Source organism: Arthrobacter sp. Y3224055, from assembly GCF_059090825.1.
Genome location: NZ_JBNHGB010000003.1, coordinates 228,064 through 285,483 on the forward strand (window position 1 = coordinate 228,064; position 57,420 = coordinate 285,483).

Below are 57,420 nucleotides of genomic sequence, written 5' to 3' on the forward strand. Positions count from 1 at the left end.
CAAGGCCCTGCTGGCCGCCGACGGCCAGGAGCTGTACGCCCAGGCCGACGACGCCGGCGTCGAACTCTCCTTCGAGGCGGCCGTGGCCGGGGCCATCCCCATCCTGCGGCCGATCCGCGAGTCGCTGGCGGGGGACCGCGTCACCAAGGTGATGGGCATCGTCAACGGAACCACCAACTACATCCTGGACCAGATGGACTCCACCGGCGCCCAGTTCGGCGAGGCGCTGGCCGCCGCGCAGGAGCTCGGCTACGCCGAAGCCGACCCGACCGCCGACATCGAAGGGCATGACGCCGCCGCCAAGGGCGCGATCCTGGCCGGGCTGGCCTTCCACACCGCGGTCAACCTGGCCGACGTCCAGTGCCAGGGCATCAGCTCCGTCTCCGCCGACGACATCGCCGCGGCCCGGGACGCCGGCTACGTGATCAAGCTGCTGGCGATCGCCGAGCGGCTGAGCGGCGCCGACGGCCGCGAGGGCGTGTCCGTGCGCGTCCACCCGACCCTGCTGCCGCGCCAGCACCCGCTGGCCGCCGTGCACGGGGCGTTCAACGCCGTCTTCGTGGAAGCGGAAAACGCCGGCGAACTGATGTTCTACGGCCAAGGTGCCGGCGGCGCGCCGACCGCCTCGGCCGTGGTCGGCGACGTGGTCAGCGCCGCCCGGCGCATGGTCGGCGGCGGCCCGGGCCGGACCGAAACGGCGACCGTGGACCTGCCCACCGTCGGGCTGGACTCGGTGCGGACCAGCTACTACATCGGCCTGGACGTGGCCGACCGGCCCGGCGTGCTGGCCCAGATTGCCGGCGTTTTCGCCGAGCACGGGGTCTCCATCGAGACCATGCGCCAGACCATCCACACCGAGGGCCCGCTGGATCCCGCCCACGACGGCGCCGAGGTGACCGCCGAACTGCGCTTCGTCACCCACCGGGCCTCCGAGGCGTCGCTGGCCGCTACGGTCGAGGCCGTGCGCGGGCTCGACATCGTCAACGCTGTTACCTCTGTCCTGCGAGTAGAAGGAATCTAAGTGGCCCACCAATGGCGCGGCGTCATCCGTGAATACGCGGACCGGCTGCCGGTATCGGAGCAGACCGAGATCATCACCCTCGGCGAAGGCGGCACACCGCTGGTGCAGGCCAAGGCCCTCTCCGAACTGACCGGATCCGAGGTCTACCTCAAGGTGGAGGGGATGAACCCCACCGGCTCCTTCAAGGACCGCGGCATGACCATGGCCATCACCGCGGCCGTGGAGGCCGGCGCCAAGGCGGTGGTCTGCGCGTCCACCGGCAACACCTCCGCCTCCGCTGCCGCCTATGCCACCCAGGCCGGGCTGAAGTGCGCGGTGCTCGTGCCGGCCGGCAAGATCGCCATGGGCAAGATGAGCCAGGCGATCGCGCACGGCGCCGAGATCATCCAGATCAACGGCAACTTCGACAACTGCCTGGAAGTGGCCCGCAAGCTCTCCGAGGCCTATCCGGTGTTCCTGGTCAACTCGGTGAACCCGGCACGCATCCAAGGCCAGAAGACGGCGGCCTTCGAGACCGTCGACTATCTGGGCGACGCCCCGGACATCCACGTGATGCCGGTCGGCAACGCGGGAAACATCACCGCGTACTGGAAGGGGTACCAGGAGTACGCCGCGCCGTACGAATCGGCCATTGCCGGCATGCTCCCGCCGGTCGCCACCAAGACCCCCGTGCTGTGGGGCTTCCAGGCCGCCGGCGCGGCGCCGTTGGTGCTGGGACACCCGGTGACCGAACCGGAGACCATCGCCACCGCCATCCGGATCGGCAATCCGGCCTCCTGGGACACAGCCATCGCCGCACGCGACGAGTCCGGCGGCCTGATCGACTCGGTGACCGACGACGAGATCCTGGCCGCGCACCGCTGGCTCTCCTCCCGCGAGGGCGTCTTCGTGGAGCCCGGCTCCGCGGCAGGCGTCGCCGGCGTGCTCAAGAAGCATGCGGCCGGCGAAGTGCCCGCGGGCAAGACCATCGTCATCACGGTCACCGGCCACGGGCTGAAGGACCCGCAGTGGGCCCTGCAGACCGAGGACGGCAGCGAGGCGGCGCCGGTCAAGGTGGACTTCGACGTGGTCAGCGTGGCCAGCGCCCTGGGTCTTGAGTAGCAGCACCTTGCCGGGGGAGGGCACCGCCGTGGCCGGCCGCATCGCGCCCGGCCAGCGCGTCACCGTGCGGGTTCCGGCCACCAGCGCCAATCTGGGCCCGGGCTTCGACAGCCTGGGCCTGGCCCTGGCCTACTACGACACGGTCACGGTGGAATCGACCGACGACGGCGTCTTCCACGCCTCCGTGAGCGGCGAGGGCGCGGCGGGGCTGCCCGCCGATGAAAGCCACCTGATCATCCGCACCCTGCGCGGCACGCTGCGTGAGGCCGGGTACGACGCCGGCGGGCTGCGCCTGCGGGCCCGGAACCTCATTCCGCACGGCCGCGGCATGGGATCCTCGGCCGCCGCCGTAGTCTCCGCCGTGCTGTTGGCCAACGCGCTGCTGCCGGAGCGGGAACGGCTGGGGGCGGGAGACATCCTGCAGGTTTGCTCGGCGCTGGAGGGCCACCCCGACAACGTGGCTCCGGCCCTGGGCGGACAGCTGGCCATCTCCTGGGAAGAGGCCGGCGTGTTCGCCAGCACCTGCGTGCCGATCTGCCCGGACATCGTGCCCGTGCTGGCCATCCCGGCCTACGAGCTTTCCACGGAAACCGCGCGCAACCTCCTGCCCGCGTCCGTGCCGCACCACGTGGCCGCCGCCAATTCCGGCCGCGCCGCCCTGCTGGTCCACGCGCTGACCCGCGATCCGTCCCTGCTGCGGGCCGGAACCGAAGACTGGCTGCACCAGCGGCACCGGGCACCGGCCATGGAACCCAGCGCCGCGCTGATCGCGGGGCTGCGCAGCCAGGGCCACGCCGCCGTCGTCTCCGGTGCCGGACCCACCGTGCTGACACTCGCCGCCAACGAGGCCGAAGCGGAGCAGGTCCAGCGGGCCATCGCCGCGCACTTGGAACGCCGCGACTCGCCGGGAAACTGGCGGGTGCTGAAACTGGCAGTGGACACAGATGGTGCTAAAGTGGAAGTGCACCCCCGGGATTAACCGGCGAGGACACCTGCCGGATGCTCCGGATCAAGCAAGCCGAGTAGCCGTTTGGGCAGGATCCCCGTTCCAGGTGCAGCCTTTCAGGAGCCTTCCGCGGCACTCAACGGCGTTGCTGCCGGCCATCGGCCGGACAGGACCTCACTCGTTCCATCCGGACGGCTTGTTTCAAGGTTTTTCATCTCTGATCACCCGGACTTGTTTCGGCACGACGCCGCAGGCAATACCGGACCCAGCCGGGCTTCTCATGCAACGGCCGGGTAGCAAACAACGCGGTGCGCTTCATATGCACACCGCCCGACGAGGGGGAAGGATCCTTCGTGACCGAAACCACTGACCTGACCGCAGGTGTGGAAACAATAGACTCTCCTGCACCGAAGAGTGCAGGCCTTGCCGGCCTGAAGCTGGCCCAACTGCAGGTGCTGGCCGGGCAGCTCGGCATCACCGGCGGCTCGCGGATGCGCAAGGGCGACCTGGTCGCCGCGATCTCCGACCACCAGCGTGGCTCCTCCGTGGCCGACCGCACGGCCAAGAAGGCCGAGCAGCCGGTGCGCACCGAAACTTCGGCGGCGAAGGAAGAGACCGCCGCCGCGGCAAGCGGCGGAGCAACCGGCGGCACCGCCGGCGGCGACCTGACCAAAGCGGCGGAGCGGGTCAGCCGCACGCGCAACCGCAACCGCCGCGCCAGCAGCGACGGCACCGTGGCTGCCGCCGACGGGGAAGCAACGGCCGCCACCACCGAGGCCCCGGCCGACACCGCGCCGGCCCAGGCCCCCGCGGCGGACAACGCACCGGGCGACGGCGACGGACGCCAGGAGCGCCGCAGCCGCGGACGCAACCGCCGCTCCGACTCCGGGCAGCAGGACGCGGCCGAGACCAAGGCCGACGCACCGCAGGAAGCTGCCGACGGCAAGCCGGCCGAGGCTCAGCAGGACGAGAAGAGGGACGGCCAGGACGGCGCCGGACAGCAGCAGTCCGGCCGCGGGGACGGCCAGTCCGACCGCCGCAGCCGCAACCGCAACCGCAGCGACGCCGACCGCGACACCCGGGACAACCGGGACAACCGCGATTCCCGCGACACCCGGGAGCGCGACACCCGCGATACGCGCCAGGATGACGGCGACGAGGGCGGCCGCGGCCGCAACCGCAACCGCCGCAACCGCCGCGACAACGACAGCAACAACACCCGCTACCGCGACCGCAACGAGCGTCGCCGCGGCCGCGACCGCGGTCCCGAAGTCGACGACACCGAGATTTCCGACGACGACGTGCTGCTGCCCGTTGCCGGCATCCTGGACGTGCTGGAGAACTACGCCTTCGTGCGCACCTCGGGCTACCTGCCCGGACCGAACGACGTGTACGTCTCGCTGGCCCAGGTCAAGAAGCACAACCTGCGCAAGGGCGACGCCGTCGTCGGCGCCATCCGCGCCCCGCGTGACGGCGATTCCGGCGGCCAGGGCAACCGGCAGAAGTTCAACGCACTGGTCAAGCTCACCTCCGTCAACGGCAAGCCGGTGGAGGAGAACAAGGACCGCGTGGACTTCACCAAGCTGGTCCCGCTGTACCCGTCCGAGCGGCTGCGCCTGGAGACCGAGCCGAAGAAGATCGGCCCCCGCGTCATCGACCTGGTGGCTCCGATCGGCAAGGGCCAGCGCGGCCTGATCGTCTCCCCGCCGAAGGCCGGCAAGACGTTGATCCTGCAGTCCATCGCCAACGCGATCACCACCAACAATCCCGAGGTCCACCTCATGATGGTGCTGGTCGATGAGCGGCCCGAAGAGGTCACGGACATGCAGCGCACCGTCAAGGGCGAGGTCATCGCCTCGACCTTCGACCGTCCCGCCGACGACCACACCACCGTGGCCGAACTGGCCATCGAGCGCGCCAAGCGACTGGTGGAGATGGGCATGGACGTGGTCGTCCTGCTGGACTCGATGACCCGCCTGGGCCGCGCCTACAACCTGGCCGCCCCGGCCTCGGGCCGCATCCTCTCCGGCGGCGTGGACTCCTCGGCGCTGTACCCGCCGAAGCGTTTCTTTGGCGCAGCCCGGAACATCGAAAACGGTGGCTCCCTGACCATCCTCGCCACCGCACTGGTGGAGACCGGGTCCAAGATGGACGAGGTCATCTTCGAGGAGTTCAAGGGCACCGGCAACATGGAACTGCGGCTGTCCCGCTCGCTGGCGGACAAGCGCATCTTCCCGGCCGTCGACGTCAACGCCTCGGGCACCCGGCGTGAGGAGAACCTGCTCTCGCCCGAAGAGGTCAAGATCATGTGGCGCCTGCGCCGCGTCCTCTCCGGTCTGGACACCCAGCAGGCGCTGGAACTGCTCACCGGCAAGATCCGGGAGACGCAGTCCAATGTCGAGTTCCTGATGCAGGTCCAGAAGACGACGCTCGGCTCGAAGGCCGAGAACGACAAGTAGCTGGGTTACCGCTCAGAATTTTCTCCGGCCCCGCCCCTTCGCGCGGAGGCTCTCGTCCTACGGACTCGAGCCTCCGCGCTACGGCAGGCCCGATGCCACTCCCGGGCCGGAGAAAGATTCTGAGCGGCTTGTCGTTTAAGGCGCCTTACCTGCCGTCCCTTTCGTTGCTATTTAGACTTGTTGTGAGTCGAAAGAGGTTTGAAGATGTTTGAGTCCGTTCAGGGGCTTCTTGACGAGCACGCCGAGCTCCAGAAGGAATTGAGCGACCCTGCCGTCTATTCCGACCAGGCCCGGGCCCGGAAGCTGGGGCGGCGGTCGGCGGAGCTGAACGGCATCGTCGAGGCGTACAAGCGCTGGTCGCACCTGGCGGACGACCTCGAAGCGACACGCGAGCTCGCCGACGAGGATCCCGAACTGGCAGCCGAGGTGCCCGGACTCGAAGCCGAACTCGAAATCGCCCAGGAACGGCTCCGCCGCCTGCTGATCCCGCGCGATCCGGACGACGCGCGCAACGTGATCATCGAGGTCAAGGGCGGCGAAGGCGGCGACGAGGCGGCACTGTTCGCCGGCGACCTGCTCCGGATGTACATGCGCTACGCCGAATCCCGCGGTTGGAAAACCGAGATCATCTCCGCGACCGAGTCCGACCTGGGCGGCTACAAGGACGTCCAGATGGCCATCAAGGGCAACTCCAACGACCCGTCCGAAGGCGTCTGGGCCAGGCTCAAGTTCGAGGGCGGCGTGCACCGGGTCCAGCGCGTCCCGGTGACCGAATCGCAGGGCCGCATCCACACCTCCGCCGCAGGCGTACTGGTGCTTCCGGAAGTGGACGAGCCGGAAGAAGTGGATATCCATCAGAACGACCTGAAGATCGACGTTTACCGTTCCTCGGGTCCGGGCGGCCAGTCGGTGAACACCACCGACTCGGCGGTGCGCATCACCCACCTGCCCACCGGCATCGTGGTCGCGATGCAGAACGAAAAGTCCCAGCTGCAGAACCGCGAGGCCGGCATGCGCGTGCTCCGGGCGCGGCTGCTGGCCCACCAGCAGGAGCAGATCGACGCCGCGAACTCCGAGACGCGCAAGTCGCAGATCCGCACCATGGACCGGTCCGAGCGCATCCGTACGTACAACTTCCCGGAAAACCGGATTGCCGACCACCGCACCGGCTACAAGGCCTACAACCTGGACGCGGTGATGAACGGTGAACTGGAACCGGTGATCCAGTCCGCCATCCAGGCGGACGAGGAACACCGGCTGGCCGCCCTGGGCGAGGAAAACTAGCCGGCAGTGCCCGCCACGAACCTGGCCCACGCCCTGTCCGCCGCCGCCGCGCGGCTGGCCGAGGCCGGCGTCCCCTCGCCGCGGGTGGACGCCGAACTGCTCGCCGCCCACCTGCTGAACGTCTCCCCGGGGCGGGTCCGCGCGCTGGCCCTGCTGGGAGCGGAAGCTCCGCCCGGGCTCGAGGACCTGGTGGCCGAGCGGGCCACCCGCATCCCGCTGCAGCACATCACCGGCCGCGCCTATTTCCGGCATCTCGAACTGCAGGTGGGACCGGGCGTGTTCGTCCCGCGGCCGGAAACCGAAACCGTTGCCCAGCACGCGATCGACCGCGCCCGCGCCCTGCCCGCGGCCAAAGTGGTGGACCTGGGCACCGGCTCCGGCGCGATCGCCGCCGCCGTGGCCAGCGAAGTTCCCACGGCCACCGTCTACGCGGTGGAACTGAGCGCCCTCGCCCACGCCTGGGCCGAACGGAACCTGGCGCCCCTGGGCGTCACCCTCGTGCGGGAGGACCTGCGCACCGCGCTGTCCGCGCACGACGGAACGTTCGACGTCGTCGTCTCCAATCCGCCGTACATCCCCTCCGAAGCGGTCCCGCGCGAGCCCGAAGTGGCCGAGCACGACCCGCAGATGGCGCTCTACGGCGGGGGAGCGGACGGCATGGAACTGCCGGCGGCGACGGCGGCGACGGCCGCGCGGCTGCTGAAGCCGGGCGGCCATTTCATCATGGAGCACGCCGAAGTCCAGGCCGCTGCCGTGCACTCCCTCCTGCGCTCGGCCGGATGCTGGGACCAGGTAGCCACCCGTTACGATCTGACCGGGCGCGAGCGGGCCACGTCGGCCCGACGGTTATGAGAATGGAACAATGAGTCTGTGAGCACTACGTATAACTGCGACGACGCCGCCGCCCGCAGCGAGGGACTGGCGGCAGCCCAGGCCGCCATCGCCGACCGGCAGTGCGTTGTCCTGCCGACCGATACCGTCTACGGGATCGCCGCCGACGCGTTCTCGCCGCAGGCCGTGGCCACCCTGCTGGCCGCCAAGGGACGCGGGCGCAAAATGCCCCCGCCGGTGCTGGTGCCGCGGCCGCAGACCATGGACGGGCTGGCCACCGATGTGGGCGACGAGGCCCGGGCCCTCGCCGACACCTTCTGGCCCGGCGGGCTGACCCTGATTTTCCGCGCCCAGCCGTCGCTGACCTGGGACCTGGGCGAGACCAAGGGCACCGTCGCCCTGCGCATGCCCGACGACGAACTGGCGCTGGAACTGCTGGCGGCCACCGGGCCGCTGGCCGTGTCCTCCGCGAACCGCACCGGGCAGCCGTCGGCGCAGACGGCCGCGCAGGCCAAGGAACAGTTGGCCGAGTCGGTGGAGGTCTACCTGGAAGACGGCTTCCGGCCCGTCGACGGCACGACCGCGGTTCCCTCCACCATCGTCGACTGCACCTCCGCCACGCTGCGGGTGGTCCGCGAGGGCACGATCAGCCTGGAAACACTGCGCACCGTCGTGCCGGGCATCCTGGGCCTGGGGGAGACCGTAGAGGCATGAGCCACGATTCCGCTCTTCCCCGCGGCAAGACCGCCAGCAGCGACCGGGCCCTGTGGCTCTGGTCGCAGATCCTGCTGGACTCCCTGGCCTGGGTCCTGGCCATCGTGCTGGCCGTCTTCCTGCGCTACGAGATGACGCTGAGCCTGACCAAGATTCCCGGCATCATTCTGCTCTGCGCGGTGGCCATCGCGGCCCAGATGGCCGTCGGGTCTGCGTTCGCCCTCTATAAGGGCCGCTACAGTTTCGGCAGCTTCCACGAGGCCAAGCTGCTGGTCATGGTGACGATCTCGGTGTCGTTGATCCTCAGCGTCGGACTGCTGCTGTTCGGCATCTCGCTGGGCATCGCGCGCGGCACCGGCCTGATTGCCTTCCCGTTCGCCTGCCTGTTCATGGCCGCCGTCCGCTACCTGAAGCGGATGTATGTGGAAAGCAAGGCCAAACCGGGCGACGAGGCGGAGCGGACGCTGATCTACGGCGCCGGTTTCGTCGGCAACAACATTGTGACCCGGATGAGCAACGATCCGGCCTCGCCCTGGCTGCCGGTGGGGCTGATCGACGACGATCCGGCCAAAAAGCACCTGCGCATCGCCTCCGTCCCGGTGCTGGGCCGGATGGAGGACCTGCCGGAGATCGCCCACCGCACCGGGGCGACCGTGCTGCTGGTGGCGATCGCGGACATCGACTCCGCGCGGATGCGGCAGATCTCCGACAGCATCGCGGGCCGGAATATGCGGGTGCTGGTGGTGCCGCCGCTGAAGGAAATGCTCACCGGCCGCCAGGACTTCTCCTTCCGCGAGGTGGACATCGAGGACCTCATCGGCCGGCAGCCCGTGGATATCCACGTCGAAGAGATTGCCCACTATGTCACCGGCAAGCGCGTGCTCGTCACCGGCGCCGGCGGGTCCATCGGTTCCGAGCTGTGCCGCCAGATCCACGCGTTCCAGCCGGCCGAGCTGATCATGCTGGACCGCGACGAGACCGGGCTGCAGGGCACGCAGATCTCGATCACCGGCAAGGGCCTGCTCACGGGCAGGGACACCGTGCTGGCCGACATCCGCGACCCCGCCGCCCTCGAGGCCATCTTCCTCGACCGGAAGCCGGAAGTGGTGTTCCACGCCGCGGCGCTCAAGCACGTGTCGCTGCTGGAGCAGTACCCGGAGGAGGCCTGGAAGACCAACGTGCTCGGTTCGCTGAACGTGCTGCGCGCGGCCCGCGCCGCGCACGTGGCGACCTTCGTCAACATCTCCACCGACAAGGCTGCCAACCCAACCACCGTGCTGGGCCATTCCAAGCGCGTGGCGGAAAAGCTGACGGCCTGGGTGGCGCAGCAGACCGGGCAGAAGTACGTCTCCGTTCGGTTCGGCAACGTGCTGGGCAGCCGCGGCTCGGTGCTGCCGCTGTTCAGCGAGCAGATCCGCAAGGGCGGTCCGGTCACGGTCACCGACGCCGCGGCCACCCGGTTCTTCATGACGATTCCGGAAGCCTGCCAGCTGGTGATCCAGGCCGGCGCGATAGGCAGCGGCGGGGAAGTGCTGATCCTCGACATGGGCGAACCGGTGAAGATCCTGGACGTCGCCGAGCGGATGATCGCGATGTCGGGCAAGGACGTGGAAATTGTCTTCACCGGCCTGCGCCCCGGCGAAAAGCTGCACGAGGACCTGATCGGTGAGGGCGAAAGCGATTCCCGTCCCCTGCACCCCAAAATCTCGCACGCCTCCATCGAGGGCCTGGACCCGAACCTGATGAGCCTGGCCGAGTGGAAGAGCCGGCAGGACCTGATCTCGGCCTCAACCGGGGCGATAAACGTGGTCCCGGCGGGAGCGGCCGCTGACGACGAACTCGACGACGTGGTCCCGGCGGCAGTGGCCGCCGACGACGTGGTCCCGCCGGCAGCGGCGGCCGACGACGAACTGGAGGCCGGGCTCAAGGACGACGGGCGGGAGCGGGCGTCGTGACCGCAGCCGTGGTGGCCGTTGCCGCGGCCCTCCTGCTCAGCCTGTTGCTGCCGTTCGCGCTGATCCCGGTGCTGAAGCGGCTGGGCGTGCTCGACGTGCCGAACGAGCGGTCCTCGCACACCCGCGTCGTCGTCCGCGGCGTGGGCATCACGGTGGCGGCCGGGCTGCTGGCGGGGCTGCTGATCGCCGCGCTCGGAGGCGCCGTCGAGGCGCCGCAACTGCTGCTCGCGGTCGCCGGGGTGGCCGCCGCCGCCGCGCTGTTGGGCTGGATCGAAGACTTCCGGGGACTGTCCATCCGTGGCCGGGCCGCGCTGCAGTTGGGCATCGGACTCGGCGGCACCGCACTGGCCATCGGACTCACCGGCCAGACGTGGTGGTGGCTGCCGCTGGGCGCCCTCGCCCTGGCGGCCTACATCAACATCGCCAACTTCATGGACGGCATCAACGGGATTTCCGGGTTGCACGGCACGGCCGTCGGACTGATGTTCGCCGCTACCGGCGCCATCACCGGCCACGGCTGGCTGATGGTCGGCGGGACCGTGGTGGCGGCCGCCTTTGTGGCGTTCCTGCCCTGGAACCTGGGCCGCGGGAACGTCTTCCTGGGCGACGTCGGCAGCTACTTGCTGGGGGCAGGCCTGGCCATGCTGGGCATCACCGCCTTCTTGGACGGCGTGCAGGCGGAGTACCTGCTGGGTCCGGTGGCCATCTACCTGGCCGACACGCTCGCCACGCTGCTGCGCCGGATCAGCGCGGGGGAGCGGTGGTACACGCCGCACCGCCAGCACGCCTACCAGCGGCTGACGGACGTGGGCTTCAGCCACGTGCAGTCGGCGCTGCTGGTCACCGGCTGTACGTTGCTGACCGGTTTCTGCGGCTATCTGGCGGCCGAATCGGGCCTCGCGGGCAAGGCGGCAGCCATCGCCGCGTGCGCCGCCGTCGTTGTTTTTTATCTGCGGGCGCCGGTGCTCTTCAGCCGCCGCTCATCCAACGCCGCCAACCGGGCGGCGTAACGGCGGGGCCCGACTCGTCGGCAAGTTCTATCTCATGTAGAATAAACCCGGCCGTTCCGGCCCGCCCCGCACCGCGATCGAAAACGGACTACCAATGCGCGCTTCACGCCACGACGGCCACCCCGCCGCTGGCGCAGCTGTCGCTGCATCCGGTCCCACCCGGTCGCCGTGGCTGAAGATCCTGCGGTCCGCCCTGGTCGCCGGCGGTGCAACCGCCGGGCTGGTCATCGTGATGTCGACGGTGGCGGCGGGTGCGGCCGGTGCCCTGAGTGCCCTGCTCGGCGCGACGCTGGTGGTGCTGTTCTTCGCGATCAGCCTGCTGGTGGGCCACTACGTGGGGCGGTCCAATCCTTCCGGCGCCATCGGTGCCTTCATCGCCACCTACATCATCAAAGTAGTGGGCTTTGGGGCGGCTCTCTTCCTCATCGGCACCCCGATGTGGCTCGAGCGGACCTGGTTCTTTGTTGCGGCGGTGGCCACCGTGGTGGTCTGGCAGGCGGCCGAAGTGTTCGCCTTCTCGCGCACCCGGCACCAGTTGTACGCCGACCCCGAACCGGAGCCGGCGGACCGTCGGCAGCATTCGGAAGGGGAAATCGGACATGGCCTCTAAAGGCACATCCGGCCCCGCGCGGAGCGGTTCCGGGGACGATTCCACCTACCAGGGCGGCAACACCGTCCTCACCTATATCCTTGGCGGGATCATCGCCTGGGGTTTGGTAGGCTGGGGTTTGGACTATCTGTTGGATACCCGCTGGCTGATTTTCGTCGGCGCCGTTCTGGGCGCTGGAGGCGGATATTATCTGGCCCGCAAACACAACCTCACGCGCGGCGCCCGGCGCCGCCATGAGGATGGCGCGGGGGACCACACCTAAATGTCAGAAAACTTTATATGGTGGCCTGCCTCGATGGCGACCCACCCTGAAACGCCCAAAGATGGACACTGCAGAGAGGAAACGCGTTGATCGCGCTTGCGCTTCCGGCGGCCGCTGATGAAGGTGGCTTCGTCCCACCGAGCCTCGAAGATATGCATCTACCGGAGGTTCTCCCGTGGATGGCCCCGTACGGTGAGGGCTTCGGCAAGCAGATGCTGCTGGTCCTGCTGTCCGTCGCACTGATTTCCTGGTTCTTCGTGGCAGCCTCCCGCCGCCGCCAGCTTGTTCCCGGCAAGCTGCAGCACCTGGGCGAAATGAGCTACAACTTCGTCCGCAACTCGGTGGGCAAGGACATCATCGGTGAGCGCGACTTCAGGCCGTTCGTCCCGCTGCTGATGGCACTGTTCTTCTTCATCCTGGTGAACAACCTCTTCGGCTCCATTCCGCTGCTGCAGCTGCCGACCCCGTCGCACGTGGGCACGGCCTACGCCCTGGCCGGCGTCGTCTACATTACGTGGATCGTCCTGGGCATCAAGAAGCACGGCATCGCCTACTTCAAGCTCGCCGTCGTTCCGTCCGGCGTGCCGAAGGCGATCCTCCCGCTGGTCGTCCTCATCGAAATCATCTCCACCTTCCTGGTCCGCCCGGTCACGCACAGCCTGCGTCTCTTCGCCACCATGCTGGCCGGCCACCTGATCATCATGCTGGCTGCCGCCGGATCCGAATTCCTGATCATGGATGCCGACTTCTGGTTGAAGCCGCTGGGCATCCTGACGCTGGCCGGCGGCGTGGGCATGTACTTCTTCGAAATCCTGATCCAGGTCCTGCAGGCGTACGTGTTCGTCCTGCTGACCGCGATCTACATCCAAGGCTCCTTGGCCGAGGAACACTAAATTTCCCCGCTGGGGAAGAACCTGAACCAACAACCTGCCCATTGGGGCATCTTGAAAGGAAAATAATGGAAGGCAATATCAACCTCGTCGGTTACGGTCTCTCCGCTATCGGCGGTGCCATCGGTGTGGGCCTCGTGTTCGCTGCTTACATCAACGGCGTTGCCCGCCAGCCGGAGGCACAGCGCGTGCTGCAGCCGATCGCATTCCTGGGTCTCGCGCTGACTGAAGCTTTGGCCATTCTTGGTCTGGTGTTCGCGTTCGTCCTCTAACAGGGCAACGCGGACCATCCACACCGAGTAGATAGGACGGGTGAGATATGAATCAGGCTATGATCCTCGCCGCCGCGGAGGGTGCAAACCCTCTGATCCCTAACGTCTGGGAAATCGTCGTCACGCTGATCGGCTTCGCGATTCTCATGTACATCGTCGCCAAGTTCGTCGTTCCGGCGTTCGAGAAGACGTATGCGGAGCGCACCGAAGCCATCGAGGGCGGGATTGCCAAGGCGGAGGCCGCCCAGGCCGAAGCCAGCGCTGCGTTGGACGAGTACAAGCAGCAGTTGATGGACGCCCGCGCGGAAGCCAACCGCATCCGCGAGGACGCCCGCGCCGAAGGCGCCCAGATCCTGGCGGAGCTGAAGGAAAAGGCCCAGGCAGAGGCTGCACGCATCAGCGAGCAGGCCCAGGTCCAGATTGATGCAGAGCGTCAGGCAGCCGTGACATCGCTGCGCAGCGAAGTCGGCACCCTGGCCACCGAACTGGCCGGCAGGATTGTCGGCGAGTCGCTGAACGACGACGCGCGCGCTGCCCGCGTCGTGGACCGCTTCCTCGCCGACCTTGAGTCTCAGAGTGCAGGTGCTGCTAAATAATGGCCGGTGTATCGAGCGAGTCACTGAAAGCGGCACAGCAGGAACTGGAGGCTAAGCTTCCCACCGCTTCGCTGTCCCTGGCAGAGGAACTCTTTGGGATCCTGGGCCTGCTGGACAGCAATGCCGGTCTGCGCCGTGCCCTGACCGATCCGGCGCGCGACAGCAGCGAGAAGGCCGACATGTTCGGCCGCCTCCTCGAGGGGAAGGTCTCGGCGGATGCCCGGGCCATCGCCACCTCGTTGGCTGCCGCGCGTTGGGCCTCTGCGCGCGACATCGGGGACGCCTTGGAGACCTTGGCGGCCACGACGGCTGTCGCAGTCGCAGAGGGCCAGGGTGTTGACGGACTCGAAGGTCTGGAGAGGGACCTGTTCGCGTTCAACCGCATTGTCGGGTCGGACCACGGCCTGCAGCGTGCCCTGCTGGAACCCCAGGCTTCGGACGAAGCCAAATCGGCGCTGGCGCTGAAGCTGGTGCCGGCCGCGGGCCCCGTGGCACAGCTGCTGATCCGGCAGGCGGTAACCGCCCCGCGCGGCATCAAGCCCACGGCCCTGGTAGAGCGGTTCATCCAGTTGGTGGCCAAGCGCCAGCAGCGTTGGATCGCGGAGGTCAGCGTTACCCGTCCGCTGACCAGCGAACAGATGAGCCGCCTGCAGGCCGGGCTCAACCGGTTGTACGGCCGGGAGCTGCGGATCCACTTCAACGTGGATCCACGGCTGGTTGGCGGCGTGCGGGTCATGGTCGGGGATGAGGTCGTGGATGCGTCCGTGATCTCCCGCCTGGCCGAGCTCCGCCGGAGTCTCGCGGTTTAGCCTCCTCGCGGAGACTGGGCCGGAAGCCTCACACAGACTGAAAAACACACCGGTCGTCGCGCACCACGCGATGATCATAAACACAGGAGAGCAGGGACTGCAGATGGCCGAATTGACCATCAACGCCGACGACGTCCGCAATGCGCTGAACGAGTTCGCGGCGTCCTATGAACCCGGAAGCGCCGAGCGGGTCGAAGTCGGCCACGTGACCACCGCCAGCGATGGCATCGCCCGTGTCGAGGGTCTTCCCTCGGCCATGGCGAACGAACTGCTGCGTTTCGAGAACGGCGTCCTGGGCCTGGCCCAGAACCTCGACACCCGCGAAATCGGCGTGGTGATCCTCGGTGAATTCACCGGCATCGAAGAAGGCATGGAAGTTCACCGCACCGGTGAGATCCTGTCCGTACCGGTCGGCGACGCCTTCCTCGGCCGCGTCGTGGACCCGCTGGGCCTGCCCATCGACGACAAGGGCCCGATCGAATCGCACGAGCGCCGCGCACTGGAGCTGCAGGCTCCCGGCGTTACCCAGCGCAAGTCCGTGCACGAGCCGCTGCAGACCGGCATGAAGGCCATCGACGCGATGATCCCGATCGGCCGCGGACAGCGCCAGCTGATCATCGGCGACCGCCAGACCGGCAAGACCGCCATCGCCGTCGACGCCATCTTGAACCAGAAGGCCAACTGGGAGTCCGGCGACGTCAACCGGCAGGTCCGCTGCATCTACGTGGCGATCGGCCAGAAGGCCTCGACCATCGCCGCCGTCCGCCAGACCCTGGAGGACAAGGGTGCGCTGGAGTACACCACCATCGTGGCGTCCCCGGCCTCCGATCCCGCCGGCTTCAAGTACCTGGCGCCCTACGCCGGTTCTGCCATCGGCCAGCACTGGATGTACTCCGGCAAGCACGTCCTGATCATCTTTGATGATCTCTCCAAGCAGGCCGAAGCCTACCGCGCCGTGTCGCTGCTGCTGCGCCGCCCGCCGGGACGCGAAGCCTACCCGGGCGACGTGTTCTACCTGCACTCCCGCCTGCTGGAGCGTTGCGCCAAGCTCTCCGACGAGCTGGGCGCGGGTTCGATGACCGGCCTGCCGATCATCGAGACCAAGGCGAACGACGTCTCGGCCTACATCCCGACCAACGTCATCTCCATCACGGACGGCCAGATCTTCCTGCAGTCCGACCTGTTCAACGCCAACCAGCGTCCCGCCGTGGACGTCGGCGTGTCCGTCTCCCGCGTGGGCGGTGCGGCACAGGTCAAGGCCATGAAGAAGGTCTCCGGCACGCTGAAGCTGGACCTGGCCCAGTACCGGGACATGCAGGCGTTCGCCATGTTCGCCTCGGACCTCGATGCGGCGTCGCGCCAGCAGCTGACCCGCGGTGCACGCCTCATGGAACTGCTGAAGCAGGGCCAGTACACGCCGTACCCGGTGGAAAACCAGGTCGTGTCCATCTGGGCCGGCACCAACGGCTACCTGGACGATGTTCCGGTCGAGGACGTCACCCGGTTCGAGACCGAGTTCCTCTCGCACCTGCGGCACCGCAGCTCGGTGCTGACGACGATCGCCCAGACGAATCTGCTCGAGGATTCGACCGTGGACGAGTTGAAGTCGCAGATCGTGGACTTCAAGCAGGGCTTCTTCGGGGAGGGCGACAGCCGTCTGGTCGGCGCCGGCCACGAAGAGTACGACCCCCTGGCCGAAGACGAAGTCGCCCAGGAACAGATCGTCAAGCAGAAGCGCTAATTCATCTTCGTTGGCCGGGCGGAACCACTTGAGGGTTCCGTCCGGCCGCCGAGGACGAGGAAAGGAAGAGTATGGGAGCCCAGATTCGGGTCTACCGCCAGAAGATCGCATCGACTTCGTCGCTGCGGAAGATCTTCAAGGCGATGGAGCTGATCGCCGCCTCACGCATTGGCAAGGCCCGCAGCCGCGTCGCGGCCTCGTTGCCGTACGCCAATGCGATCACCCGTGCCGTTTCTGCCGTGGCCTCGCAGTCCGAGATCGACCATCCGCTGACCACCGAGCCGGAGCAGATCCGCAGGGCCGCCGTGCTCGTGCTGACCTCCGACCGCGGTCTGGCGGGATCGTACTCCGCGTCGGTGCTGAAGCAGGCCCAGTCCCTGACCGAGCTGCTTCATGGAGAAGGCAAGGAAGTCCGCCACTACCTGGTCGGCCGTAAGGCGCAGGCCTACTTCGACTTCCGGAACATTCAGTACCAGCAGGTCTGGACGGGCGGAACGGACGCTCCTGAGTTCGCGACCGCCCGCGAGATCGGCGAGGCACTGCTCTCCGACTTCAACACGCCGTATGAGGACGGTGGCGTAGACGAGCTCCACATTGTCTACACCCGCTTCAAGTCCATGGTTACCCAGGAGCCCGCGGTCATCCGACTGCTGCCGCTGGAGGTCGTGGAAGAAGAGGCCACCGCAGAGACCGATCTGCTGCCGCTGTACGAGTACGAGCCGGAGCCCGAGCAGGTTTTGGACGCACTGCTGCCGCGCTACATCGAGTCGCGCATCTTCGCAGCCCTGCTCCAGGCCGCTGCCAGCGAGCTCGCTGCACGCCAGCGCGCGATGAAGTCGGCCAGCGACAACGCCACGGACCTGATCGAGAAGTACACCCGTCTGCGCAACAACGCGCGCCAGGCAGAGATTACGCAGGAACTCACCGAGATTGTCGGTGGCGCGGACGCCCTGGCGGCGTCCTGATAAGTCCCTGCAGCAACAGCACACATAACCACGCCATCGAAACTGAGAAGTGAGAAAGATGACTGCCCAAACCATCGAGCACGGAACCGGTTCCGTCGCTACGGGCGCTACCGGCCGTATCGCCCGTGTCATCGGCCCGGTTGTCGACGTCGAATTTCCGGCGGACGCAATCCCCGCAATGTACAACGCCCTCACCGCTGAGGTGACCCTCAACGGCGAGACCCGCACCATCACCTTCGAGACCTCGCAGCACCTGGGCGACAACCTGGTCCGCGCGATCTCGCTGCAGGCCACCGACGGCCTGGTCCGCGGCACCACGGTCCAGGACGCCGGCTCCCCGATCACCGTGCCCGTGGGCGACGGCGTCAAGGGCCACATCTTCAACGTCCTGGGCGAGCCGCTCGACGTCGAAGCGTCCCAGCTGGAAATCACCGAGCGCTGGCCGATCCACCGCAAGGCACCGAACTTCGCCGAGCTGGAAGGCTCCACCGAGATGCTGGAGACCGGCATCAAGGTGATCGACCTGCTGACCCCGTACATCAAGGGCGGCAAGATTGGCCTCTTCGGCGGCGCCGGCGTGGGCAAGACCGTGCTGATCCAGGAAATGATCACCCGTGTGGCCCGCAACTTCGGCGGCACGTCGGTGTTCGCCGGCGTTGGCGAGCGTACCCGCGAGGGCAACGACCTCTGGGTAGAAATGGAAGAAGCCGGCGTGCTCAAGGACACCGCGCTGGTGTTCGGCCAGATGGATGAGCCGCCGGGAACGCGTCTGCGCGTGGCCCTGTCCGCCCTGACCATGGCGGAGTACTTCCGCGATGTGCAGAAGCAGGACGTGCTGCTGTTCATCGACAACATCTTCCGCTTCACGCAGGCCGGTTCCGAGGTTTCCACGCTGCTGGGCCGCATGCCCTCGGCCGTGGGCTACCAGCCGAACCTGGCCGACGAGATGGGCGTGCTGCAGGAACGCATCACCTCCACCAAGGGCCACTCGATCACCTCGATGCAGGCGATCTACGTCCCCGCGGACGACTACACCGACCCGGCACCGGCGACGACCTTCGCCCACCTGGACGCCACCACGGAGCTGTCCCGTGAAATCGCCTCGCGCGGCCTGTACCCGGCCGTGGATCCGCTGACCTCGACGTCGCGCATCCTGGATCCGCAGTACATCGGGCAGGACCACTACAACACCGCGGTCCGCGTGAAGCAGATCCTGCAGAAGAACAAGGAACTGCAGGACATCATTGCCATCCTCGGCATTGACGAACTGGGCGAAGAGGACAAGATCGTCGTCGCCCGCGCCCGCCGCATCCAGCAGTTCCTGTCGCAGAACACCTACACCGCCAAGCAGTTCACCGGCGTCGAGGGTTCCACGGTCTCCATCAAGGACACCGTGGAAGGCTTCCGGGCCATCTGCGACGGCGAGCTCGACCACATCGCCGAGCAGGCCTTCTTCAACGTGGGCGGCCTGGACGACGTGGAGCGCCAGTGGGCCAAGATCCAGGAACAGACCGGGAAGTAAGGCCTGTGGCTAATATTTCTGCTGAACTGGAAGTTGAGATTGTTGCCGCCGACCACTTCGTGTGGTCCGGCCCGGCAACAATGGTCAGGGCGCGGACCAGCGACGGCGAGATCGGGATCCTGCCCGGGCACAGCCCGGTGCTGGCGGTCCTGGCCGCCGGCGAGCTGGTCATCGAGCCGGTCTCCGGTGAGCGCATCAACGTGAATGTCGACGGCGGGTTTTTCTCTGTCGACAGCAACCGGGTCGTCATCGTCGCAGACAACGCGACGGTGGGCGACGAGGCTACGGCGGGAACCCGCTAGCCGCCGGTGAACGGTCTCGACGTCACGTTCGCCATACTGGCCGCAGTCTTCCTGCTGCTGGTGTTGGCACTGGTCGCCTTCGGGGTGCGCCGCTACCAGCTGCGGCGCGCCCTTGGCACCTTCGACGCCTCCATCGCCATGCTGCCCGGCAGCTGGCAGATGGGGGTTTGTCGTTATACGGACACGCACCTGGAATGGCTGCGCCTGTTGTCGTTGAGCCCCAAACCGCGCTATCGGTTCCGGCGCAGTTCGCTGGAACTGCAGGGCTGGCGGCAGCCGACCGAAACCGAGCGGGCCAAGATCCAGCCCGGTGCGATCGTCGTGATGCTCACGCACGAAAAACAGGATCTGTCGATGGCCATGACCTTCGACGTCTATGCGGGTCTCTCGTCCTGGCTGGAAGCCGGGCCGGTGATCGGCATCGGCACCTGGCGCTGAGATCCCTCTGCGGCGCGGCTCTTCCAGGAGCCGCGCCGTCCGTCTTTAACCGGCCCAGCCGTTCGTAACCGGCGCAGTCCCGCCCCAACCGTAGGATGGTTTCCATGGAGAACGTGATCGTGGTGCATGGCCCCAGCTCGCTGAACGGGCGGGTGGAGGTTCCCGGCGCCAAGAACAGCGTCCTGAAGCTGATGGCCGCGGTGCTGTTGGCACAGGGCCGTTCCACGATCACGAATGTGCCGGACATCCAGGACGTCTGGATCATGTCGGAACTGCTGCGTCGGCTCGGCTGCGGGGTGGATTACGACGTGGACGCCGCCAGCGTCCACATCGACGTACCGGAGGCGCCGGCCCACCAGGCAGACTACGACCTGGTCCGCGCCATGCGGGCCTCCATTTCCGTGCTCGGCCCGCTCGTGGCACGTTGCCGGCAGGCGGAAGTGGCACTGCCCGGGGGAGACGCCATCGGCAGCCGCGGCCTGGACATGCACCGGGCCGGGCTGGAACAGATGGGCGCCCACATCAGCATCGACCACGGCTACCTGGTGGCCAAGGCGCCGCAGGGGCTGCACGGGACCCACCACCGCCTGCCGTATCCGTCGGTCGGCGCCACCGAAAACCTGATGATGGCCGCGACCCTGGCCCGGGGAGTGACGGTGATCGACAACGCGGCGCGGGAACCGGAGATCACCGACATCGCGGACCTGCTGGTCTCGATGGGTGCCCGGATCGAAGGGATCGGCTCGCCCACGCTGGTCATCACCGGCGTGGAGAGCCTGCAGCCCGTGCGCCACAGCACCGTGCCGGACCGGATCGTCGCCGGGACCTGGGCCTTCGCAGCTGCCGTCACCGGTGGAACGGTGGACGTGGCCAGGTCCAACCCCGGCCACCTGGCCGTGGTCCTGGACAAGCTGGAACAGGCCGGCTGCCGGATCACCAGCAGGGACGACGGATTCACGGTGGAAGGACCGGAGCGCCCGCGGCCGATCAACGTCTCCACGCTGCCGTACCCCGGCTTTCCCACGGACCTGCAGCCGTTCGTCGTCGCGCTGAATGCCGTGGCGGACGGGCACGGCATGGTGACGGAAAACGTCTTCGAAGCGCGCTGGGGTTTCACCTCCGAACTGGCCCGGCTGGGAGCGGTGGTGCGGCTGGACGGGCACCACGCGCTGATCAAGGGGGTGCCGCAGCTCTCCGGCGCACCGGTCGAGGCCAACGACATCCGGGCCGGCGCCGCGCTGGTGATCGCGGGGCTGGTGGCCGACGGCACCACCGAGATCCACGGCGTCGAGCACATTGACCGGGGATACGAGCGGTTCGACGAACGCCTGCGCGCACTGGGCGGAGACGTGGTCCGGCTGGGACCGCCGAAGCTTCCCGCCTGACGCCGCAGCGTCCGACGCCGGAATACACAGAACCCCTCCGAAGGCATCGGAGGGGTTCTGTGTGTGTGGCGGTGCCGTGGAGGGCCCGCCCTGCCAAGCCGAAGCTAGATGACAGTGACGCCGGTGGCCTGGGGGCCCTTGGCGCCCTGGCCGATCTCGAAGCTCACGCGCTGGTTTTCGTCGAGGGTCTTGAATCCGCCCGACTGGATTTCAGAGTAGTGAACGAAGACGTCGCCGTCGGCCTCATCCGGTGTGATGAAGCCGAAGCCCTTTTCCGCGTTAAACCACTTAACGGTCCCCTGTGCCATTTAAATCTCCTCATCGTGAAACAAAAACAAGCCGGCACACCTCGTACCAACCCGGTTACTCCGTGGAAGATCCAAACGACACGGCCTGGGGGCCGGACGCCGTGGAGCTTCACACTCGCAACACGTCTTGCGAGCATGAAAACCACACCTACACAAAGACTGAGTTAAGCATCACATAAGCCCCATGGGCGGTCAACGGTACAAAGAACAATTCAATCTTTTATTAAGCGAGAGTTCGGCGCGGGGTTAATTACCGCCAGGCGGGCGACGAGCGCGGCACCAGCGGCAGGAGAGCGCGCGCTGTTGCACGCCCGCCGGAGCGTCAGAACAGGCGGGAGTCGGCGTCGTCCACGCCGCGCATCTCGTCGTAATCGAGGGTCAGGCATTCAATGCCCCGGTCGGCGGCAAGCACGCGCGCCTGCGGCTTGATCTGCTGGGCCGCGAAAATGCCCTTGACCGGAGCCAGCAGGGGATCGCGGTTGAGCAGCTCCAGATAGCGGGTCAGCTGTTCCACGCCGTCGATGTCGCCGCGGCGCTTGAGCTCCACGGCCACGGTCCCGCCGTCGGCGTTGCGGGCCAGGATGTCCACCGGCCCGATCGCCGTCATGTATTCGCGCCGCACCAGGGTGTGGCCGGGGCCGAGGCGGTGGATCTGTTCGGCCAGCAGGCGCTGCAGGTCGGCCTCCACGCCGTCCTTGACCAGCCCAGGGTCCACGCCCAGGTCGTGGCTGTATTCGTGCAGGTGCTCGTGGATGCTGATCACCAGGCGGTCGTCGCTCTTGGCATGCTGGACATGCCAGACTTCGCGGACGCCCGAGGAGGCGTCGTCGGCCTCCGGCTCCGCCACCCGGAGATTCGCCGGCGGGCTCATCCAGTTGAGCGGCTTGTAGGAACCGCCGTCGGAATGGATCAGGACGGAGCCGTCCGCCTTCACCATCAGCAGGCGGGTGGCCAGCGGCAGGTGGGCGCGGAGGCGGCCGATGTAGTCGACGGAGCAACGGGCAATGACAAGACGCACAGTAGGCCACTTTACCGGTGCCGGCTGCGTGGTCGGTCCGGTGCCGCGGCGGGCGGGCGCGGTGCGGCCGGGGCCGCGCCGGTGGGGCAGAATGGTCGCATGCCCCGTTCCAACCGCCCGCGCCGCCGCTCAGGGGCGGGCAGCAGCAAGTGGACGCGGGCCAACGAGCTGGACCTGGACCGCGCCCGCGCCGGCATTCCGGAGCGCCAGAACGCGCCCGACGGCGAATGGAACGTGCGGCGCATCACCCCGTCGAACGCCGCCAAGGAGTACACCTGCCCGGGCTGCAACCGGACGATCGGCCCGGGGATCGAGCACCTCGTCGCCTGGCAGGCCGACTCGCTGTTCGGCGGCGAGACGGCGCTGGCCGAGCGGCGGCACTGGCATCCGCGCTGCTGGCAGACCCGCAGTTTCCGCTACCGCTGACCCGGCCTCAGTTCCGGTCCTGCCGGACGATGAAGACGTCCTTCAGCAGCAGCATCACCGACGCCGCGGCCGGAATCGCCATCAGGGCGCCCAGCACACCCATCAGCGAACCGCCGGCAATCACGGCGATCACGGCAACGGCGCCGGGGACGGCCACCGCGCGCTGCATGATGCGCGGCGAGACGAAGTAGGCCTCGATCTGCAGGTAGGCAAAGTAGATGACGGCGAACAGCAGCGCCGGCTGCCAGCCCACGGTCAGGGCAACCAGCGAGACGAACCCGCCGGCGATCACGGCCCCGATCAGCGGGATGAAGGCCAGCAGGCCGACGACGAAGGTCAGCAAGGCCGTGAACGGCACCTGCGCAATGGTCATGGCTATAAACGCCACCGCCGCGTTGATCAGGGCCACGCAGGCCTGGCCGATCACATAGCTGCCCACGCTGCCGGTGATTTCTTCGGACAGGCGCTGCACCTGTCGCCGCTTGGACCGCGGAGCGAGCCGGTAGGCCCACACCTTCAGCGCCGGGAGCGACGCCAGGAAGTACAGCGTGAGCACCAGCACGATCAGCGCCCCGAACGCACCCTGGAGCACGGCACTGCCGACGCCGAGAACGCCGCCGAAGATGCCCGTGACGTTCTCGGAACTGGCAAAGAACCGCTCCAGTTCGATGTCGATGCGTTCCCGGACCTGGAACTGCGCATCGATCGTCTGGAAGAAGGCCGAGTTCAGGATGTCCTCGACATAGCGCGGAGCGTTGGCCACGATCTGCGTGGTCTGGTTGACGATGGTCGGGATGAGCGTGGAGATGAACGCCGCGATCAGCCCGGCCAGGATCAGCACCACAATGATGACCCCGGCCGGACGCGGCAGCCCCTTGCTTTCCAGCCAGCGGACGATTGGATCGAGCCCCAGGGCAATGAAGAGCGCCGCCGCGATCCACGCCAGCAGCTCGCCGACGTTGGTCAGCACAAAGTAGAGCAGCAGCGCGAAACCGACGCCGACCGTGGCCATGAATCCGAAGTGGATCGGGTGCCGGGCGGGGGAGAACTCGGTGCCTGCGGCACCGTCGCGGGCGGCGGCGGGGGAATCGTCCTCGGGCGGCATCTGGAAGCGGACGCGCGGCCGGGCGCGGGGCATCGAGGCGCCGAGGCGCCCGAGGGCGCCGAGCACGGCGTGCCGGCGAGCCGCCATGACCGGCGTCGAGGCCGGAGAGCCGGCCGTCGCGGCGAGATCCGTGGCCGGCGCGGCGGGATCCGGGGCCGGTGCCGCGAGGTCGGCGGGCTGGCCCTCGGCCGGCGATCCGTTGCCGGCGGCGGGCGTGGGAGCATCCCGGGGTTCGCTCACGCAGCATCCTCTCTTCCGCCTGCAGCCGCTGAAGCAGCGGGCGGGCGCACTTGTCACGCGCTAAGCAACAACGGCGCAGGATAGGGGCAATTCTGAGCGAAAGACTACCAGTCCGGTATGGTGTGGCAGCGGATGCCGACGGCAAAAAGGGCAAAAGGCGGTCCGCGGCGGACCACGCGGTCCGGCCGCGCACGGACGGCCGAGAGGGTTCGTTACCATAGGGTTATAAAGCATGACCGATGGCGGGCACCCCGGCCGGCCCTGGAGGCTTGGGCGTCCCTGCGGCCCTTCCCTCCTGCAGCGATCGACGATTGGTATTTTTGTGCGTTTTAAGATTTCAGTGGCCCTGATGGTGATCGGCCTGCTGGCCATCGCGCTGGGCATCGCCCAGCGGACCGTGTGGGCGCCGCCCGAGCGTGCCTCGGCCACCTACACGGCAGCCGATGCAACCGCACCCGTGACCGTCATCGAACCGGAAGTCTTCGGTGTCCACGAAGAAGAAGTGGACGTTTCGGTGGAGGCCGACGGCGAGTTCCTGCTGGCCATCGGCCGAGCGGGCGACGTCGAGGCCTGGGTCGGAGAGGCGGCGCACACCTCCCTGACAGGCATCGAGGACGGGCAACTGCAGGGGACCGTAACCGAGGGCGAGGCCAAGGTGCCGAACCCTGCGGGCTCCGACCTGTGGGTGAGCCAGCAGCAGGCCGAGGGCAGCCTTGAGCACCGGTGGCTGGCCCCGGCCGACGGCGAGTGGTCCATCCTGCTGGCCGCGGACGGCACCGAGCCGGCGCCGACGACGGTGACCATCACCTGGCCGAACGACACCTCGGTGCCGTGGTCGCTGGCCCTGATGATCATCGGAGCCCTGCTGCTGGTGCTCGGCGTGGCGATGGCCGTGGTGTCCCGCCGCCCGAACCGGCCGGTCCCCGGCGGCGACTCTGATCCCCGGGGCGGCGGCGGCCGGCCGAACGCAGGCGGCCCGGAAACGGCACCGCTGGCTCAGCGGGGCGGCAGTGTTCCGGCCGGCCGTCCCGGCCAGGCCGGGCCCGGAAACGCGGGCCTGGAAAAGCCCGAACAGGGCGAGCGGTCACCGGGCCGCCGTTCCCTGATGGAACGCCCGAAGCTGGGCCTGCGCGCCGCCGCCGCTGCGGGAGCGGCCGTGGTGCTGGCCTCCGGCGCCGTGCTTCCCGCCCACGCCGCCTCTCCGGCCGCCCCGTCCCAGGGCGCAGGGGAAGCCGCCGGCCACCCGGTGGTGCTGGAGGGCCAACTGACCCGGATCATGGACTCGGTGGCGAAGGCGGTCTCCGACGCGGACTCGGCGCGGGATTCCGGCAAGCTGAAGCCGCGGGTCGCCGGTGCCGCCCTGACCGTCCGCGAGGCCAACTACAAGGTTCGGGCCGAAAACGGCGAGGCTGCGGCTCCCGTCCCGGTGGCTGCCGGGCCGATCCTGACCTCGATGGTCAGCACGAGTGCCGACTGGCCGCGGACGGTCGTGACGGTCACGGAGGGCGAGGACAATCCGGTGCCGCAGGTGATCGTGCTGGTGCAGCAGGATCCGCGTTCGAACTACCGGATGGTGGGCGCGCTCCAGATGCTGCCGGGCACCACCTTCCCGCAGGTCTCCACCGAGAGCGGCGGGACGCCGGCCGTGGCGCCGGACAACGGGGAAGGCCTGCTGCACGCGCCGCAGGCGGCGGTGAAAATGGTCGCGGAGAACCTCGACGACGGCAAGCACAAGGACGCGATCGGTAAGAACACCTTCTCCGAGCAGATCCAGGCGTTCCAAAAAGACCAGGTGAAATCCAACAAAAACGCCGACATCTCCTTCAGCCGCAGCGTCGACGACGGCTCGCTGCGGGCGCTCCGCACCGCCGACGGCGGCGCCGTGGTGTTTGGCCACATGGAGTCGGTGATGAGCAGCGTGCCGGCCGAGGCCGGCGCCACCGTGGAACTCTCGCCCGAGTTCGCGGCGCTGGCAGGGGATGACTCCACCACCGAAGGCGTGGACGTGACCTACGGCGAGTCCGTCTTCCTGTACGTGCCGCCGGCCGGTTCCGACGACCGGCTCACCCTGGTGGGCGTCGCCCAGGGCCTGGTGGACGCCGAGCTGAAGTAGCCCCGGCCGACCGGGCCGCGACGCCGGCTCGGTCGGGCAAAATTCCGGGCGTCGACCGAGACGTATTAGTGTGATGTCATGACCACTCCAACTCCAGGACAGGGCCCCGCGCCGTCTTCCGTCAGCCTCCGCGGCGCCGTCGACCTGTCCGCGCTGAAAAAGCCGCAGCCGCCGGCGGGAGGCATGCCGGCCGCCGGCGCGCCGGCAGCGGGTGAAGGCGAAGCTCCGGGCTACATCGTCGAGGTCAACGAGCAGAGCTTCCAGCCGCTCGTCCAGCTGTCCGCACAGGTCCCCGTGATCGTGGAACTGACCGCGTCATGGAGCGACCTGGCGCAGCAGTTGGCCTCCGCCATGGCGGAGGTGGCGAACGAGTTCGCCGGCCGCTTTGTGCTGGCCCGGGTCGACGTCGATGCCAGTCCCGGCATCGCCCAGGCCTTCCAGCTGCAGAGCGTGCCGGCCGCCGTGGCGCTCCTGAAGGGGCAGCCGATCCCGCTGTTCCAGGGGGCGGCGACGGCCGACGAGCTGCGGCAATTCGTCAACGAGCTGCTCAAGGTGGCACAGGCCAACGGCGTCACCGGCACCGCGCCCGGTGCGGGGGATGCCCCGGCCGAGGAAGAGAAGCCGCTGCCGCCGCTGCACCAGGAAGCGTTCGAGGCCATCGAGGCCGGCGACTTTGATCGCGCCGCTGCGGCATACCGGAAGGCGCTGGCCGAGCAGCCGGCGGACGACGAGGCGCGGACCGGCCTGTACCAGGTCCAGCTGCTGCAGCGGCTGCAGGGGGCCGATGCGGCCGGGCTGCGGGCCGCTGCCGCCGACCGGCCCGACGACCTGCAGGCCCAGCTGGCCGTTGCCGACCTGGACGTCTCGGGCGGCCATGTCGAGGACGCCTTCGCCCGCCTGGTGGGTTTCATCAGCCGCCACGCCGGGGATGAGCGGGAGGCCGCCCGGGCCCGCCTCGTGGAACTGTTCGACGTGGTGGGCAGCACCGACCCGCGGGTGTCCAAGGCACGCCAGGCTCTGGCCAGGGCGCTCTTCTAAATGGCGCAGGCTGTAGCCGGCGGCCTGTTCGAGCCGCTGAAACTGCGCGGTCTGCAGCTCCTGCACCGCGGCTGGGTGGCGCCGATGTGCCAGTACTCGGTGCGGCGGGAGGACGCGCCCGGGACGCCGAACGACTGGCACCTGATGCATCTGGGCCAGTTCGCCGCCGGAGGGGCTGCGCTGATCCTCACCGAGGCGACAGCGGTTGACGCGGCCGGCCGGATCAGTCCCGAGGACACCGGCATCTGGACCGACGACCAGGCCCAGGCGTGGGGCAGGATCACGGAGTTCGTGCACCGCTATGGCTCGGCGGACACCAAGATCGGGATTCAGTTGGCCCACGCCGGGCGCAAGGCGTCGACCTACGCGCCCTTCGCCCCGAAGTCCGGCTCGGTGCCGCCCGCCGAGGGGGGCTGGCGGACCGTGGGCCCGATGGCTGTCGCCTTTGGCCGCTACGCGGCGCCGGACGCCCTGGACGAGGCCGGCATCCGGCGAGTCATCGCGGACTTCCGCGACGCGGCGGCCCGTGCCGTCTGGGCCGGCTTCGACACCGTGGAGATCCACGGCGCCCACGGCTACCTGCTGCACCAGTTCCTCTCGCCGCTGGTTAATACCCGCACTGACGGCTGGGGCGGTACCGCGGCCGGGCGTGCCCGGCTGCTGCTGGAGGTGGTGGAGGCGGTCCGCGGCGTCATCCCGGACGCCATGCCGCTGCTGCTCCGCGTCTCCGCCTCCGACTGGTCGGACGGCGGGCTGGAACCGGAGGCCGTGGCCGACGTGGTGGAACAGGCCGCCGCCCGCGGCGTGGACCTGGTGGACGTCTCGAGCGGCGGCGCGGTGCACGGGGCGAACATCCCGCTGCGGCCGGGATACCAGGTGCCCTTCGCGGCCGCCATCCGGCGCCAGGCGGGCATCCCGACCGGCGCCGTCGGACTCATCACCACGGCCGCGCAGGCCGACGCGATCATCAGGGAAGGCTCGGCGGACGCGGTACTGCTCGCCCGGGCGGCGCTGCGGGACCCGCACTGGTGGCAGCGCGCCGCCGTCGAACTGGGCCACGAACTGGCGTGGGCGCCGCAATACGAGCGTGCCGCGGTGGCGGAGAAATATTAGTCCTTGCGGATGACGTCCCGGTAAACCCCCGGTTGTTAGCGTGGACACATGACTTCGCACCCATCACAACCTCCGGTCCAGCAGCCGGACGAGCAGAACAGCATAGCGGTACCGGTGCCGGGCGGCGCCGCCCCGCAGGGGTACCCGGCGCCCGGCCCTTCGGACGCTGCGCCGGCTGCCGCGCCCGCCCAGGCCCCCGTTCCCGCCCAGGCACCCGTTCCCGCCCAGGCACCCGTTCCCGCCCTCGCGGTGCGCGGTCTGGCCAAGCGCTTCGGCGACAAGATCGCCGTCAACGGCGTCAACCTGGACGTGCCCGCCGGGTCCTTCTACGGGCTGGTCGGGCCGAACGGGGCGGGCAAGACCACCTCGCTCTCCATGGCCACCGGGCTGCTGCGGCCGGATTACGGCCAGGTGTGGGTGCACGGCGTGGACGTCTGGGCCGAGCCGCTGACGGCCAAGCGCCTGATGGGCGTGTTGCCCGACGGCGTCCGGCTGTTCGACCGGCTGACCGGCGAACAGCTGGTCACCTACGCCGGGCTGCTGCGGGGCATGGACCGGGAGACCGTGGCCGCCCGCGTCCCGGACCTGCTGCGGGCCATGGACCTGACCAACGACGCCGGCACCCTGGTGGTGGACTATTCCGCCGGCATGACCAAGAAGATCGCCCTGGCCACCGCACTGATCCATGCGCCGAAGCTGTTGGTGCTGGATGAACCGTTCGAGGCGGTAGACCCGGTCTCCGCGGCGAACATCCGCGACATCCTCCACGACTACGTGGACTCCGGGGGCACGGTGATCGTCTCCAGCCACGTCATGGACCTGGTCCAGCGCATGTGCGACCACGTGGCCGTGATCGCCGGCGGCAACGTGCTGGCCGCCGGCACCGTGGACGAGGTCCGCGCCGGCGCGAGCCTGGAAGAGCGCTTCGTCCAGCTGGTCGGCGGACGGACCCAGGCGGAGGGGCTCGAGTGGTTGCGCACCTCGTAAGGCTGAAGCTGGCGCTGCTGCGCAACGGCTTCAAACGCAGCCCGTGGCAGCTGGTGGGGGTGATCCTCGGGGGCCTGTACGCGATCGGCATGCTGGCCCTGCTGATTTCCGGATTGTTCTTCCTCAGCTACACCGAGCCGGACATGGCCCGCATGGTGGTGGTGCTGGGCGGCTCTGCGGCCTTCCTGGGCTGGGCGCTGATCCCCATGATGGCCACCGGCGTGGACATGACGCTGGACCCGGCCCGGTTCGTGACCTACGCCGTGCCCATGCGCCAGCTGCTGCTCGGGCTCGCCATCGGCGGCCTGGTCGGCATCCCGGGCGTGGTGACGCTGGTCGCCGCGCTCGGGCACGCGGCCGCCTGGTGGCAGCACCCGGCCGCGCTCGTGGCCGCCGTCCTGTGCGCCCTGATCGCAACGCTGACGTGCGTGGTGCTCTCCCGCGTGACGACGTCGGCGTCCACGACGCTGGCCAGCTCGCGCCGGTTCAAGGACCTCAGCGGCGTCATCGGCATCATCCCGCTGGTGCTGCTGGGACCGATCATGGTCGGCATCGTGGAGGGGTTCCGCAGCTCGCAGGACTTCCTGCCGGCCCTGGCCGAGGGCCTGGCCTGGTCGCCGCTGGGAGCGGTCTGGGCCGTCCCCGGCGACCTGGCCCTGGGCAACTGGGGCCCGGCCGGTGCCCGGCTGCTCATCGCGGTGGCCTTCCTGGCCGTGCTGGCCTGGCTCTGGAAGCTCAGCCTGGCCCGTGCGCTGGTCCCCCCGCCGTACAACGCCGTGTCCCGGAAGGCCGGCGGCAAACTGGGCTGGTTCTCCCGGATGCCCGGCACCCCTGCCGGAGCCGTGGCGGCGCGCGCGCTCATCTACTGGTTCAAGGATCCCCGCTACGGGGCGTCCCTGGTCTCCATTCCGCTCATACCGGTGGCGGTCTTCTTCGGCCTCTCGCAGACCGGCGATTTCACCTTCATGCTGTGGCTGGGCCCGATGATCGCCTTCCTGCTGTCTTTCGGCATCTCCGCGGACATCGCGTACGACAACACGGCGTTCGCGCTGCACGTCACCACCGGCGTGAGCGGACGCGCCGACCGGATCGGCCGGGCCGCGGCCTGCGCGGTGATCGCGCTGCCGGCCACCGTCGTGCTGACCGTGCTGCCGTTCGTGTTCATCGGCGGGTGGCACCTGCTGCCGCCCGTTGCCGGGGTGGCCCTCGGCGTGCTGCTGACCGGCCTGGGCCTGTCCAGCGTGGTCTCGGCCCGCTACACCTACAACGTGCCGCTGCCGGGGGAGAGCCCGTTCAAGACCCCGCCCGGCTCGACAGCCCGGATGATGCTGGTCCAGCTCGGCGGGCTCGGCGTGCTGGTGCTGCTCTCGCTGCCGGAACTCGTGCTGGCGCTGATCGGTGTCTTCACCGGCGACGCGCTGTGGGGCTGGCTGGCGCTGGCGGTCGGCCTCGTGCTCGGGGCGGTCCTGCTGGTGGTCGGCATCGAGCTGGGCGGCCGCTGGTATGACCGCCGGACGCCGGAACTCCTCCAGGCCGTGGCCAAAAACAAATAGCACACAAACCCAGCCGCGGCGGCGGGCGACGACGACGGGGGAGCCGGGCTCCGCCGTCGTCGTTCCTGTTTCAGGGGTTAAGATGGGAGGCATGAGTCTTCCCCCGGATCCTTTCGAAAACGACCCCCGCGCGCCGCAGACCCCGGGCGGGTCCACCGCGACGATCGAGCGTGAAGAACTCCGCGAAGAGCTTGAGCCCGGTGACCGCGAACGCTTCGCGCACTACGTCCGCAAGGAAAAGATCATGGAGTCGGCGCTGTCCGGCGAACCGGTGATCGCCCTGTGCGGCAAGGTGTGGGTGCCCGGCCGCGACCCGAACAAGTTCCCGGTATGCCCGGACTGCAAGGCCATCTACGAGGGCCTGCGCCCCGGCGGCGACGATTCCGGCAAGAAGAAGTAGTAACCTTCCCCACCCCACGAGCGCGGGCGCGTCCGGTGCCCGCCGCGCTTTCCCCTGCCTGCCAAGAAAGTCAGCCCTGGTTTTTTGATGCCCGAATCCACCGCCATCCGCGCGCCCGGCGCCATGTCTGCTGCCTACCGGCCGCTGACCATCGGCCTGCTGACGGTGATCACGCTGGCGGCGTTCGAGGCCGTGGCGGTGGCGACGGCGATGCCGGTGGTGGCGGCCGACCTGGAGGGCAAGTCCGCCTACGGGCTGGCGTTCTCCATGTTCCTGACCGCTTCGCTGCTGGCCAGCGTGGTGGCCGGAGTCTGGTGCGACGCGAAGGGCCCGCGCCCGGCCCTCGCCGCGGGGCTGGTGCTGATGGTCGCCGGGCTGGTCCTGTCCGGGGTGGCCGGGGAGTTCTGGATCTTCACCGCGGGCCGCGCCGTGGCCGGGCTGGGCGGCGGGTTCGCAATCGTGGCCGTCTACGTGATCATCGGACAGGTCTATCCGCAGCGGCTGCAGCCGGTGGTCTTTGGCTGGCTGGCGGCGGCCTGGGTGGTGCCGTCGCTGGTGGGGCCGCTGGCCGCCGGCGTCGTCGCCCAGTACCTTTCCTGGCGCCTGGTGTTCTACGGCGTGGCGCCGATCTTCCTGCTGGCCGTGCTGGTCATCTGGCCGCAGACCGGCAGCGTGGGAGCCCCGGAGAACCCGACCACGGACAAGCGCGGCGGGCGCCTGCAGGCGATGCGGGGTCTGCTGCTGGCCGGCGGCGTGTTCCTGGCCCAGTGGGCCCTGTTCGAGGCGGTCGCCGGCGGGTCCGCCGGGAAGCTGGTGCTGATGTACGCGCTGGCGGCCGGCGGCGTGGTGCTGGCGCTGGCGGCGCTGCCCAAGCTGATGCCGCCGGGCACCTTGCGGCTGCGCCGCGGGCTGCCCAGCGTGATCGCCACCCGCGGACTGATCAATCTGGCGTTCTTCGGCGCCGAGGCGTTCATCCCGTTGATGCTGGTGGCGGCGCACGGCATCTCGCCGGCGACCGCGGGCCTGGCCCTGACGGCCGGCGCGGTTGGCTGGAGCATCGGCTCCTGGCTGCAGGCACGCGTCGAGACCGCCCGGCACCGGATGCTGGTGATCGGATCCGGCATCCTGACCGCCTGCATGGGGCTGATGGCGCTGGTGTCCGCGCCGTCGGTGCCGCTCGCGGCGCTCATCGTCGTCTGGGCGCTGGCCGGGTTCTCGATGGGCATGGCCTTGTCCACCACGTCCGTGATGGTGCTGAAGCTGTCCGCCCCCCAGGAGCGCGGACGGAACTCCGCGTCGCTGCAGCTGGCCGACCAGCTGGGCGGCGTGGTGGGTACCGCCGGGGCTGGCGGATTGTTCGCGCTGCTGCGGGATCCGGACAACCCGGGCTCGGTGGGCGTCTACGTGGTCATTTGGCTGGTGCTGGCCGTGGTGGCGGCGGGCGGGATCGCCACCGGCTGGCGCAGCGCAGAACGGATTGGAAACGGACAGGAACAACGGGAGGAGGCCGGCACATGAGCAACGACACACTATTCGGCGCCGGACCGGTGCTGCCGCCGGCTTACCCGGAACGGGCCGCCTGGGGCACCGCCCCCAAGCTGCGCCAATGGCAGGCCGAGGCCCTGCAGAAGTACTTCGAGATGGCCCCGCAGGATTTCCTGGCCGTGGCTACCCCCGGCGCGGGCAAGACGACCTTCGCGCTGCGCGTGGCCACCGAACTGGTGGACCGGGGGATAGTGAACCGCATCACCGTCGTCGCCCCCACCGACCACCTCAAGCGCCAGTGGGCTGACGCCGCGGCGCGCGTGGGGCTCGCCATCGATCCGAACTTCAAGAACTCGGACGGTTCGCACGGCCGCGATTTCATCGGCGTCGCCGTCACCTACGCGCAGGTGGCCATGAAGCCGCTGTTGCACCGGGCCAAGACCGAGGCCGCCAAGACGCTGGTGATCCTCGACGAGATCCACCACGGCGGCGACGCCCTGAGCTGGGGCGACGGCATCCGCGAGGCGTTTGAACCCGCCGCCCGGCGCCTGGCGCTGACCGGCACCCCGTTCCGCTCGGATACGGCGGCGATCCCGTTCGTGGAGTACGCCGAGGACAAGGACGGCATCCGCCGCTCGCGGGCGGATTACACCTACGGCTACGGCAGCGCCCTGCGCGACCACGTGGTGCGCCCGGTCATGTTCATGGCGTACTCCGGGCAGATGCGCTGGCGCACCAGTGCGGGGGACGAGTACGCCGCGTCGCTCGGCGAGGCCGCGGTCACCAAGGACATCACGGCGCAGGCCTGGCGCACGGCGCTGAACCCGCAGGGGCAATGGATCCCGTCGGTGCTGGCGGCCGCCGACAAGCGGCTGACCGAGGTCCGCCGGGCGGTGCCCGACGCCGGCGGCCTGGTGATCGCCACCGACCACGAGGACGCGCGGGCGTACGCCGGCCAGCTGAAGAAGATCACCGGGGAATCCGCCACCGTCATCCTCTCCGACGACGCCGGCGCCTCCGAAAAGATCGAGGCGTTTTCCGCCGGCGACAGCCGCTGGATGGTCGCCGTCCGCATGGTCTCCGAAGGCGTGGACGTGCCCCGCCTCTCGGTCGGGGTCTACGCCACCTCGACGGCCACCCCGCTGTTCTTCGCGCAGGCGGTGGGCCGCTTCGTGCGCGCCCGGAAGCGCGGCGAAACGGCGTCGGTGTTCCTTCCGTCGGTGCCGAACCTGATGGAACTGGCCAACCAGATGGAGCTGGAGCGCGACCACGCGCTGGACCGGCCGGACAAGGACAACGACGAGGGCTTCATTCCCGAAGAGGCCCTGATGGAGCAGGCCAACCGGGAAGAGTCGGCCTCGGATGCGCTGACCAAGCAGAAGTTCGAAGCGCTGGATTCCCAGGCGTCCTTCGACCGCGTGCTGTTCGACGGCGCCGAGTTCGGTACCGGGGGAGAGCTCGGCAGCGAGGAGGAACTGGACTTCCTGGGCATCCCGGGGCTGCTGGACGCCGAGCAGGTGGGCATGCTGCTGCGCCAGCGCCAGCAGGAACAGCAGTCGCGCAAACGCAAGCGTTCGGGCGGGGCCGCGGATCCCGAGCCGGCCCCGGCCGTGGTTGACCACCGGCAGCTGACCGAACTGCGCAACCAGCTGGCCAAGAACGTGTCCGCCTGGTCGGCGCGCTCCGGCATGCCGCACGGCGTGGTCCACTCCGAGCTGCGCCGGGTCTGCGGCGGTCCGCCGGTGGCCCAGGCCAACGAGGAGCAGCTGAACCGGCGCCTGAAGAAGCTCCAGGACTGGTTCATCGGCCGGAAGTAGCCGGCGGCAGGCCGGCTACTCGATGACGTCGATGCCGTAGTCGCTGAATTCGGCCAACGTCTTCTCGACGCGCCCGGCGTTGATTCCCGCCGACAGCGCCAGGTTCACGGCGGTGGCGTAGCCAGCCTGGGCGGCATCGAGGGCGGTCTGGCGGACGCAGTAGTCGGTCGCCAGCCCGGCCACCACCACCTCGTCCACCCCGTGCTCCTGCAGCCAGTCGTCCAGGCTGGGCATCTCGACCAGCTCTTCCTCCTCGTCGCCCTCACGTTCCCCGGTGGCCACCTCGTCCGCCGGTGCCAGCAGTCCGTCGAAGCCGGAGTAGCCGGCGTCGTACTGGCCCTTGCGGAAGTAGGCGTCGATCCGGTCGGTGTCCAGGTCGGGATGCAAGTCAGCCCCGCGGGTACCGGCGACGCAGTGCCGCGGCCAGCTGTCCACGAAGTCCGGCTCGTCGGAGAAGTGGCTGCCCGGATCCACGTGCCAGTCCTGGGTCGCGACCACGACGTCGTATTCGTCCGGCCGGGTCTCCAGGTGCTCGCTGATGTCGGCGGCAGTTTTCGCTCCGCCGTCGACGGCCAGGGCGCCTCCCTCGCAGAAGTCGTTCTGGACGTCGACGATGATCAGTGCGCGTGTCATGGCTGCTCCTCGAATTCGGTGGGAATGGCGGCCTCGCCGCGCTGCAGCCGGTTCACGGCGCCGGGCAGCTCGGCCATGGAAGCGGTGTGGCGTTCGGCGGCGCGGCGGACGCCCTCGGCGCCGGTCCAGCCGTCCGCCAGCTTGCCGTTCGTGACGAACTGCTGCAGCAGCGGGCGGTCGTTGCCGTCGTCGAAGGGCGGATGGCCGATGCCGACCACCTCGGCCGTGGCCGACCCGTGCTCGTCCAGCCGGCGCAGCGCGTATTTGCGTCCGCCGACGGAAATCTTGTTCTTCGACGCCTTCGCCACCGACACCTGCTCGCCGTTGCTGCCCTCGCGGCTGACCAGTTTGTAGACCATGCTCGCGGTCGGGGCGCCGGATCCGGTGACCAGTGCAGTGCCGACGCCGTAGGAATCCACCGGAGCCGAGGCGAGCGCCGCGATCGCGTATTCGTCCAGGTCCGAGGTGACGGTGATGCGGGTGTGGTGGTTGCCCAGGTCGTCCAGCAGCTGGCGCACCCACTGGGCTTGGGCGATCAGGTCGCCGGAATCCAGCCGCACGCCGCCCAGCTCCGGACCCGCCAGGTCCACCGCCGTACGGACGGCGGTTTCGACGTCGTACGTGTCCGCCAGCAGGGTGGTACCCACGCCCAGCGAGGCCAGCTGCGCCTCGAAGGCCTGCTGCTCGGTGTCGTGCAGCAGGGTGAAGGAATGGGCGGCGGTGCCCACCGTCTTGACGCCGTACCGGTAGCCGGCTTCCAGGTTGGAGGTGCTGGAGAAGCCGCCGATCACCGCGGCCCGGGCTGCAGCCACCGCCGACTCCTCGTGCGTGCGGCGGGACCCCATCTCGATGCAGGGCCGGCTGCCGGCGGCCCCGGTCATCCGCGAGGCGGCCGAGGCGATGGCGCTGTCGTGGTTCAGCACGGACAGGACGAAGGTCTCCAGCACGCAGGCCTCGGCGAAGCTCGACTCCACCACCAGGATCGGCGAATACGGGAAGTAGGCCTCGCCCTCGGCATAGCCGTAGATGTCGCCGGAGAACCGGAAATCGGCCAGCCAGTCGATGGTGCGCGCGTCGACCACGCCGGTGCGGGCCAGGAAGTCCAGCTGGTGCTCGGAGAACGTGAAGTGTTCCAGGCCTTCGAGGATCCGGCCGGTTCCGGCCACCACGCCGTACCGGCGGCCTTCCGGCAGCCGCCGGGCGAACGCCTCGAAGACCGAACGCCGGTGCGCCGCGCCGGAGTGCAGGGCGGCCTGGAGCATGGTCAGCTCGTAATGGTCGGTGTACAGGGAGGTGCTGGGGTGCGCCCAGCCGGCTGCGATGTTCACATCCCCGACTCTAATCCTGTTTCGCCCTCCGGGCAGTTCCGCGCCGCCGTCGCCGTCCGCGCAGTTCCCTGCCGCCGTCGGGCCGGAAGGCAGTTCCGCGCCGCCGTCGGGCCGGAAGGGCGCGCCCTGCCTACAATGGAAGCCATGACCGTGAGCATCCTTCCCTCTTGCACAACCGTGCTGGACTCGGATATCGAGACGTCCCGCCGCGCGGAATCCGCCGAACTTACGGCCAAGGACACCCCGTGGGTCGTGATCGTGTGGAACGATCCGGTCAACCTGATGAGCTACGTCAGCTATGTCTTCCAAAGCTACTTCGGCTATTCGGAAACCAAGGCCCGCAAGCTGATGCTCGAGGTCCACCAGCAGGGGAAGTCGGTGGTGGCCACGGGCAGCCGCGAGCAGGCCGAGCGGGACACCGTGGCGATGCATTCGTTCGGCCTGTGGGCCACGTACCAGAAGGCGGACCAGGCGTAGATGGCCAAGGCATTCAAGCACACGCGCAAGGGAATCACCGGGTTCCTGGAACCCGCCGAGCGGGACCTGATCCGAAAGCTGTTCGCGGACGTCGTCGCCATGCTGGAAGTCGACCGGCAGGACGAGGATCCGCTCGCGGCGATCGTCGGCCTGGACATGGATGCCGCCAAGCCCCGGGACCCCGCGCTGCTCCGGTTGCTGCCGGATGCTGTGGAGCACGACGACGGCGAGGCCCTGGAGTTCCGCAAGCTCACCGAACGCTCGCTGCGGGAGGACAAGCTCGGGGCGCTGCGCGCCAGCGCGCTGCTGCTCGAACAGACGCCGCTGCACCTGACCGACGAGCAGGCCCGGCTGTTCGCCCGGGCCGTGAACGACGTCCGTCTGGTGCTGGCCGAGCGGCTGGAGCTGCGCACCGACGAGGACGCCCAGGCCCTGCATGAGATCGACGACTGGTCCCAGGCCGAGGACCTCGAGACCTATCTGGCGCTGGTCTACAACTTCATGACGTGGCTTCAGGAGACCCTGATGCAGGCGTTGCTGGACGGGCTGGACCACCCGTCGGGCCGGCACCGCTGAGCCACGCTGCGTCGGGCCGGCACCGCTGAGCCATGCTGCGTCGGCCGCCGCCGCTGAGCCCCGCCCCGACGGGCGGCACCGCTGAGCCACGCCCCGGGCGCGCCGGCACCGCTGAGCCCCGCTGAGCCTCGCCCCCGGCGCGCCGGCACCGCTGGGCCAGCGCCGCGTCGGGCCGGCACCGCTGAGCCACGCCCCCCCCCGCGCGCCCCTAGACACGTGAACCCGAGGCCCCGAGATCGCGGGGCCACGCCCTGCGGCGGCCCGGCCACGGCCGCCGGGGATGGGCCGCAACCTTTCCGGGTCCGCGCCCAGACGGCGCCCCGGTCGGGAGGCCGCCGTCGGCGGGGAAACACTGTGAGATGGCTAACAGAAGCCGCGCAGAAGTTCGCTCAACCGGCCGCCAACGTCTTATCCTCTAGTGAACATGAGCCCGGAAAGGCAGTGAAACTGAAGATGTTGATCCAACCCGCAGCTCCGATCGGCATCTTTGATTCCGGGGTGGGTGGGCTGACCGTGGCTCGCGCAGTGATAGACCAGCTGCCCAACGAATCCATCTTGTATGTCGGCGACACCGCAAACGGCCCCTACGGACCGCTACCGATCGCCGAGGTCCGCGCGAACGCGCTGGGCGTGATGGATGAACTCGTGGACGCCGGCGTGAAGCTCCTCGTGATCGCCTGCAACTCCGCCTCGGCCGCCGTCCTGCGCGACGCCCGGGAGCGCTACACTGCCCGCTACGGCATCCCGGTGATCGAGGTGATCCAGCCGGCCGTCCGCCGCGCGGTCGCCTCCACGCGGAGCGGCAGGATCGGCGTGATCGGCACCTCGGCCACCGTCGGTTCCCGCGCCTACGAGGACACCTTCGCCGCCGCGCCGCACCTCGACGTGACCTCCGTGGCCTGCCCCCGGTTCGTGGAATACGTTGAGGCCGGCGTGACGGCCGGCCAGGAGCTGCTGTCCACCGCCGAGGAGTACCTGGAGCCGCTCAAGCGTGCCGACGTGGACACGCTGGTGCTCGGCTGCACGCACTATCCGCTGCTGACCGGCGTGATCTCCTACGTCATGGGCGACGGCGTGACGCTGGTTTCCAGCGCGGAAGAGACCGCCAAGGATGTTTACCGGTCTTTGGTGTCCCACGATCTGCTGCGTCCGGAAGGGACGCCGGGCCGGCACCACTTCATTGCCACGGGCGACGCCGCATCCTTCGAGGTGCTGGCGCGCCGGTTCCTGGGGCCGGAAGTGATCGCCGTGGAGCATGTGGAGCACGTGGCGGCGCAGTATCCCACCGGGAGCATGGCCAGGATCACCCCGGAGATGGTTGCCGCCGCGCGCGCCGGGGCGCAGGCGGGCCCGAAGGTTTCGCCGTTTGCCGGTGCATCGGGGCAGTACAACCCGGGGGAGCGGGCATGAACCTGACCATCATCGGCTGCAGCGGCTCGTTTCCCGGACCGCAGTCCCCGGCGTCGTGCTATCTGGTCAGCGCCCACGACGGCGAGCGAACCTGGCGCATCCTGCTCGACCTGGGCAACGGCGCCCTGGGCACCGCCCAGCGCTACATGGCGTTGGAGGATATCGACGCCGTCTTCCTGAGCCACCTGCACCCGGACCATTGCATGGACCTGTGCGGCCTGCATGTGGCGGTGCGCTGGAATCCCGACGGCTGGACTAAGGGCCGCATCCCCGTGTGGGGGCCGGCCGCCACGGCGGACCGCATGGCCACCGCCTACGGGCTGGAATTGGATCCGGGCATGAAAGAGGAGTTCGACTTCCACGTTTGGGCGGAACGGGAACCGGTGAAGCTGGGCCCGTTCACCATCACGCCGTATCCGGTGCGCCACCCTGTCGATGAGGCCTACGCGATCCGGGTCGAGGCTACGGAGCCCACGTCCGAGGGGCCGGTCACGCGGGTGCTGGCCTACTCCGGTGACACCGACAGCTGTCCCGCACTGGTCGAAGCGGCGTTCGGCGCGGACATGTTCCTGTGCGAGGCGGCCTTCCACGAGGGACGCGACGACGCCGTCGACGGCGTGCACCTCACCGGAAAGCGGGCCGGTGCCGCTGCCACCGAGGCGCAGGTCCGGCGGCTGCTGCTGACCCACCTGCCCGTCTGGAACGACTCCGTGCGTACCGTCGAGGAGGCCCGCGAAACCTACGTCGGCGATCTCGCGGTCGCGGTAGCCGGCGTCAGCTACGTCGTTTAAGCGGCAGCGGGGCGGTGGCGGCGACGTCTTCCGGGCTGCGGCGGCTGCGAGCTCCGGCCCCCGAGCGACCGCGGCCGCTGCGAGCCGATAGGGTGGACTCATGATTGATGTTGATCCAGGTTCCGCCATGCCCGCTGCCGCCGCCCGCGCCGACGGCCGGACGCCCGAGCAGTTGCGTCCGATCAGCATCACTCGCGGCTGGTCCAACCAGGCTGAAGGATCGGCGCTGATCGAGTTCGGCAACACCCGCGTGCTTTGCACCGCATCGGTGACCGCGGGCGTGCCCCGCTGGCTGAAGGGCGAAGGACGCGGCTGGGTGACGGCCGAATACGCGATGCTTCCCCGTGCCACCAACACCCGTTCCGACCGCGAATCTGTCAAAGGCAAGATCGGCGGCCGCACGCACGAAATTTCCCGGCTGATCGGTCGCTCGCTCCGCTCGGTAATCGACACCAAGGCGCTGGGGGAGAACACCATCGTCTTGGACTGCGACGTGCTCCAGGCCGACGGCGGCACGCGCACCGCGGCCATCACCGGCGCCTTCGTGGCCCTTGCCGACGCCTTGCACTGGGCTAAAGAACAGAAGTTGATCGCCCGTTCGGCCCGCCCGCTCACCGACACCGTCGCGGCCGTGAGCGTCGGCATTATCGACGGCGTGCCGATGCTGGACCTGCCCTACGTCGAAGACGTGCGCGCCGAAACGGACATGAACGTGGTGGTCACCGGATCCGGACAGTTCGTGGAAGTCCAGGGCACCGCCGAGGGCGCGCCGTTCGACCGTGCGGAACTCGACGCGCTGCTGGACCTGGCTCTTGCCGGCACCGCCCAGTTGGCCCAGATCCAGCGGGACACGCTGGCGGAGACGCTGGGAGAAGTCATCCGTGGCTGACACCGCGGCCGCAGGCGCCGAGCCCGGCGGAGCGCCGGACGCCGGGCAGGAGATTGAGCCCCGGCTGGTCTTGGCCACCCGCAACCAGGGAAAGCTGCGCGAATTGCGAGACCTGCTGCGCGGCCAGATACCGGGGCTGGACGTGGACACCCAGGTGATCGACGCTGCCACCGCAGGGGTCCCGGACGTTGCCGAAACCGGACTCACCTTCGCGGAGAACTCCCTGTTGAAGGCACGCGCAGTGGCCGAAGCCACCGGACTGGTGGCGGTGGCCGACGACTCGGGCCTGGCGGTTGACGTACTCGGCGGGGCGCCCGGCATCTTCTCGGCCCGCTGGGCCGGAAAACACGGCGACGACGAAGCGAACCTGCGCCTGCTGTTGAACCAGCTGTCCGACATCGCGCCCGAGCACCGCGGGGCCGCGTTCGTCTGCGCAGCGAGCGTTGTGTCGCCGCGTCTCGAAGCCGTCGAGGAGGGCCAGCTGGCGGGAACCCTGCTGACCGAGCCGCGTGGCTCCGGCGGATTTGGATACGACCCCATCCTGCAGCCGGCGGGGATGGACCGCAGCTGCGCCGAACTGCGGCCGGAGGAAAAGAACGCCATCAGCCACCGCGGCCAGGCGTTCCGCGCGCTGCTGCCTCACATAGTGGCGGCACTCGGCTAGGAATCGGAGAGGCCGTGCCGCAGCGCAGTCGGGGACCCGCCGCAGCGGAGGGGCCACTGTCGGCGGCTTGCGGCGCCCCCACACCTGCGGACTGACCGCTTTCTGCGGAGGATTTCTGCATCCTCCGAAACTGTCAGTGGCGGCGGATAGCCTGTTTTCAGTAGCAGTTCAGCACCATCGTTGACCGCCGTTGCCGGCGGCGTCTGCGGATCCGTGCAGGGTTCGTGACCGCTCGTAGTCGAGGCCATGCAGTATGCATGCTGAAGATTGAGACGCTGAGATGTTTGATCCGGCCGTACCCGATCCTCCCGCCGCAGCAGCACTTGCCCCAAGATCGTCTGCCGCAGCGCCGGGCGCCGCAGCCCCGCCTGCCGCAGCCCCGGGCGCCCCAGCATCTCCCGCCGCCGGATCACGCGCCGCAGCATCGCCTGTTGAAGGACCACCTGCCGCAGCCCCGTCTGCTGCAGCCGCGAAAGCCACAGCATCGCCTGCACCAGGACCACTTGCCGGAGCCCCGTCTGTCACAGCCCCGCCCGCCCAAGCATCAGAAGCAGGACCACCTGCCACAGCCCCGTCTGCCGGCAGCGGTTTGTTGCGGGGCGCCGGGCCGACGGCGGGTCCGATGCGGTCTGCCGCTGTTCGGGCTGCGGCCGTTGCCCTCGAGGGCATCGACGTGGGTGCGTCGGAGCGGGAGTTGGTGGAGGAGCTTACGGCGTTGGAGGGTTTGAAGGCTGCCGCGGCGGCCGCGCAGGCCCGGGTCCAGGTCGCGTTGGAGGAATCGGTGCGTGCCCGCCGTGCCTGCGCCGGGATCCCGAAAGACCGGCAGGGCGCCGGGGTGGCCGCCCAGATCGGGTTGGCCCGGCGCGAGTCCCCGCACCGTGCCGCGGTCCTGCTGAACCTGTCCCGGACCCTGGTCACACAGATGCCGCACACCCTGGCCGCCCTCGCCGCGGGGGACCTGAACGAATACCGGGCCGAGATCCTGGCCCAGGAAACCGGCTGCCTGTCCCGGGAGCACCGCGCCCGGGTGGACCGGGAACTGGCCGGGAACCGGGAGCGATTGCACGGGCTCGGGAACCGGGCGCTGCGCGCCGAAGCCAAACGCCTGGCCTACCGGCTCGATCCCCGCTCGGTGGTGGGCCGGGCGGCGAAGGCCGAAGCGGACCGACATGTGTCCTCCCGGCCCGAACCGGACACGATGGTCTCGGTCCGGACCCTGCTGCCGGTCGTCCAGGGGGTGGCGGTGATGGCCGCCCTGCACAAGGAAGCGGACCGGCTGCGCAGCCTGGGGGACCCCCGGTCGCGGGGCCAGATGATGGCCGATACCGTGTTCGAACGCGTCACCGGGCGCAGCACCGCCGACCCGGCCCGGCTGGAAATCCAGTTGGTGATGACCGACCGTGCCCTGCTCCGGGGCGAGGCCGAACCGGCCTGGCTGACCGGGCACGGCATCGTCCCGGCCCGTTACGCCCGCAACCTCACCCGCCCGCCGCAACCGCCGGCACCACCGGCGGCCATCGGCGGGGACAGCCCGCCCGGGCAGCAGGCGCCGCCGGCCGGGACCGAGCCGGGGTGGAAGACCGCCCGCGAGCAGGCCCAACGCACCAAGGTGTTGCAACAGGCCAGCGTGGAGGACGTCTGGGTCCGCCGCCTTTACACCGCGCCGGGGACCGGGCAGCTGTTGGGGATGGACTCGGCCGCACGGAGATTCCCGGACGGGATGCGCCGGATGATCCACGCCCGCGACGCGGTCTGCGCAAGGCCCTGGTGCGACGCCCCGATCCGGCACATCGACCACATCGTGCCCTGGACGCAAGGCGGTGAAACGACTATGGCCAACGGCCAGGGACTGTGTGAACAATGCAACCTGTCAAAGGAAGCCGAAGGCTGGTCCAGCCGCACCCTCGACGGACCGCACCACACGGTGGAAACCTCCACACCCACCGGCCACACCTACACCTCCACCCCGCCACCACTGCCAGGCACACTCGCTGCAGGTGGTGCCTTCAGAGCCGTGATCGCCGCCGAAGCGGCTCTAGGGGAGTCGACAGTGCGGGCACGGCGCCGTCGGCGCTTCCGACTGATGTGTAGGCGCAGCTCCCCACATCCAGCAATAAGGGCAACTAAGTTATAGCTGCGCGGATTGCGCGCGAACTGCACCTCTTCGGGTGTCCGGACCGTCCAGACCCGACGCCCGGTTCGGTCTTGACGGGGGCGGTAAGGCAGACTTGTACACGATGAGCATGCTGATCCCTTACCTGATGTCCGGTCCCCGCCCTGCCCAGTCCGCAGATGATACCTCTGCCCTCACCGGGGTGGCCGAGTGGGCCGTAGGGCTGATGGAAGGCATCGGGGCACCAGGCGCGGGTCTGGCGATCGCGCTGGAGAATCTTTTCCCGCCGCTGCCCAGTGAAGTGGTGCTCCCGCTGGCAGGCTTCACGGCCAGCCGCGGCAGCTTCAGCCTGATCGAGGCGCTGGTATGGACCACGCTGGGCTCGATTATCGGCGCGTGGGCGCTTTACGGGTTGGGCGCTTGGCTGGGCCGACGGCGCATGCGCGCCATTGCCGACAAGCTTCCGCTGATCGACCTGGAAGATGTGGACAGGGTGGAAGCCTGGTTCAACCGCCACGGCTACAAGGCAGTCTTCTTTGGTCGCATGATCCCGATCTTCCGCAGCCTGATCTCCATTCCCGCCGGCATCGAGCGCATGCCCATGGGCAAGTTCCTCTCGCTGACTGCAGCCGGGAGCCTGATCTGGAACAGCATCTTTGTGCTGGCCGGCTTCTACTTGGGAGAGAACTGGCACATCGTGGAGGAGTACGCCGGCGTCTTCCAGAAGATCGTCATTGTCGTTGTCGTTGTTGCTGGCCTGTACTGGTTGACCACCAGGATCCGCAAGATCAGGAACCGGCGGGCGTAGGTAGCTGCTAAGGGCTGATCCTCCCATCGGTCAGCTTTGCCGCCGGCCCTGTAGACCTTCCGTTCCGCCGCCAGTTCCTCCGCACCACGCATCCTGCTCTAGCCCCACCGGCCCTTACGGCGACGGACGCCACTCCGCTGACACCCCGCTGCCTTTACACCTTGACGGGCCCCCGGCCGCCACCGTGCTGCAATCACGCCGTTGACGGGCCGCCGGCCGCCAGGCATCGCCCTCACACCCCTTGACGGCAGTCCGCCGCCACCATGATCCTCACATCCTTGACGGGGCCTGCGCCCCACCGTGATGCCCGCTGGCCCAAGTGCGCCGCCGCCGTGTTGACGGGAACTGCCTGGCGTCCGCACCCCGGAGCCCGCGTACGAGCTCCGGGCGGGCTCGGCCTAGGCGTTCAGTCGCCCCATCCTCCTCCAGTTGACAACAGCTCCACCTGTTGTATGGTTAGCTACATAAGTAATGAACCCCTCCACCGAATAAGCGGTGCAATGGGCCGGGAAAGGGAGCGGCAGTGATCGATGACTCAAAGCCGATCTTCCTCCAGATCGCCGAACGAGTTGAGAACGACATCGTGGACGGGGCGCTGGCCGAGGAAGGCCAGGTGCCGTCCACCAATGAGTTCGCCGCCTTCTACCGGATCAATCCCGCCACCGCGGCCAAAGGCGTCAACCGCTTGGTCGATGACGGGATTCTCTACAAAAAGCGGGGGATCGGCATGTTCGTAGCCGCCGGAGCCCGCTCCCGCTTACTGGCCCGCCGGCGTGACGACTTCTACCGCGAGTACGTTCAGCCGATGGCCCGGGAAGCACGAAAACTGGGTATCAGCACCGAACAGCTGACCGCAATGCTCCACCGCACCGAGTCCACCAGCGACATGACAGAGGGAAGCGTGTCCCCATGAGCTACCAGAACACACCCGCCATCGAACTGAGGCAGGTGAGCAAGTCCTACCGCGATGCCAAGGCACTGGACAACGTCAGCCTCCGTCTGGAGGGCAACCGGATCTACGGTCTGCTGGGTCGAAACGGCGCCGGCAAGACCACCCTGATGTCGGTGCTCACTGGCCAAGGCTTCCAGAGCAGCGGTGAAGCCTTGGTCTTCGGGCAGCACCCGTATGAAAACGACGCCGTGCTGTCCCGGATCTGTTTCATCCGGGAATCACAGAAGTACCCGGACGATTTCACCCCCCGGCAGGCGTTCAAGTCCGCCGCCCTGTTCTTCCGGAACTGGGACCAGGCCTACGCAGACCGGTTGGTCGAGGATTTTCAGCTCCCGCCCAAACGGCGGATCAAGAAGCTTTCCCGCGGCCAGCTCTCCGCCGTCGGCGTGATCATCGGGCTGGCGTCCCGCGCGGAGATAACATTCTTCGACGAGCCGTATCTGGGGCTCGACGCCGTGGCCCGCCAGATCTTCTACGACCGGCTGGTTGAGGATTTCGCCCACCATCCGCGCACCATCATCCTTTCCTCGCACTTGATCGACGAGGTGGCAAACCTGCTGGAGCACGTCGTGCTGATCGACCGCGGCCGGATCATCATGGACGACGACGCCGAAGCGATCCGCGGGACGGCCTTCACCGTGTCCGGCAGCGCCGAAGCGGTCAGGTCCTTCGCGGTGGGGCGGGAAGTGTTGCACCGCGAATCGCTGGGCTCGCTGGCCTCGTGGACCATCGACGGCAGGCTGTTGGATGCCGAACGAGTCCAGGCTGCGGAACTCGCTGTGGAGTTGGCGCCGGTGTCGCTCCAACAACTGGTCGTGCGGAAGACCACTGCTGCAACCGATGCCGTCGCCGATGCCGACTCCGAGCTGGAGGTCCTGAAATGAACCGCGTCATCAACGTAGCGCGCATGCAGTTGATCAATAAGTGGACCTTCCTGGGCATCCCCGCCGTGATCCTGCTGGGTTCGTTCTTGGTTACCCTGGCCATCTGGGCGATGATCCCTGCCAGCGGCCAGACGTTACACTCCGGAACGGCGCAGGCGGTGATGTGGTACTTCTTCGCGCTGGGCATCCAATCGATGACTATGACGTTCCCGTTCTCGCAGGCGATGAGCGTGAGCCGCCGTACCTTCTACCTCGGCACCGTCGGCCTGTTCGCCGTGGTCGCCCTTGCCGTCAGTGTCCTGTACTACCTGCTGGGCCTGCTGGAAATTGCCACCGGCGGCTGGGGCTTCAACGGCAGGATGTATGCCCTGGGCTGGATCGCCGACAGCAGCCCGATGGTGCAGATCCTGTTCTACTTCATCGCCATGGTGGCGTTGTTCATGATCGGTTTCTGGTTCGCCACCATCTACAAGCGCTGGCAGGCGACCGGGATGTTAATCACATGGGTCGCGATCGCCGTGGTCCTGATCGGCCTTCTCGGCCTGATCGCACGGCAGGGCTGGTGGCCGGCCGTAGGCGGGTGGCTGGTGGCCCAGACCCCGCTGAGCACCTCCGGCTGGACGGCGCTGTTCTGCGCGGCCTTGGCGGCGGGGTCCTACCTGACCCTCCGCCGGGCCACCCCCTGACCAAGCCCTGACCCGCCCGCAGGACGGCGGCCCCAGCGCGCGCGCCGGGGCCGCCGTCGGGGCGTGTTGCAGGCGCAGAACCGTCGGTGCCGTCGCTTAGGGTTGAACGCGTGGCAGTTGACTTCACGGCGATCGATTTCGAGACGGCAAACGGGTTCCGGGGCTCACCATGCTCCGTCGGCTTGAGCAAGGTCCGTGACGGCCGGATCGTCGAGGAAGCCTCCTGGCTGATGCGGCCGCCGGAGGGCTTCGACCACTTCGACCGGCGCAACGTCCAGATCCACGGCATCACCGCGGGCATGGTGGCGGGAAAGCCGCGTTTCGGCGAGATCTTCGCCGACCTGGCAGCCTTCATCGGCTCCGACGTGCTGGTCGCCCACAACGCCGCCTTCGACATGGGCGTGATCCGATCGGCTCTGGAGGTCTCGGAACTCTCCGGGCCGGCCTACGACTACGCCTGCACCGTCATCCTGTCGCGGCGCAGCTATTCGCTGGTGTCCTATTCCCTGCCGTTCGTCGCCGAGGCCGCAGGCGTGCCGCTGCACAACCACCACGACGCCGTGGCGGACGCGCGGGCCTGTGCCGGCATCATGATCGACATCGCCGGCCGCAACTCGGCCGGCAGCATTCCCGAGCTGCTGACCGCCCTGCAGTTGCGCGCCTCGCGCCTGGAGGCCTACCTCCACGGCAGCGCGGCGGTGTCCAAACCCACCCGGACCGCGCTCGAGCGGCAGGCGCTGGGTGCGGCCGGGGGCGCCGCGCCGTCGTCGGCCTGGACCTACTGGCCGGACGAGGGGGAGAACCCCGAGCCCAACCACGCGGCCGACGACTCCCACCCGCTGTACGGCCAGACCGTGGTGTTCACCGGCCATCTGGGCCTGTCGCGGCAGGAGGCGAAGAACCGGGCGGCGGAGCTGGGGGCCCGGCCGGCCAGCAACGTCACCCGGAAGACCACCGTGCTCGTCGTCGGCGACGGTTTCGTCGCCTCCGACCTCAAGAGCGGCCGCGTCACGGCCAAGGCACACAAGGTGCTGCAGCTGCACAGCAGGGGCCAGCAGATCGAGGTGCTGTCCGAAGGCGAGTTCTTGCAGATGATCGGGGGACGCTGGCCCGCGCACAGCGTCTGACCCGCCGCCGTCGCCCGCACCGGAGTCAGAGCCGGAGGCCTACCCCGGTGAGTTCCTCGGACAGGTCGATCAGTCGGGAGGCGGCGTTGCGCTCGCGGGCGTGCCGCCGCGGCGCGACGACGGCGGGGCGTCCGGTCAGCTGGAACGGCCCGTCCGGTCCCCAGTAGTCGCCGTTGCGGACCTCCTCGGCGGCTGCCGCGTGCACCAGCGGCCGGGCGCCGGCGTCCTTGCCCTGCGCCACCAGCCCGAAAAGCACCCGTTGCCAGCCCGCCGCCGGACGCGACAGCTGCAGGCCCGGCCGGTCCGGGGTGAAGTATTTGCGCGCGTACCCGGGATGGGCCACCACGGAAGCGACCGGCGAGCCCACCGCCTCCAGCCGGTTCGCCAGCTCGAATCCGAAACTCATCACCGCCAGCTTGGACAGCGCGTAGGACCGGTAGCTGGAGTACCGGGCCGGCAAAGCGGCCCGGCGGAAGTCTGGCCGGACCCAGCGATGGCTGATGCTGCCCACATGCACCACGCGGCCGCGGCTGCGGCGCAGTACAGGCATCAGCCCGGCGACGAGCGCGAAGTGGCCCAGGTGGTTGGTGCCGAACTGCAGTTCGAAGCCGTCGGCGGTGAACTGCAGTTCCCGGGAACCGATTACCCCGGCGTTGGCCAGCAGGGCATCGATCCGCCCCCGCTCGGCAAGTTCGCCTGCCGCTTGCCGGACCGAGGCCAGATTGGCAAGATCCAGCTCCTGAAAGTGCACGTCCGCGCCGGGCACAGTGCGGCGGACGGCTTCCATGGCTGCCCGGGCGCGTGCCGCATCACGGGCAGCCATGACCACCGTGGCTCCCGCCGCGGCCAGTTGTTCACTGGCGAAGTAGCCGAGGCCGGCGCTGGCACCGGTCACGAGGATCGTCTTCCCGTCCTGGCGGGGCAGCGCAGGGGCAGCGCGGTCGTGGTCCACGGGCTCAGCCCTGGGTTTGCGCCAGGAAGCGCTCCGCCATGCCGAGGATGACGTCGGGGGCCTCCAGCGCGCCCAGCCATTCGGCGGGGAGCGCCGCTTCGCCGTAATGGGCGCCCAGGAGGTTCCCGGCGAGGCTGCCGGCCGAGTCGCTGTCGCCGTCGTGATTGATGGCCGCGGCGACTGCCCGGCGGAAGTGGTGCTCCGGCGTCGTGCTGTCCGCCGTCGCCAAGACGGCGTAGAGGGCGATGGCCAGGGCTTCCTCGGCCACCCGGCCCAAGCCCAGCGTGGCGGTCAGCACGGCCGGCTGCACGGGGCCGCCTGCCGACAGCTCGATGGCGGCGCGCAGCCTCCCTGCCAACTCGGCGGCGGCCGGGTCCTGCTCGGTGCGGGCCAGCAGGGCCACGGCGGCGCCGGGCAGCGTGGCCTGTTCGTGCACCAGCAGCCGAATCAGCGTGGCGAACGTTGCCGCGCTCTGGTGGGCCGTCGGATGGCCGTGGGTGAGCGCGGAGCCGTCCGTGGCCAGCCGCTGGACCGTCTGGTCGTCGACGAACGGCAGCAGCCCGAACGGAGCCGACCGGACCACCGTGCCGCAGTCCTTCGAGTCCCGGTTGACCGGGCGCGCCCGCGTTCCCATTTCCCCGGTGGCCAGGCCGGACAGGCAGGCGGCGCCGGGGGCGCGGCGGGCGTGCAGCACCTCCTGTTCGTCGATCCAACGCGGCTGGGGTTCCGGCGCGTTGTCCGGAAAGCGGCCCTCCTGGGTGGCGTACCAGCGCAGGTAAGCCAGCCAGAGGCAGGCGGCTTCGTCGGCGGCGGTACCGGCATTGGCCCATTCCAGCGCCTCGGTCAGCCCGTCGAGGGTATAAAGCGTCAGCTGCGTGTCGTCGGAGAAGTGGCCGGGCTCCGCCAGCTGGGAGAAGTCCCGCAGCCCGTCCGCCCCGAAGCGCCCGGCGATCGCGTCGAAGGAGTCGAATTCGACGCCGGCCCCCAATTGGTCCGCCAAGGCGCCTCCGAGCAGGCAGCCGCGTACCCGCGAGGCGAAGTCCGGCACCGCGTGGGCCGTCGTCTCCGGCTGGGTCACGGGCGGCGGCACGGCGGCGGGAACCGGTGTGGGTTGGGCGGCGCCGGGAGCGGGCCGCATGGTGCCGGGAGGGGGCGGCGCGCTGCCGGCGAAGTCCGGCGCGTCGGCGGAGGGGGAACCGGGGAGCGGGGCATCGTGAGTCACGACTACCAGCTTAGGCGCGGGACCGGACCTTTCGCCGGGCATCCTTCCCGGGCAGCACCCAGCGTTCTCACAGACCCCGATGCCAGAGTGGAGTAGTTTTGAGTAACCCGCCGGCTGCTGGCCGGCCCTGCAGAAGGACAGTATCCATGGCAGCAGCCCACCCCGCGTCACCGGCTCCGGCCGTCCACGCCGCCCCGCCCCGGCTCGGCGAGGGGCGCAGCTACTCGGCCCGCATCGGCGCCGAAGCGGCAGGTTCGTTCCTGCTCTTTTTCGGCGCCCTGGGGATCGGCATGTTCAATCCGCAGGGCGGCTTCAGCGTCCCCTTCGGCTTCGGCCTGGCGGTCGTTGCCGGCATGCTTGCGTTCGGCCACGTCTCCGGCGGCCACTTCAACCCGGCCATCACGCTGGGCAGCGCGCTCGCGGGCCGGACCTCCTGGAAGTCGGTGCCGCCCTACGTCCTGGCGCAGCTGGCCGGCACCTCGCTGGCCGCCGTCGTGCTCTGGGTGATCATGGCCAGCCACCCGGTCAGCGCCCAGTCGGCCGGCGTGTTCACGTCCATCTCCAACGGTTACGCCGGCGGCGACGAACTGGGCTTCTCGATGGCGGGGGTTTTCCTGGCCGAAACCGTCGCCACCGGGCTGCTCGTGGCGGTCTACCTCGGTGCCACCTCGTCCCTGGACCGGCTCCGCAGCGCCCCGTACGCGGTGGGGCTTGCGTTCGGCGTGCTGACCGCCGTGATGCTCCCGATTTCCAACGCCGGACTGAACCCGGCCCGCTCCACGGCCGCGGTGTATTTCGCGGACGGCAGCCCGCTGGGCGAACTGTGGCTGTTCTGGGCGGCCCCGCTGCTCGGTGCGGTGATCGCCGGGCTGCTCTACCGCAGTGCCGAACTGGTGCCGGGGCCGCGCAAGGCAACCAACGACGGCGATGCACCGGCTGCATCTTCCGGCAAGCCTGTGGAGGGGAAGACTGGCGCTGGCGGCGGCGTTTCGGCCGGCACGGTGCCCGCCGGAGGCGCGGCCGCCGGATCCGCGGCCGGCTCGGTGCCCGCCGGGTCCGCCGCCGGACGTGAGGTTCCCGACGTCGCGGTGGAGGACCACCCGGACGAGCCGGCGCCCGCGGACGATCAGGGCGCCGCCGAAGCCCGCGACTTCTTTGACCGCAAGCCGAACCGGACACGCCCGGACGGCGAATAACCACAAGGCCCCGCGCAACGGCACGTCCCGATTTTGGGACGTGCCGTTGCGCTTGTCCGAAACTGTCCCAGCCGCCGGATAGTTTGGAAATATGAGGTTACTGCACACGTCCGACTGGCACCTGGGCCGTTCTTTCCACGGCGTCGGGATGCTGCAGGCGCAGCACGCATTCGTGGAGCAACTCCTGCAGACAGTGCGCGAGGAGGGCATCGACGTGGTGCTCATCGCGGGCGATGTGTACGACCGCGCGCTTCCCGGTGTAGATGTGGTCAACCTCTTTTCCGATGCCTTGTCGCGCATCCGCGGTGCCGGGGCAACGGTGATCATGACCAGCGGCAACCACGATTCGGCCACCCGGTTGGGCTTCGGCTCCGGCATCCTGGCCCACGGCGGGGTCCATATCCGCGCCCGGCTGGACCAGCTTGCGGGCCCGGTGGAGCTGGACCTGGACGGCGCGACCCTTGCCGTGTACGGGATCCCGTACCTCGAGCCGCGGCTGTGCGCGGAGGAGCTGGGCGCGGAGGCTCCCAGCCACACCGCCGTCACGCGGTCGGCGCTGGACCTCGTCCGTGCCGACCTTGAGCAGAGGAGGGCCGGCGGCGCCGTGCATTCCCTGGTCATGGCGCATACCTTTGCCAGCGGCGGCGTCACCTCGGACAGCGAACGGGACCTGAGCATCGGGGGAGTGGGAGCGGTCCCGCTGGATTTGTTCGACGGCCTCGACTATGTGGCGCTGGGCCACCTGCACGGGCGCCAGACGCTGAGCGAAACGGTGCGCTATTCCGGCTCACCGCTGCCTTATTCGTTCTCCGAGGCCGGACACGAGAAGGGCGGCATCATCCTCGAATTCACCGCGGACGGGCTCGCGTCGGTGGAAAACGTCAGCTGGCCCTCCCCGCGCAGGCTCGCCGTGCTCAAGGGGACCATGCAGGACCTGCTCGAATCGGCGGACCACGCCTGGGCGCAGGACGCCTATTGCCAAATCACGGTCACCGACGACGAACGCCCGGCGAAGGCGATGGAACGGCTGCGGGCGCGCTTTCCCGACACGCTGGTGCTCAACTTTGAACCCGCCTCCGGGCCGCGCCGGGACACCATGAGCTACAGCCAGCGCATCGCGAAGGCCCAGGACGACCTGGAGGTCTGCTGCGGCTTCCTGGACCACGTCCGCTCCCGGCCGGCCGACGAAGCCGAACGCGCACTGTTGGCCGACGCGTTGGCCGCCGTGCAGGCAGCGGAGGCCGCGGCATGAGGGTCCACCGGCTTCAAATGCAGGCCTTCGGGCCGTTCGCTGCGCGGGAAACCATTGACTTCGACGAGCTGGGAGAGCAGGGGCTGTTCCTGCTCAACGGGCCGACCGGGGCCGGCAAGACCAGCATCCTGGACGCCATCTGTTTTGCGCTGTACGGGTCCGTTCCCGGCGCACGCCAGCAGGGGAAGCGGCTGCGCAGCGACCACGCCGAACCCGGGATAGAGCCGGAAGTCGTGTGCGAATTCTCCGCCCGCGGCAGACGGTTCGAAGTGACCCGCAACCCGCAGTGGGAAAGGCCCTCGTCCCGGGCCAGGTCCGGATCGGTGACGGAGCAGGCGCGCACGCTGCTGCGCGAGAAGATCAACGGGGCCTGGGTCCAGAAAAGCGGCCGCAACGACGAGGCCGCGGCCGAGCTGCTGGCCGTCCTGGGCATGAGCCTGGAACAGTTCACCAAGGTAGTCCTGTTGCCCCAAGGCGACTTTGCGGCGTTCCTGCGCGCCGACGCCAGGGAACGCCGGCCGTTGCTGCAGCGCCTGTTCGCGACCGACCGCTACGAGGCGGTGGAGCAGGTCCTGGCGGACGAAGCGGCCAAGGCACGCTCGGACTACCAGGCCGCGGTGGCAGGATCCGACCACCTGCTCGCCCGGGCAACAGAGGAAGCAGCCCGGCATCTGGCCGCCGAGGACATGCCGGACCAGTCAATGCCTGCCGCGGACCTGCTCGCCGCCCTTGAGTCCTCGATGGCGTCCGCGGCCGGCTCCGTCCGCGACCTGGCCGAGCGCGGACAAGATGAGCTGGGCCGGCTGCGGGAGGCCATTGCCCGGCACGAGCGGGCGCTGGCCGACCACGCGGAATTGGCGGCGCTGGAGAAACTGGCAGCCGAGCACCGCAACGGCGCCGACGGCCACGCAGCGCTGACCGAAACCCTGGCATCGCACCGGGCCGCGGAACTGCTGGCGTCGCCCATCCGGCACCGGGATCAGGCGGCACTCGCTGTGGAACGGGCCGGGAAAGAGTTTCTGGACCGGATCGACGAGGCCGAAGCCCATCCGCTCTTCCCAACATTCGTTTCCCGCCGCCCCGACCCCGATGCCGCGGGACAGGCGCTGCTCGAGGAGGCGGCGGCACAGCTCTCCGCCGAGCTCGGACGAATCCGCGCCCTGCTGCCGGAAGAGCAGCGGTTGCAGGCGGGGGCTGCCGACGTGCGGCGGTTGGAACAGCGCGCGGGCCGATTGGCCAAGGACATCGGTGCCGCGGAAACTACCCGGGAACGGCTGGCTGAAGTCGGCCGCGGGCTGCAGGAGGAATTGGCCACGCTGGCGGCAGCCTCCGACGACGTCGGCCTGCTCACCGAGCGGCTGGAACAGGCCCGGCAGCTTCGGGACACCGTGGCCGACTACGGCGCCTGCTTGGCCAAGACCGACGAGGCCCGCCGGAACCGCGATGCGGCGCACGCCAGGCAACTTCGGCTCAAGGAAGCCTGGCTGTCGCTGTTGGAACAGCGGCTCGATCAGGCCGCAGCGGAGCTCGCCGCCAACCTTGCAGAGGGAGACCCCTGTCCGGTGTGTGGCGGAACGGAACATCCGCAACCGGCCGCGGCCGCCGGCGGGCACCTGGTCACCCGCGAACAGGAAACAGCAGCCCGGGAGGACCACGCGGCGGCGGAAGCCACGTACTCCCAGGCCCGCGAGGCGTGCGCGGCACTGGAACAGCAACTCTCGGCCCTGGCCTCCCGCGGCGGCGCGACCGACGCCGCCGAAGCAGCCGCCGCCGTCGTCGCCGCCCGTGCCCGTTTGGACGAGGCCGTCGCGGTGCGGGAACGGCGCACAAAACTGCAGGAACGGGCGGCCGCCACGACCGAGCAGCTCGACGAGAACGGCCGGCAGCTGTCGGTTCTGGCCGTGGCCAAGGCCTCCGCCGATTCCGACCTCAAGGCCGGGAGGGAACGCGTGCAGGAACTCGAGCAGAAGCTGCGCGAGGCCCGTCCGGACGGAGGCAGCCTGCACGAACACGCGGCCTCGCTGTCCCGCCTCGACCAACTGCTGGCCGCTGCCCTGGACGTCCTGGGACAGCACCGCCACTGCGGCAACGCGTTGGAGCAGGCCGAAGCCGATCTGGCCTCGGCCATCGGGCAGTCCAGCTTCGCCTCCGAAGACGAAATCCGGGTGTCCCTGCTGGCACCGGCACAGCTGCAGGAACTGCAGCGGCGCCACACCGCCTACACCGAAGCAGGCCAGCGGGTGCAGGTGCTGGAGTCCTCCGAAGCCGTCGTCCGTGCCCGCACCGCGCTCGAGAAGGGCGAAACACTGCCGGGGACCGCGGAACTGGACGCGGCACGCGGGGAAGCCGCGGTCCTGGACGGGTTGGTGCAGGAGCACCACGTGCGGCACGGGGTGCTGACTGCGTCGCACCAACAACTTGCCAGCTACCGCCGGCGTTTCGACGAGGAACAAGTCCGCTTGGCCCCGATCGCGGAACGGCACGAGCTCCTGCAGTCGGTGGCGGACACGGTCAGGGGACTGGGCGAGAACGAACGCAAGATGACGCTCACCACCTACGTCCTGGCCGCGCGGCTGGAGCAGATTGCGGCGGCGGCTTCCGAACGCCTGATCGCCATGACCGACGGGCGCTACACCCTGGTCCACGACGACTCGAAGTCCGGCAACAAGAAGTCGGGCCTGGGATTGCACGTCAGCGACGAATGGACGGGGCAGCGGCGCGACACCTCCACCCTGTCCGGCGGCGAATCCTTCATGGCCTCGCTCGCGCTGGCACTCGGCCTGGCCGACGTAGTGCAGGCAGAGGCAGGCGGCGTGGACATCGAGACGTTGTTCGTCGATGAGGGATTCGGCAGCCTGGATGAGCAGGCATTGGAGCAGGTCATGGATGCGTTGGAGGGACTGCGCGACGGGGGCCGGGTCATCGGCCTGGTCAGCCACGTAGCGGAGATGAAGCAGCGGATCGGCGCCCAGCTCCAAGTCACGAAGGGGCGCCACGGCTCCTCCGTCCGCACCGTGCTTACCGGGGCCGCCTGACCACCGGTATGATGGTTGTGTTATCCGGGTTGTGCGCATCGGGAGGCGGGACGATGCGCGGTTCGAACCAACGGAAAAACCGATGACTGCTTCTGATTCCGGCGCGCCCGCCCAGCAACAAGCCCCCGGCAACGACACCTCCGGCCGCCGACGTCGCAAGACCCGAAACCCCTTCGGCCGCTACGCGCGGCTGGCGCGGATGGCCGGAGCCTCTTTTCTGGCCATCGGATTCCTTGCCCGGCTGCCGCTGGCGATGCTCACGGTCGGCGCCCTGACACTGGTCACCGTCAGCACCGGATCCTACGCCTCCGGCGGTTTCGCCGCAGGCGCCGTAGGCATCGGCTCGGCCGCCGGTGCGCCGCTCTTCGGTTATCTTGCCGACCGGGTCGGTCAGCGGCCCGTGCTGCTCGTGGCGGCTGCCGCACACACCTGCGCGATTGCCGTGCTGCTGACCTGCGTCTACATCGGAGGCAGTGGAGCCGGCCCCGTGGCGGTGCTTGCGGCGTCCTTCGCCGTCGGGGCCACCTGTCCGCAGGTCGGCCCGTTGGCCAGGGTGCGCTGGATGGCGATGACACGCAAGGACAAGCCGGTATTGGATACGGCGCTGTCCTACGAGAGCACCGCCGACGAACTGACGTTCGTGCTCGGACCGGCCCTGGTCGGGCTGCTCGCGGCGCTGATTGCCCCGTGGCTGCCCTTCGTGCTGGCCGCCGCCCTGACCGTGACGATGGTGACTGCCTTTGCCGTCCACCCCACCTACCGTGCGGTCGTCCCGGTGACGCCCGGGCTGGTCAAGGCGCATCCCGGAGCCGCCGCGGCTGCCTCGCCGGTGCGGATCAACTGGCCGCTGGTCGCCATCCCCGTGCTGGGGATGGTGGCCATGGGCGTGTTCTTCGGCGCAACCCAGAACGCCCTGAGTGCCTTCGGCGGCAGCTTCGGCGCGGCCGATACCGCGGGCCTGCTGTATGCGCTGCTGGGCCTGACGTCGGCCTTCGGTGCCCTGTCCGTGGCCTACTGGCCCGCACGGTGGAAGCATTCCAGCCGCTGGGTCGTGTGCGCGGCGGCGATGACGGCGTTCTGCGTCCTGCTGCTGCTGCCCGCCGAAGTGCTGCCGATGATTTTCGTGCTGCTGGTGGTCGGCGTGCCCGTCGGACCCACCATGGTCACCATCTACGGCATCGGAAGCCTGGTCGCTCCGGATGAGCGGCTCGGCACGGTGATGACGCTGCTCGCCAGCGGCGTCGTCCTCGGCTCTGCCATTGGTTCGGCGGTAGCCGGGGCGCTGGCCGAGAACCTGGGACACTCCGGTGCGTTCCTGGTGTCGATTGCCGCCTCAGCCATGCTGCTGGTGCTGGGCCTGGTCGCTGCCGCCGTCGTCCGGCGCCGCGGGGACGCCTGACCGCCGCCCGCCTGCTGCCGCTGCCGTCCGCCGCTGGGCGCGGCCGGGCTCAGCGCAGCTCCGCCTCGATGACTGCGGCCGAGCGCTTCAACGCCTCCGCAATTTGCTCATCCGGAGTGTCGGTCCGGATGTAGACCACGGCCACGGCAGCCGGGAGCTGCCCCGGGACGGTGACCGGCACGGCGACCGACGAGACGCCGGGGATGACCTCGTCATGGCTGATGGCATACCCGGCGGCCTTGGCGAGCCGGGCCTCCGGACGGATCGGCTGGCCCGGAGCATGCTGCTCCCACTGGTCCCGGGTCAGGGC

At 69.1% G+C, this 57,420-nt stretch carries 53 protein-coding genes and 1 pseudogene (2 of these 54 cut by a window edge); 46 read left to right on the forward strand and 8 right to left on the reverse strand.

The window, feature by feature from the left end; translation table 11 throughout:
* The 21 genes and pseudogenes from AC5RTY_RS09220 to murA form a co-directional block, all read left to right on the forward strand.
* On the forward strand, positions 1-1,021 hold the 3' portion of the coding sequence (locus AC5RTY_RS09220) for a homoserine dehydrogenase (RefSeq protein WP_494139490.1). Its footprint begins 305 nt before the window's first position; the window shows 1,021 of its 1,326 coding nt (coding positions 306-1,326); its start codon lies off the left edge, out of view; its stop codon occupies positions 1,019-1,021.
* On the forward strand, positions 1,022-2,122 hold the full coding sequence (thrC, locus tag AC5RTY_RS09225; RefSeq protein WP_494022823.1) for a threonine synthase: 1,101 nt from the start codon (positions 1,022-1,024) through the stop codon (positions 2,120-2,122).
* Positions 2,115-3,101, forward strand: a complete 987-nt coding sequence (gene thrB / locus AC5RTY_RS09230) for a homoserine kinase (RefSeq protein WP_494139427.1) — start codon at positions 2,115-2,117, stop codon at positions 3,099-3,101. Before thrC ends, thrB begins: the two co-directional genes overlap by 8 nt.
* 320 nt (positions 3,102-3,421) lie before the next feature.
* Entirely contained in the window at positions 3,422-5,527 is a 2,106-nt protein-coding gene (rho, locus tag AC5RTY_RS09235) for a transcription termination factor Rho (RefSeq protein ID WP_494139428.1), read from the forward strand.
* A gap of 204 nt (positions 5,528-5,731) precedes the next feature.
* Positions 5,732-6,811 carry a peptide chain release factor 1 gene (prfA, locus tag AC5RTY_RS09240; RefSeq protein ID WP_494000132.1) on the forward strand — a complete coding sequence of 360 codons (1,080 nt, stop codon included), beginning with the start codon at positions 5,732-5,734 and terminating at the stop codon, positions 6,809-6,811.
* Positions 6,812-6,817: 6 nt separating this feature from the next.
* The gene (gene prmC / locus AC5RTY_RS09245) at positions 6,818-7,663 is read left to right on the forward strand and encodes a peptide chain release factor N(5)-glutamine methyltransferase (protein ID WP_494139429.1); all 846 of its coding nucleotides are present in this window, start codon (positions 6,818-6,820) and stop codon (positions 7,661-7,663) included.
* 18 nt (positions 7,664-7,681) lie between these two features.
* Positions 7,682-8,341, forward strand: a pseudogene (locus AC5RTY_RS09250) (L-threonylcarbamoyladenylate synthase); the annotation flags it as partial.
* 11 nt (positions 8,342-8,352) lie between these two features.
* Positions 8,353-10,311: a polysaccharide biosynthesis protein gene (locus AC5RTY_RS09255; RefSeq protein ID WP_494022826.1), complete on the forward strand. Its 1,959-nt coding sequence runs from the start codon at positions 8,353-8,355 to the stop codon at positions 10,309-10,311.
* A complete protein-coding gene (locus AC5RTY_RS09260) occupies positions 10,308-11,321 on the forward strand; it encodes an MraY family glycosyltransferase (RefSeq protein ID WP_494139430.1) in 1,014 nt (337 codons plus the stop codon). The genes AC5RTY_RS09255 and AC5RTY_RS09260 overlap by 4 nt, the downstream gene beginning before the upstream one ends.
* A gap of 94 nt (positions 11,322-11,415) precedes the next feature.
* Positions 11,416-11,931 carry a Cg1360 family ATP-synthase-associated protein gene (locus tag AC5RTY_RS09265; RefSeq protein WP_494012428.1) on the forward strand — a complete coding sequence of 172 codons (516 nt, stop codon included), beginning with the start codon at positions 11,416-11,418 and terminating at the stop codon, positions 11,929-11,931.
* Positions 11,921-12,193: a hypothetical protein gene (locus AC5RTY_RS09270; RefSeq protein ID WP_494012427.1), complete on the forward strand. Its 273-nt coding sequence runs from the start codon at positions 11,921-11,923 to the stop codon at positions 12,191-12,193. The genes AC5RTY_RS09265 and AC5RTY_RS09270 overlap by 11 nt, the downstream gene beginning before the upstream one ends.
* Before the next feature lie 86 nt (positions 12,194-12,279).
* Entirely contained in the window at positions 12,280-13,086 is an 807-nt protein-coding gene (gene atpB, locus AC5RTY_RS09275) for a F0F1 ATP synthase subunit A (RefSeq protein WP_494012426.1), read from the forward strand.
* Between the two features lie 65 nt (positions 13,087-13,151).
* On the forward strand, positions 13,152-13,355 hold the full coding sequence (gene atpE, locus AC5RTY_RS09280; RefSeq protein WP_074701684.1) for an ATP synthase F0 subunit C: 204 nt from the start codon (positions 13,152-13,154) through the stop codon (positions 13,353-13,355).
* A 47-nt stretch (positions 13,356-13,402) separates the two neighbouring features.
* A complete protein-coding gene (locus AC5RTY_RS09285; protein ID WP_494012425.1) occupies positions 13,403-13,951 on the forward strand; it encodes a F0F1 ATP synthase subunit B in 549 nt (182 codons plus the stop codon).
* Positions 13,951-14,760, forward strand: coding sequence for a F0F1 ATP synthase subunit delta (locus AC5RTY_RS09290; RefSeq protein ID WP_494012424.1), 810 nt, complete (start codon positions 13,951-13,953; stop codon positions 14,758-14,760). The genes AC5RTY_RS09285 and AC5RTY_RS09290 overlap by 1 nt, the downstream gene beginning before the upstream one ends.
* Before the next feature lie 103 nt (positions 14,761-14,863).
* Entirely contained in the window at positions 14,864-16,501 is a 1,638-nt protein-coding gene (gene atpA / locus AC5RTY_RS09295) for a F0F1 ATP synthase subunit alpha (protein ID WP_494000121.1), read from the forward strand.
* Between the two features lie 71 nt (positions 16,502-16,572).
* Complete coding sequence (locus AC5RTY_RS09300) at positions 16,573-17,466, forward strand: F0F1 ATP synthase subunit gamma (protein ID WP_493979721.1); 894 nt, start codon at positions 16,573-16,575, stop codon at positions 17,464-17,466.
* Between the two features lie 58 nt (positions 17,467-17,524).
* Positions 17,525-18,988 carry a F0F1 ATP synthase subunit beta gene (gene atpD, locus AC5RTY_RS09305; RefSeq protein WP_494012423.1) on the forward strand — a complete coding sequence of 488 codons (1,464 nt, stop codon included), beginning with the start codon at positions 17,525-17,527 and terminating at the stop codon, positions 18,986-18,988.
* A 5-nt stretch (positions 18,989-18,993) separates the two neighbouring features.
* Entirely contained in the window at positions 18,994-19,290 is a 297-nt protein-coding gene (locus AC5RTY_RS09310) for a F0F1 ATP synthase subunit epsilon (RefSeq protein ID WP_494000118.1), read from the forward strand.
* A 6-nt stretch (positions 19,291-19,296) separates the two neighbouring features.
* A complete protein-coding gene (locus tag AC5RTY_RS09315) occupies positions 19,297-19,728 on the forward strand; it encodes a DUF2550 domain-containing protein (RefSeq protein ID WP_493989254.1) in 432 nt (143 codons plus the stop codon).
* A gap of 104 nt (positions 19,729-19,832) precedes the next feature.
* The gene (gene murA, locus AC5RTY_RS09320) at positions 19,833-21,113 is read left to right on the forward strand and encodes a UDP-N-acetylglucosamine 1-carboxyvinyltransferase (protein WP_494012422.1); all 1,281 of its coding nucleotides are present in this window, start codon (positions 19,833-19,835) and stop codon (positions 21,111-21,113) included.
* Between the two features lie 104 nt (positions 21,114-21,217).
* On the opposite strand, the gene AC5RTY_RS09325 is transcribed toward murA, so the two are convergent.
* Positions 21,218-21,421 carry a cold-shock protein gene (locus tag AC5RTY_RS09325; protein ID WP_136787594.1) on the reverse strand — a complete coding sequence of 68 codons (204 nt, stop codon included), beginning with the start codon at positions 21,419-21,421 and terminating at the stop codon, positions 21,218-21,220.
* Positions 21,422-21,743: 322 nt separating this feature from the next.
* Positions 21,744-22,439 carry an endonuclease NucS gene (nucS, locus tag AC5RTY_RS09330; protein WP_494000115.1) on the reverse strand — a complete coding sequence of 232 codons (696 nt, stop codon included), beginning with the start codon at positions 22,437-22,439 and terminating at the stop codon, positions 21,744-21,746.
* A gap of 99 nt (positions 22,440-22,538) precedes the next feature.
* Here nucS and AC5RTY_RS09335 point away from each other — a divergent pair, with 99 nt between their 5' ends.
* Entirely contained in the window at positions 22,539-22,865 is a 327-nt protein-coding gene (locus AC5RTY_RS09335) for an Rv1322 family protein (protein ID WP_494000114.1), read from the forward strand.
* A 7-nt stretch (positions 22,866-22,872) separates the two neighbouring features.
* Here the strand turns inward: AC5RTY_RS09335 and AC5RTY_RS09340 are convergent, their stop codons facing one another.
* Positions 22,873-24,210 (reverse strand): AI-2E family transporter, encoded by a 1,338-nt coding sequence (locus tag AC5RTY_RS09340; protein WP_494139431.1) that lies wholly within the window; start codon positions 24,208-24,210, stop codon positions 22,873-22,875.
* A 322-nt stretch (positions 24,211-24,532) separates the two neighbouring features.
* On the opposite strand from AC5RTY_RS09340, the gene AC5RTY_RS09345 reads away from it, so the two are divergent.
* From AC5RTY_RS09345 to AC5RTY_RS09380, 8 genes are all read left to right on the forward strand, one after another.
* Complete coding sequence (locus tag AC5RTY_RS09345; protein WP_494139432.1) at positions 24,533-26,323, forward strand: DUF8094 domain-containing protein; 1,791 nt, start codon at positions 24,533-24,535, stop codon at positions 26,321-26,323.
* Positions 26,324-26,401: 78 nt separating this feature from the next.
* A complete protein-coding gene (locus tag AC5RTY_RS09350; protein WP_494000111.1) occupies positions 26,402-27,361 on the forward strand; it encodes a tetratricopeptide repeat protein in 960 nt (319 codons plus the stop codon).
* Positions 27,362-28,474, forward strand: a complete 1,113-nt coding sequence (locus AC5RTY_RS09355; protein WP_494139433.1) for an NADH:flavin oxidoreductase/NADH oxidase — start codon at positions 27,362-27,364, stop codon at positions 28,472-28,474. It abuts the gene before it with no gap.
* Between the two features lie 48 nt (positions 28,475-28,522).
* The gene (locus AC5RTY_RS09360) at positions 28,523-29,461 is read left to right on the forward strand and encodes an ABC transporter ATP-binding protein (protein WP_494139434.1); all 939 of its coding nucleotides are present in this window, start codon (positions 28,523-28,525) and stop codon (positions 29,459-29,461) included.
* A complete protein-coding gene (locus AC5RTY_RS09365; RefSeq protein ID WP_494139435.1) occupies positions 29,443-31,014 on the forward strand; it encodes a transporter in 1,572 nt (523 codons plus the stop codon). The genes AC5RTY_RS09360 and AC5RTY_RS09365 overlap by 19 nt, the downstream gene beginning before the upstream one ends.
* 91 nt (positions 31,015-31,105) lie before the next feature.
* Entirely contained in the window at positions 31,106-31,414 is a 309-nt protein-coding gene (locus AC5RTY_RS09370; protein ID WP_493979734.1) for a DUF3039 domain-containing protein, read from the forward strand.
* Between the two features lie 87 nt (positions 31,415-31,501).
* Positions 31,502-32,932 carry an MFS transporter gene (locus AC5RTY_RS09375; RefSeq protein WP_494000107.1) on the forward strand — a complete coding sequence of 477 codons (1,431 nt, stop codon included), beginning with the start codon at positions 31,502-31,504 and terminating at the stop codon, positions 32,930-32,932.
* Positions 32,929-34,716 (forward strand): DEAD/DEAH box helicase, encoded by a 1,788-nt coding sequence (locus AC5RTY_RS09380; RefSeq protein WP_494139436.1) that lies wholly within the window; start codon positions 32,929-32,931, stop codon positions 34,714-34,716. The genes AC5RTY_RS09375 and AC5RTY_RS09380 overlap by 4 nt, the downstream gene beginning before the upstream one ends.
* Positions 34,717-34,731: 15 nt before the next feature.
* On the opposite strand, the gene AC5RTY_RS09385 is transcribed toward AC5RTY_RS09380, so the two are convergent.
* Together AC5RTY_RS09385 and AC5RTY_RS09390 are read right to left on the reverse strand one after the other, a co-directional pair.
* The gene (locus AC5RTY_RS09385) at positions 34,732-35,349 is read right to left on the reverse strand and encodes an isochorismatase family protein (protein ID WP_494000105.1); all 618 of its coding nucleotides are present in this window, start codon (positions 35,347-35,349) and stop codon (positions 34,732-34,734) included.
* On the reverse strand, positions 35,346-36,677 hold the full coding sequence (locus tag AC5RTY_RS09390; RefSeq protein WP_494139437.1) for a nicotinate phosphoribosyltransferase: 1,332 nt from the start codon (positions 36,675-36,677) through the stop codon (positions 35,346-35,348). Before AC5RTY_RS09390 ends, AC5RTY_RS09385 begins: the two co-directional genes overlap by 4 nt.
* Before the next feature lie 144 nt (positions 36,678-36,821).
* Between AC5RTY_RS09390 and clpS the strand changes: the two genes are divergently transcribed.
* From clpS to AC5RTY_RS09450, 12 genes are all read left to right on the forward strand, one after another.
* Positions 36,822-37,154, forward strand: coding sequence for an ATP-dependent Clp protease adapter ClpS (gene clpS / locus AC5RTY_RS09395; protein ID WP_493979739.1), 333 nt, complete (start codon positions 36,822-36,824; stop codon positions 37,152-37,154).
* Positions 37,155-37,730 carry a DUF2017 domain-containing protein gene (locus tag AC5RTY_RS09400; protein WP_494025640.1) on the forward strand — a complete coding sequence of 192 codons (576 nt, stop codon included), beginning with the start codon at positions 37,155-37,157 and terminating at the stop codon, positions 37,728-37,730.
* 453 nt (positions 37,731-38,183) lie between these two features.
* Positions 38,184-39,140, forward strand: a complete 957-nt coding sequence (murI, locus tag AC5RTY_RS09405; protein ID WP_494001275.1) for a glutamate racemase — start codon at positions 38,184-38,186, stop codon at positions 39,138-39,140.
* Positions 39,137-39,931: an MBL fold metallo-hydrolase gene (locus AC5RTY_RS09410; protein ID WP_494000101.1), complete on the forward strand. Its 795-nt coding sequence runs from the start codon at positions 39,137-39,139 to the stop codon at positions 39,929-39,931. Before murI ends, AC5RTY_RS09410 begins: the two co-directional genes overlap by 4 nt.
* A 100-nt stretch (positions 39,932-40,031) precedes the next feature.
* Positions 40,032-40,820 (forward strand): ribonuclease PH, encoded by a 789-nt coding sequence (gene rph / locus AC5RTY_RS09415; protein WP_493979743.1) that lies wholly within the window; start codon positions 40,032-40,034, stop codon positions 40,818-40,820.
* Between the two features lie 52 nt (positions 40,821-40,872).
* Complete coding sequence (rdgB, locus tag AC5RTY_RS09420) at positions 40,873-41,484, forward strand: RdgB/HAM1 family non-canonical purine NTP pyrophosphatase (protein WP_494139491.1); 612 nt, start codon at positions 40,873-40,875, stop codon at positions 41,482-41,484.
* A gap of 622 nt (positions 41,485-42,106) precedes the next feature.
* Positions 42,107-43,618, forward strand: coding sequence for an HNH endonuclease (locus tag AC5RTY_RS09425; RefSeq protein ID WP_494139438.1), 1,512 nt, complete (start codon positions 42,107-42,109; stop codon positions 43,616-43,618).
* Between the two features lie 109 nt (positions 43,619-43,727).
* Positions 43,728-44,405 carry a DedA family protein gene (locus AC5RTY_RS09430; RefSeq protein WP_494023295.1) on the forward strand — a complete coding sequence of 226 codons (678 nt, stop codon included), beginning with the start codon at positions 43,728-43,730 and terminating at the stop codon, positions 44,403-44,405.
* Between the two features lie 523 nt (positions 44,406-44,928).
* Complete coding sequence (locus AC5RTY_RS09435; RefSeq protein ID WP_494022839.1) at positions 44,929-45,318, forward strand: GntR family transcriptional regulator; 390 nt, start codon at positions 44,929-44,931, stop codon at positions 45,316-45,318.
* Positions 45,315-46,241, forward strand: a complete 927-nt coding sequence (locus tag AC5RTY_RS09440) for an ABC transporter ATP-binding protein (RefSeq protein ID WP_494022840.1) — start codon at positions 45,315-45,317, stop codon at positions 46,239-46,241. Before AC5RTY_RS09435 ends, AC5RTY_RS09440 begins: the two co-directional genes overlap by 4 nt.
* Positions 46,242-46,264: 23 nt before the next feature.
* Positions 46,265-46,927, forward strand: coding sequence for a hypothetical protein (locus AC5RTY_RS09445; protein WP_494139439.1), 663 nt, complete (start codon positions 46,265-46,267; stop codon positions 46,925-46,927).
* A 110-nt stretch (positions 46,928-47,037) separates the two neighbouring features.
* Positions 47,038-48,054 carry a 3'-5' exonuclease gene (locus AC5RTY_RS09450; protein WP_494022842.1) on the forward strand — a complete coding sequence of 339 codons (1,017 nt, stop codon included), beginning with the start codon at positions 47,038-47,040 and terminating at the stop codon, positions 48,052-48,054.
* Between the two features lie 25 nt (positions 48,055-48,079).
* Here the strand turns inward: AC5RTY_RS09450 and AC5RTY_RS09455 are convergent, their stop codons facing one another.
* The gene (locus tag AC5RTY_RS09455) at positions 48,080-49,006 is read right to left on the reverse strand and encodes an SDR family NAD(P)-dependent oxidoreductase (protein WP_494022843.1); all 927 of its coding nucleotides are present in this window, start codon (positions 49,004-49,006) and stop codon (positions 48,080-48,082) included.
* Between the two features lie 4 nt (positions 49,007-49,010).
* Positions 49,011-50,228 (reverse strand): ADP-ribosylglycohydrolase family protein, encoded by a 1,218-nt coding sequence (locus AC5RTY_RS09460; protein WP_494022844.1) that lies wholly within the window; start codon positions 50,226-50,228, stop codon positions 49,011-49,013.
* Positions 50,229-50,374: 146 nt separating this feature from the next.
* On the opposite strand from AC5RTY_RS09460, the gene AC5RTY_RS09465 reads away from it, so the two are divergent.
* The 4 genes from AC5RTY_RS09465 (at position 50,375) to AC5RTY_RS09480 (ending at position 57,110) form a co-directional block, all read left to right on the forward strand.
* Positions 50,375-51,424 carry an MIP/aquaporin family protein gene (locus AC5RTY_RS09465; protein WP_494139440.1) on the forward strand — a complete coding sequence of 350 codons (1,050 nt, stop codon included), beginning with the start codon at positions 50,375-50,377 and terminating at the stop codon, positions 51,422-51,424.
* A gap of 91 nt (positions 51,425-51,515) precedes the next feature.
* Positions 51,516-52,676: an exonuclease SbcCD subunit D gene (locus AC5RTY_RS09470; protein WP_494012405.1), complete on the forward strand. Its 1,161-nt coding sequence runs from the start codon at positions 51,516-51,518 to the stop codon at positions 52,674-52,676.
* Entirely contained in the window at positions 52,673-55,711 is a 3,039-nt protein-coding gene (locus AC5RTY_RS09475) for an AAA family ATPase (protein WP_494109365.1), read from the forward strand. Before AC5RTY_RS09470 ends, AC5RTY_RS09475 begins: the two co-directional genes overlap by 4 nt.
* An 82-nt stretch (positions 55,712-55,793) precedes the next feature.
* Positions 55,794-57,110 (forward strand): MFS transporter, encoded by a 1,317-nt coding sequence (locus AC5RTY_RS09480; RefSeq protein WP_494000090.1) that lies wholly within the window; start codon positions 55,794-55,796, stop codon positions 57,108-57,110.
* A 49-nt stretch (positions 57,111-57,159) separates the two neighbouring features.
* Here AC5RTY_RS09480 and AC5RTY_RS09485 read toward each other — a convergent pair whose 3' ends face one another.
* A protein-coding gene (locus AC5RTY_RS09485; protein ID WP_494012403.1) for an IclR family transcriptional regulator crosses the window boundary here: on the reverse strand, positions 57,160-57,420 show its 3' end. It continues 453 nt past the right edge of the window; the window shows 261 of its 714 coding nt (coding positions 454-714); its start codon lies beyond the right edge, outside the window; the stop codon is at positions 57,160-57,162.

Bases quoted from the DNA above. Each gene is read 5' to 3' on its own strand.
- prfA (WP_494000132.1), top strand. From the start codon at position 5,732: ATGTTTGAGTCCGTTCAGGGGCTTCTTGACGAGCACGCCGAGCTCCAG.
- AC5RTY_RS09255 (WP_494022826.1), top strand. From the start codon at position 8,353: ATGAGCCACGATTCCGCTCTTCCCCGCGGCAAGACCGCCAGCAGCGAC.
- AC5RTY_RS09265 (WP_494012428.1), top strand. From the start codon at position 11,416: ATGCGCGCTTCACGCCACGACGGCCACCCCGCCGCTGGCGCAGCTGTC.
- AC5RTY_RS09270 (WP_494012427.1), top strand. From the start codon at position 11,921: ATGGCCTCTAAAGGCACATCCGGCCCCGCGCGGAGCGGTTCCGGGGAC.
- atpE (WP_074701684.1), top strand. From the start codon at position 13,152: ATGGAAGGCAATATCAACCTCGTCGGTTACGGTCTCTCCGCTATCGGC.
- AC5RTY_RS09285 (WP_494012425.1), top strand. From the start codon at position 13,403: ATGAATCAGGCTATGATCCTCGCCGCCGCGGAGGGTGCAAACCCTCTG.
- AC5RTY_RS09290 (WP_494012424.1), top strand. From the start codon at position 13,951: ATGGCCGGTGTATCGAGCGAGTCACTGAAAGCGGCACAGCAGGAACTG.
- atpA (WP_494000121.1), top strand. From the start codon at position 14,864: ATGGCCGAATTGACCATCAACGCCGACGACGTCCGCAATGCGCTGAAC.
- AC5RTY_RS09300 (WP_493979721.1), top strand. From the start codon at position 16,573: ATGGGAGCCCAGATTCGGGTCTACCGCCAGAAGATCGCATCGACTTCG.
- atpD (WP_494012423.1), top strand. From the start codon at position 17,525: ATGACTGCCCAAACCATCGAGCACGGAACCGGTTCCGTCGCTACGGGC.
- murA (WP_494012422.1), top strand. From the start codon at position 19,833: ATGGAGAACGTGATCGTGGTGCATGGCCCCAGCTCGCTGAACGGGCGG.
- AC5RTY_RS09325 (WP_136787594.1), bottom strand. From the start codon at position 21,421: ATGGCACAGGGGACCGTTAAGTGGTTTAACGCGGAAAAGGGCTTCGGC.
- AC5RTY_RS09335 (WP_494000114.1), top strand. From the start codon at position 22,539: ATGCCCCGTTCCAACCGCCCGCGCCGCCGCTCAGGGGCGGGCAGCAGC.
- AC5RTY_RS09350 (WP_494000111.1), top strand. From the start codon at position 26,402: ATGACCACTCCAACTCCAGGACAGGGCCCCGCGCCGTCTTCCGTCAGC.
- AC5RTY_RS09355 (WP_494139433.1), top strand. From the start codon at position 27,362: ATGGCGCAGGCTGTAGCCGGCGGCCTGTTCGAGCCGCTGAAACTGCGC.
- AC5RTY_RS09360 (WP_494139434.1), top strand. From the start codon at position 28,523: ATGACTTCGCACCCATCACAACCTCCGGTCCAGCAGCCGGACGAGCAG.
- AC5RTY_RS09370 (WP_493979734.1), top strand. From the start codon at position 31,106: ATGAGTCTTCCCCCGGATCCTTTCGAAAACGACCCCCGCGCGCCGCAG.
- AC5RTY_RS09375 (WP_494000107.1), top strand. From the start codon at position 31,502: ATGCCCGAATCCACCGCCATCCGCGCGCCCGGCGCCATGTCTGCTGCC.
- AC5RTY_RS09380 (WP_494139436.1), top strand. From the start codon at position 32,929: ATGAGCAACGACACACTATTCGGCGCCGGACCGGTGCTGCCGCCGGCT.
- AC5RTY_RS09385 (WP_494000105.1), bottom strand. From the start codon at position 35,349: ATGACACGCGCACTGATCATCGTCGACGTCCAGAACGACTTCTGCGAG.
- clpS (WP_493979739.1), top strand. From the start codon at position 36,822: ATGACCGTGAGCATCCTTCCCTCTTGCACAACCGTGCTGGACTCGGAT.
- AC5RTY_RS09400 (WP_494025640.1), top strand. From the start codon at position 37,155: ATGGCCAAGGCATTCAAGCACACGCGCAAGGGAATCACCGGGTTCCTG.
- murI (WP_494001275.1), top strand. From the start codon at position 38,184: ATGTTGATCCAACCCGCAGCTCCGATCGGCATCTTTGATTCCGGGGTG.
- AC5RTY_RS09410 (WP_494000101.1), top strand. From the start codon at position 39,137: ATGAACCTGACCATCATCGGCTGCAGCGGCTCGTTTCCCGGACCGCAG.
- rph (WP_493979743.1), top strand. From the start codon at position 40,032: ATGATTGATGTTGATCCAGGTTCCGCCATGCCCGCTGCCGCCGCCCGC.
- AC5RTY_RS09425 (WP_494139438.1), top strand. From the start codon at position 42,107: ATGCGGTCTGCCGCTGTTCGGGCTGCGGCCGTTGCCCTCGAGGGCATC.
- AC5RTY_RS09430 (WP_494023295.1), top strand. From the start codon at position 43,728: ATGCTGATCCCTTACCTGATGTCCGGTCCCCGCCCTGCCCAGTCCGCA.
- AC5RTY_RS09440 (WP_494022840.1), top strand. From the start codon at position 45,315: ATGAGCTACCAGAACACACCCGCCATCGAACTGAGGCAGGTGAGCAAG.
- AC5RTY_RS09445 (WP_494139439.1), top strand. From the start codon at position 46,265: ATGCAGTTGATCAATAAGTGGACCTTCCTGGGCATCCCCGCCGTGATC.
- AC5RTY_RS09465 (WP_494139440.1), top strand. From the start codon at position 50,375: ATGGCAGCAGCCCACCCCGCGTCACCGGCTCCGGCCGTCCACGCCGCC.
- AC5RTY_RS09470 (WP_494012405.1), top strand. From the start codon at position 51,516: ATGAGGTTACTGCACACGTCCGACTGGCACCTGGGCCGTTCTTTCCAC.
- AC5RTY_RS09475 (WP_494109365.1), top strand. From the start codon at position 52,673: ATGAGGGTCCACCGGCTTCAAATGCAGGCCTTCGGGCCGTTCGCTGCG.
- AC5RTY_RS09480 (WP_494000090.1), top strand. From the start codon at position 55,794: ATGACTGCTTCTGATTCCGGCGCGCCCGCCCAGCAACAAGCCCCCGGC.